At 64.4% G+C, this 57,671-nt stretch carries 51 protein-coding genes and 1 tRNA gene (2 of these 52 running past the window's edge); 26 read left to right on the forward strand and 26 right to left on the reverse strand.

The genetic code is table 11. From position 1 onward, the window contains the following. The 4 genes from AzCIB_RS15980 to AzCIB_RS15995 form a co-directional block, all read right to left on the reverse strand. On the reverse strand, window positions 1-1,002 hold the 5' portion of the coding sequence (locus AzCIB_RS15980; RefSeq protein ID WP_050416797.1) for an MtrB/PioB family decaheme-associated outer membrane protein. Its footprint begins 987 nt before the window's first position; the window shows 1,002 of its 1,989 coding nt (coding positions 1-1,002); its start codon is at window positions 1,000-1,002; its stop codon lies off the left edge, out of view. A gap of 17 nt (window positions 1,003-1,019) precedes the next feature. Next, complete coding sequence (locus AzCIB_RS15985) at window positions 1,020-1,967, reverse strand: DmsE family decaheme c-type cytochrome (protein WP_050416798.1); 948 nt, start codon at window positions 1,965-1,967, stop codon at window positions 1,020-1,022. A 183-nt stretch (window positions 1,968-2,150) separates the two neighbouring features. Then, on the reverse strand, window positions 2,151-2,480 hold the full coding sequence (locus AzCIB_RS15990) for a c-type cytochrome (RefSeq protein ID WP_050416799.1): 330 nt from the start codon (window positions 2,478-2,480) through the stop codon (window positions 2,151-2,153). A gap of 119 nt (window positions 2,481-2,599) precedes the next feature. Continuing rightward, entirely contained in the window at window positions 2,600-4,228 is a 1,629-nt protein-coding gene (locus tag AzCIB_RS15995; protein ID WP_050416800.1) for a methyl-accepting chemotaxis protein, read from the reverse strand. A gap of 255 nt (window positions 4,229-4,483) precedes the next feature. Between AzCIB_RS15995 and AzCIB_RS16000 the strand changes: the two genes are divergently transcribed. Next, complete coding sequence (locus AzCIB_RS16000; RefSeq protein ID WP_050416801.1) at window positions 4,484-5,083, forward strand: peroxiredoxin; 600 nt, start codon at window positions 4,484-4,486, stop codon at window positions 5,081-5,083. A gap of 66 nt (window positions 5,084-5,149) precedes the next feature. On the opposite strand, the gene dnaE is transcribed toward AzCIB_RS16000, so the two are convergent. The 5 genes from dnaE to AzCIB_RS16025 form a co-directional block, all read right to left on the reverse strand. After that, entirely contained in the window at window positions 5,150-8,644 is a 3,495-nt protein-coding gene (gene dnaE / locus AzCIB_RS16005; protein ID WP_050416802.1) for a DNA polymerase III subunit alpha, read from the reverse strand. A gap of 84 nt (window positions 8,645-8,728) precedes the next feature. Beyond that, window positions 8,729-9,118: a hypothetical protein gene (locus AzCIB_RS16010; RefSeq protein WP_232299242.1), complete on the reverse strand. Its 390-nt coding sequence runs from the start codon at window positions 9,116-9,118 to the stop codon at window positions 8,729-8,731. 14 nt (window positions 9,119-9,132) lie between these two features. Next, window positions 9,133-10,107 (reverse strand): quinone oxidoreductase family protein, encoded by a 975-nt coding sequence (locus AzCIB_RS16015; RefSeq protein ID WP_050416803.1) that lies wholly within the window; start codon window positions 10,105-10,107, stop codon window positions 9,133-9,135. 46 nt (window positions 10,108-10,153) lie between these two features. Then, window positions 10,154-10,354 (reverse strand): DUF2905 domain-containing protein, encoded by a 201-nt coding sequence (locus tag AzCIB_RS16020; protein WP_050416804.1) that lies wholly within the window; start codon window positions 10,352-10,354, stop codon window positions 10,154-10,156. Between the two features lie 78 nt (window positions 10,355-10,432). Then, window positions 10,433-12,736, reverse strand: a complete 2,304-nt coding sequence (locus tag AzCIB_RS16025; RefSeq protein WP_050416805.1) for an NADP-dependent malic enzyme — start codon at window positions 12,734-12,736, stop codon at window positions 10,433-10,435. Window positions 12,737-13,120: 384 nt separating this feature from the next. On the opposite strand from AzCIB_RS16025, the gene AzCIB_RS16030 reads away from it, so the two are divergent. Next, window positions 13,121-13,900: a ParA family protein gene (locus tag AzCIB_RS16030; RefSeq protein ID WP_050416806.1), complete on the forward strand. Its 780-nt coding sequence runs from the start codon at window positions 13,121-13,123 to the stop codon at window positions 13,898-13,900. A 50-nt stretch (window positions 13,901-13,950) separates the two neighbouring features. Here the strand turns inward: AzCIB_RS16030 and AzCIB_RS16035 are convergent, their stop codons facing one another. Beyond that, complete coding sequence (locus AzCIB_RS16035) at window positions 13,951-16,170, reverse strand: UvrD-helicase domain-containing protein (protein ID WP_050416807.1); 2,220 nt, start codon at window positions 16,168-16,170, stop codon at window positions 13,951-13,953. Window positions 16,171-16,516: 346 nt separating this feature from the next. Between AzCIB_RS16035 and AzCIB_RS16040 the strand changes: the two genes are divergently transcribed. The 9 genes from AzCIB_RS16040 (at window position 16,517) to AzCIB_RS16080 (ending at window position 25,199) form a co-directional block, all read left to right on the forward strand. Further along, a complete protein-coding gene (locus AzCIB_RS16040) occupies window positions 16,517-16,843 on the forward strand; it encodes a hypothetical protein (RefSeq protein ID WP_050418406.1) in 327 nt (108 codons plus the stop codon). 199 nt (window positions 16,844-17,042) lie between these two features. Next, window positions 17,043-19,664, forward strand: a complete 2,622-nt coding sequence (leuS, locus tag AzCIB_RS16045) for a leucine--tRNA ligase (protein WP_050416808.1) — start codon at window positions 17,043-17,045, stop codon at window positions 19,662-19,664. A 12-nt stretch (window positions 19,665-19,676) separates the two neighbouring features. Then, window positions 19,677-20,183: an LPS-assembly lipoprotein LptE gene (locus AzCIB_RS16050; RefSeq protein WP_050416809.1), complete on the forward strand. Its 507-nt coding sequence runs from the start codon at window positions 19,677-19,679 to the stop codon at window positions 20,181-20,183. Next, on the forward strand, window positions 20,180-21,187 hold the full coding sequence (gene holA, locus AzCIB_RS16055; RefSeq protein ID WP_050416810.1) for a DNA polymerase III subunit delta: 1,008 nt from the start codon (window positions 20,180-20,182) through the stop codon (window positions 21,185-21,187). Before AzCIB_RS16050 ends, holA begins: the two co-directional genes overlap by 4 nt. 87 nt (window positions 21,188-21,274) lie before the next feature. Further along, on the forward strand, window positions 21,275-22,552 hold the full coding sequence (locus AzCIB_RS16060) for a glutamate-5-semialdehyde dehydrogenase (protein ID WP_050416811.1): 1,278 nt from the start codon (window positions 21,275-21,277) through the stop codon (window positions 22,550-22,552). A gap of 158 nt (window positions 22,553-22,710) precedes the next feature. Continuing rightward, window positions 22,711-23,208, forward strand: a complete 498-nt coding sequence (locus AzCIB_RS16065) for a methylated-DNA--[protein]-cysteine S-methyltransferase (RefSeq protein WP_050418407.1) — start codon at window positions 22,711-22,713, stop codon at window positions 23,206-23,208. Further along, window positions 23,205-24,119, forward strand: a complete 915-nt coding sequence (gene xerD, locus AzCIB_RS16070; protein WP_083447040.1) for a site-specific tyrosine recombinase XerD — start codon at window positions 23,205-23,207, stop codon at window positions 24,117-24,119. The genes AzCIB_RS16065 and xerD overlap by 4 nt, the downstream gene beginning before the upstream one ends. Window positions 24,120-24,171: 52 nt before the next feature. Next, window positions 24,172-24,660 (forward strand): aminoacyl-tRNA deacylase, encoded by a 489-nt coding sequence (locus AzCIB_RS16075; protein WP_050416813.1) that lies wholly within the window; start codon window positions 24,172-24,174, stop codon window positions 24,658-24,660. Window positions 24,661-24,833: 173 nt separating this feature from the next. Continuing rightward, window positions 24,834-25,199 carry an H-NS histone family protein gene (locus tag AzCIB_RS16080; protein WP_050416814.1) on the forward strand — a complete coding sequence of 122 codons (366 nt, stop codon included), beginning with the start codon at window positions 24,834-24,836 and terminating at the stop codon, window positions 25,197-25,199. Window positions 25,200-25,241: 42 nt separating this feature from the next. Here AzCIB_RS16080 and AzCIB_RS16085 read toward each other — a convergent pair whose 3' ends face one another. Beyond that, window positions 25,242-25,619, reverse strand: coding sequence for a dihydroneopterin aldolase (locus tag AzCIB_RS16085; protein WP_050416815.1), 378 nt, complete (start codon window positions 25,617-25,619; stop codon window positions 25,242-25,244). 41 nt (window positions 25,620-25,660) lie between these two features. Here AzCIB_RS16085 and plsY point away from each other — a divergent pair, with 41 nt between their 5' ends. After that, window positions 25,661-26,254 carry a glycerol-3-phosphate 1-O-acyltransferase PlsY gene (gene plsY, locus AzCIB_RS16090; protein ID WP_050416816.1) on the forward strand — a complete coding sequence of 198 codons (594 nt, stop codon included), beginning with the start codon at window positions 25,661-25,663 and terminating at the stop codon, window positions 26,252-26,254. 17 nt (window positions 26,255-26,271) lie between these two features. Here the strand turns inward: plsY and tsaD are convergent, their stop codons facing one another. Next, entirely contained in the window at window positions 26,272-27,300 is a 1,029-nt protein-coding gene (tsaD, locus tag AzCIB_RS16095; protein ID WP_050416817.1) for a tRNA (adenosine(37)-N6)-threonylcarbamoyltransferase complex transferase subunit TsaD, read from the reverse strand. 145 nt (window positions 27,301-27,445) lie between these two features. On the opposite strand from tsaD, the gene rpsU reads away from it, so the two are divergent. The 5 genes from rpsU (at window position 27,446) to AzCIB_RS16120 (ending at window position 32,275) form a co-directional block, all read left to right on the forward strand. Then, complete coding sequence (rpsU, locus tag AzCIB_RS16100; protein WP_011238288.1) at window positions 27,446-27,658, forward strand: 30S ribosomal protein S21; 213 nt, start codon at window positions 27,446-27,448, stop codon at window positions 27,656-27,658. Window positions 27,659-27,755: 97 nt separating this feature from the next. Continuing rightward, window positions 27,756-28,202: a GatB/YqeY domain-containing protein gene (locus AzCIB_RS16105; protein ID WP_050416818.1), complete on the forward strand. Its 447-nt coding sequence runs from the start codon at window positions 27,756-27,758 to the stop codon at window positions 28,200-28,202. Window positions 28,203-28,235: 33 nt separating this feature from the next. Then, window positions 28,236-30,062, forward strand: a complete 1,827-nt coding sequence (dnaG, locus tag AzCIB_RS16110) for a DNA primase (protein ID WP_050416819.1) — start codon at window positions 28,236-28,238, stop codon at window positions 30,060-30,062. A gap of 49 nt (window positions 30,063-30,111) precedes the next feature. Continuing rightward, window positions 30,112-32,103: an RNA polymerase sigma factor RpoD gene (gene rpoD, locus AzCIB_RS16115; RefSeq protein ID WP_050416820.1), complete on the forward strand. Its 1,992-nt coding sequence runs from the start codon at window positions 30,112-30,114 to the stop codon at window positions 32,101-32,103. Window positions 32,104-32,196: 93 nt separating this feature from the next. Beyond that, window positions 32,197-32,275, forward strand: a tRNA-Ile gene (locus AzCIB_RS16120). A 95-nt stretch (window positions 32,276-32,370) separates the two neighbouring features. On the opposite strand, the gene tssH is transcribed toward AzCIB_RS16120, so the two are convergent. From tssH to AzCIB_RS16160, 8 genes are read right to left on the reverse strand one after another with little or no spacing between them, the layout of a single operon-like run. Next, window positions 32,371-35,016, reverse strand: a complete 2,646-nt coding sequence (gene tssH / locus AzCIB_RS16125) for a type VI secretion system ATPase TssH (RefSeq protein ID WP_050416821.1) — start codon at window positions 35,014-35,016, stop codon at window positions 32,371-32,373. Between the two features lie 32 nt (window positions 35,017-35,048). Next, window positions 35,049-36,119 (reverse strand): type VI secretion system baseplate subunit TssG, encoded by a 1,071-nt coding sequence (gene tssG, locus AzCIB_RS16130; RefSeq protein WP_050416822.1) that lies wholly within the window; start codon window positions 36,117-36,119, stop codon window positions 35,049-35,051. Next, window positions 36,083-37,909, reverse strand: a complete 1,827-nt coding sequence (gene tssF, locus AzCIB_RS16135; protein ID WP_050416823.1) for a type VI secretion system baseplate subunit TssF — start codon at window positions 37,907-37,909, stop codon at window positions 36,083-36,085. The genes tssG and tssF overlap by 37 nt, the downstream gene beginning before the upstream one ends. Before the next feature lies 1 nt (window position 37,910). After that, window positions 37,911-38,390 (reverse strand): type VI secretion system baseplate subunit TssE, encoded by a 480-nt coding sequence (tssE, locus tag AzCIB_RS16140; protein WP_050416824.1) that lies wholly within the window; start codon window positions 38,388-38,390, stop codon window positions 37,911-37,913. A gap of 52 nt (window positions 38,391-38,442) precedes the next feature. Continuing rightward, complete coding sequence (locus AzCIB_RS16145) at window positions 38,443-38,979, reverse strand: Hcp family type VI secretion system effector (RefSeq protein ID WP_050416825.1); 537 nt, start codon at window positions 38,977-38,979, stop codon at window positions 38,443-38,445. A gap of 30 nt (window positions 38,980-39,009) precedes the next feature. Beyond that, on the reverse strand, window positions 39,010-40,497 hold the full coding sequence (tssC, locus tag AzCIB_RS16150; protein ID WP_157058509.1) for a type VI secretion system contractile sheath large subunit: 1,488 nt from the start codon (window positions 40,495-40,497) through the stop codon (window positions 39,010-39,012). Next, window positions 40,494-41,015 (reverse strand): type VI secretion system contractile sheath small subunit, encoded by a 522-nt coding sequence (gene tssB / locus AzCIB_RS16155; protein ID WP_050416826.1) that lies wholly within the window; start codon window positions 41,013-41,015, stop codon window positions 40,494-40,496. The genes tssC and tssB overlap by 4 nt, the downstream gene beginning before the upstream one ends. 54 nt (window positions 41,016-41,069) lie before the next feature. After that, the gene (locus AzCIB_RS16160; protein WP_050416827.1) at window positions 41,070-41,681 is read right to left on the reverse strand and encodes a tetratricopeptide repeat protein; all 612 of its coding nucleotides are present in this window, start codon (window positions 41,679-41,681) and stop codon (window positions 41,070-41,072) included. 190 nt (window positions 41,682-41,871) lie between these two features. On the opposite strand from AzCIB_RS16160, the gene tssJ reads away from it, so the two are divergent. The 8 genes from tssJ (at window position 41,872) to AzCIB_RS16195 (ending at window position 50,710) form a co-directional block, all read left to right on the forward strand. Then, a complete protein-coding gene (gene tssJ, locus AzCIB_RS16165) occupies window positions 41,872-42,480 on the forward strand; it encodes a type VI secretion system lipoprotein TssJ (protein ID WP_050416828.1) in 609 nt (202 codons plus the stop codon). A 20-nt stretch (window positions 42,481-42,500) separates the two neighbouring features. Continuing rightward, the gene (gene tssK, locus AzCIB_RS16170) at window positions 42,501-43,844 is read left to right on the forward strand and encodes a type VI secretion system baseplate subunit TssK (RefSeq protein ID WP_050416829.1); all 1,344 of its coding nucleotides are present in this window, start codon (window positions 42,501-42,503) and stop codon (window positions 43,842-43,844) included. Next, window positions 43,841-44,611, forward strand: coding sequence for a DotU family type IV/VI secretion system protein (locus AzCIB_RS16175; RefSeq protein WP_050416830.1), 771 nt, complete (start codon window positions 43,841-43,843; stop codon window positions 44,609-44,611). The genes tssK and AzCIB_RS16175 overlap by 4 nt, the downstream gene beginning before the upstream one ends. A gap of 5 nt (window positions 44,612-44,616) precedes the next feature. After that, window positions 44,617-47,394 carry a type VI secretion system Vgr family protein gene (locus tag AzCIB_RS16180; RefSeq protein WP_050416831.1) on the forward strand — a complete coding sequence of 926 codons (2,778 nt, stop codon included), beginning with the start codon at window positions 44,617-44,619 and terminating at the stop codon, window positions 47,392-47,394. Window positions 47,395-47,472: 78 nt separating this feature from the next. Continuing rightward, window positions 47,473-49,137, forward strand: coding sequence for a hypothetical protein (locus AzCIB_RS16185; RefSeq protein WP_050416832.1), 1,665 nt, complete (start codon window positions 47,473-47,475; stop codon window positions 49,135-49,137). Beyond that, on the forward strand, window positions 49,134-49,934 hold the full coding sequence (locus AzCIB_RS16190) for a hypothetical protein (RefSeq protein ID WP_157058510.1): 801 nt from the start codon (window positions 49,134-49,136) through the stop codon (window positions 49,932-49,934). The genes AzCIB_RS16185 and AzCIB_RS16190 overlap by 4 nt, the downstream gene beginning before the upstream one ends. A gap of 4 nt (window positions 49,935-49,938) precedes the next feature. After that, complete coding sequence (locus AzCIB_RS24270) at window positions 49,939-50,088, forward strand: hypothetical protein (RefSeq protein WP_157058511.1); 150 nt, start codon at window positions 49,939-49,941, stop codon at window positions 50,086-50,088. A gap of 220 nt (window positions 50,089-50,308) precedes the next feature. Continuing rightward, entirely contained in the window at window positions 50,309-50,710 is a 402-nt protein-coding gene (locus tag AzCIB_RS16195) for a hypothetical protein (protein ID WP_157058512.1), read from the forward strand. A 533-nt stretch (window positions 50,711-51,243) separates the two neighbouring features. Here the strand turns inward: AzCIB_RS16195 and AzCIB_RS16200 are convergent. From AzCIB_RS16200 to tnpA, 4 genes are all read right to left on the reverse strand, one after another. After that, a complete protein-coding gene (locus AzCIB_RS16200; protein WP_050415270.1) occupies window positions 51,244-51,828 on the reverse strand; it encodes a plasmid pRiA4b ORF-3 family protein in 585 nt (194 codons plus the stop codon). Between the two features lie 2 nt (window positions 51,829-51,830). Next, entirely contained in the window at window positions 51,831-53,360 is a 1,530-nt protein-coding gene (gene tnpC / locus AzCIB_RS16205) for an IS66 family transposase (RefSeq protein ID WP_050415269.1), read from the reverse strand. 63 nt (window positions 53,361-53,423) lie between these two features. Further along, window positions 53,424-53,771, reverse strand: a complete 348-nt coding sequence (gene tnpB / locus AzCIB_RS16210; protein WP_050415268.1) for an IS66 family insertion sequence element accessory protein TnpB — start codon at window positions 53,769-53,771, stop codon at window positions 53,424-53,426. Continuing rightward, window positions 53,768-54,187, reverse strand: a complete 420-nt coding sequence (gene tnpA, locus AzCIB_RS16215; RefSeq protein WP_083446906.1) for an IS66-like element accessory protein TnpA — start codon at window positions 54,185-54,187, stop codon at window positions 53,768-53,770. Before tnpA ends, tnpB begins: the two co-directional genes overlap by 4 nt. 86 nt (window positions 54,188-54,273) lie before the next feature. On the opposite strand from tnpA, the gene AzCIB_RS16220 reads away from it, so the two are divergent. After that, a complete protein-coding gene (locus tag AzCIB_RS16220) occupies window positions 54,274-56,511 on the forward strand; it encodes a hypothetical protein (protein WP_050416835.1) in 2,238 nt (745 codons plus the stop codon). Between the two features lie 43 nt (window positions 56,512-56,554). Here the strand turns inward: AzCIB_RS16220 and AzCIB_RS16225 are convergent, their stop codons facing one another. Together AzCIB_RS16225 and AzCIB_RS16230 are read right to left on the reverse strand one after the other, a co-directional pair. Next, window positions 56,555-57,481 (reverse strand): transglutaminase family protein, encoded by a 927-nt coding sequence (locus tag AzCIB_RS16225; RefSeq protein ID WP_083447042.1) that lies wholly within the window; start codon window positions 57,479-57,481, stop codon window positions 56,555-56,557. A gap of 2 nt (window positions 57,482-57,483) precedes the next feature. Further along, a protein-coding gene (locus AzCIB_RS16230) for a circularly permuted type 2 ATP-grasp protein (protein WP_050416836.1) crosses the window boundary here: on the reverse strand, window positions 57,484-57,671 show its end. It continues 2,419 nt past the right edge of the window; only the last 188 of its 2,607 coding nucleotides appear in the window; the start codon falls outside the window, past its right edge; its stop codon occupies window positions 57,484-57,486.

Genomic DNA, 57,671 nt, shown 5'->3' on the forward strand with positions numbered 1-57,671 from the left:
CTCGTGGCGCCAATCCGCGACGATGGTCAGAGCGGAAAGCGGCCGGGCACTAAGGCCGACCTGGGCGAGCGTGGTTTCGACCTTGCCGTCGAGGTCCCTGTTGCCAGGATCCGCACGGACGATGAACTTGTCCTGCTGATAGGCAAAGCTTCTGGCGAGCTTGAAGTTTGCCCGCGTCGTCGGCGTGAAACTGTATCCGCCAGTGAGGTAGACCTGGTGGGCGTAGTTGTCGGGCGGCAGGGCGATGCGGTTCGGGTTGGCGATGTCCGTCAGCCTGATCGACGAGTTGCCGTTCTCGAAGAACGAGCCGTAGTAACCGGCGGACACCTGCAGATCCTTCCCGGCATACGCGAGGACCACATCGAGCTGCTGCATCGTATGGTCGATCGGCTCGCCGAGGAAGGCCACGTTGAAGTTGCCCGGATACACGCCGAACAGGCGCCGGCCTTCCTTCGTATCCTGTTTGGCCTTGACCTGCACGCTCCAGCCCGGGGCGAGAACGTACTGCCCGCCGGCGGTGAAGGCTTCCCGCGCGGTCTTGAAGCGCACGTCGCGCGCGCGGCTCGCCGGACCGAACACGTCGAGCGTATCGTGGCCGAGACCCTGCACACCGGTCCTGACGTCGTATTGCGAGAAGCGCGGAGTCTGGTCGTATTCGAGGAAATACTTCCAGCTGCCCTGAACGCCGTGCTCGAAGCGCAGGCTGCGGTTGTCCAGGCCGAGATTGTGGCCGTTGAGCAGCAACCAGCGGCCCGTATCATCGTCGCGCCGAACCAGGTTGATGTCGGCGATTGCGTAGAGGCCGAGATCCGGCATGCCGGAATACTGGCCGAAACGCGCAGCGTCTTCGGTAAGGTAGCCCAAACCCAGGCGCACCGAGCTCTCCGGGCGAATCAGGCGGGCGATGGTATCGTCCTCGGCAAACGCCGGGGCGAATGCTGCCGACAGCGATGCGGCGATGATGCTCAGGCTGACGGCGCGAACGCGATTGATCTCTTTCATGTTCATTCCCTCCCCTGTCAGCGGCGCAGCGCACGGCCGGAGTTCGTGTCATCGAACGGGTTGTTGGTGCCGTGGATGTTCGTATGGCAGTTCAGGCAGCCGCGTCCGACAATCAGCTTGGTCGCGAACGAAGCCGCCCCCGACACCGCCCCTTCCGGATTCGGCACCATCTGCTGATGGGTCTGGTTCTCATGACACTGCTGGCACAGGAATGGCGCACGCTGCTTGAGCAGGTTGTCATTCACACTGCCATGCGGCGTGTGGCAGATCGTGCAGTCTTCCGTCACCGGCTGGTGGCTGCGCACGAAGGGCCCGCGCTTTTCCATGTGGCACGTGTAGCAGGTGGCGACAACACTGTCGCGCTGCATCAGCTTCGGACCGGCCGAACCGTGCGGGTTGTGGCAATCGACGCACACGACCTTGCGCTCGGGGATCGGATGGTGGTTCGGGCGCATCACCTGCGCGCGCTGCTCCTTGTGGCAACTGAAGCAGACATCGGGCTGGGTCTGGCGGTCGCGGACCGGATCCTCCGACGAATGGATCTTGTGGCACGACGTGCACTCCATGTTCGCAGCGGCGTGCGCGCCGGTCTGCCAATGCGTGCGCTGGCCGCCCTGGTGGCAGTTCAGACAGACCTGGTTGCGCTCCTCGATCGGCGTCGAGGATTTCGGCCCGAAATTGACGGTGGGTTTCGGGCGCTCCGTCACATCGGACGGCTTACTCACGTGCGTCGGACTCTCGCCGTGGCACGCGGTACAGGTTCCGGCATTCTTGTCCGCCATGGTGCCGTGGCGGGTCTGGCCGATCGACAGGACCGGCTTGGCCTCGCCTTCGTCGTGGCAGCGCGTACAGACCGCGTCGCCAACCTGGACAACGTCCTTTGCGGCATATGCATGACCGATTAGCGCTACCCCGGCCAGCACAGCCAGCATCCACCTACGGATGCCACTTACTTGCTTGCTCATCAACTTCTCCCCTTTGGTACTTCATGCACCGGGGCGACGACACCCTGTCTCGCCCCAGCTTCACACGGCGCAAAGCGAACCCCGGCCGCGGGTACCGCTTTCCGGACCTGCCTGTGAGCAGACGCGGAAAAGCCCCGCCTCCTTGTTGTGATCAGCCGGGGACCGCTTCGCGCCGGATTCGTTTCAAAGCGAAAGGATCCACTCGACGACGTTCTTGACCGCCGCCGGATCCTCGGTCTTCAGCGTCTCGTGGTCTTCTTCCTTGCCCTCGACCTTGACCTTGCTCGGCACCGTGACGTGCTTGGTGAGCTTCTCCATCGCCTCGGGCTTGCCCTTGTACTTGCCCGCGGTTTCCTTGAACGCGGGGCCGTCCTTCTTCTTATCGACGGCGTGACAGGTCAGGCACTTGCTCTTGCGAACCAGCGCATCGGCGGCGGCGGCATCGAGCGCGGCGGCCGGCAGGCTCGTTGCACTCGCGGCGAGGGCTATGGCGACAACAAAAAGACGCTTCATTTCAACTCCTTGGCAAGGCTCCGGATACGGCTTGCCTCATTTGTAGCAGAATGTTTCTTATACCTTTTGGACTATGTACCGGCAACCACCCGTGTGGCGCCGAAACGACAAGCAGACCACTAGATACGGAAGCGCCGGATCTCGTCGCGCAACTGTGCCGACAACGCCTCCAGGCTGGCCGTCGCGCACGCGACACCATCGAGCGAAGAGCTCGTCTGCTGTGCGAGCCCGGCAATCATCTCGACGCTGCTGGCCGCCAGCGTGCTCGCCTTCATCTGTTCGTCGGTAGCCGTGGCGATGCTGTTCATTCCGTCGGTGACACCGCCGGCCGACTCCATGTTGCTGCGCAAAGCCTCGGACACCCTCAGCATCGACTCGCGAATCAGCACCAGCGCATGCGCCCCCTGCGTGATCGCTTCACGCACGCCGACCGAACCGCTATTGAGCTTGTGCGTAACGTCGTCGATGTCGCTTGCCGAGCGGGTGGACTTCTCTGCGAGTTTGCGCACTTCGTCTGCAACGACCGCAAAGCCTCTACCGTGTTCGCCCGCGCGGGCGGCCTCGATGGCAGCGTTGAGCGCCAGCAGGTTGGTCTGGTCGGCGATCTCCTTTACCTGTGCGGTCAGACTCGAGATCGCATCGGTGTTGTGGATGAAGTCGCCGACGGTCTGGGTCATCTTGCTCACCGCACTTTCGACATCGGACAGCCTTCCCGTGAGCTCACGCACGTCGGCATTGCCGGCTTCGGCGCGCGACAGGCTGTCGCGCGCGACCTTGAGCACCTCACCACTCGCCTGGGCGACCGACATGATGCTCGCAGCCATCTGTTCGACTGCCGACGCCGCCGAAGCGGATTTTTCGGACTGCTCACCGGCCCCGGCGCGAATCTGGACCGCCCCGCGCTGGAGATCGGTGGCGGCGCTCGAAACCTGATCGGCCGACGAGGAAATGTTGCGGATGACGCCCTGCAGTTTCTCCATCATCTTGTTGAAGTAGGCCGCGGCCTTGCCCACCTCGTCCTCGGCGCGTACCGGCAGACGCTGCGTGAGATCGCCCTCGCCTTCCGAAATGTCGCGCAGCCGGCTGGACAGTTCGGCCAGCGGGCGCGCGACTACCGCCTGCAGGAACACGAAAATGAGGACCATCATCAGGCCCAGCGCCGCGAGCGCGCCGCCGATCAACTTGGAGCGTGCAGCCGAGACGGCCGCATCCATGCGGTTGAGCGAGACCTCCATCGTCACCGCCCCCAGCACCGTTCCTTCGGGGTACTCGTCATGACACTCGGTGCAGTCCTTGCCGAGATAGTTGGTGCGATTGATCGCCGGGAAGACCGCCTTCAGGATCTTGCCTTTGACGGGGTCGGTGCGCAGGTCGAAGAAGGGCTTGGCGCTGTCGATCGCCGCCTTTTCGTCGGGCCCGACGTTCATTTCGTCTTCGTCGCCGTCGCCGAACTGATGGATGACCGGCTCCGCCCGAACGACCCGCATGTCCGTGAGTCCCGACGACTTCTTCACCTGATCGAGGTAGATCGCACGCTTCTTGATCGTCTTGGTGCTCTTCATGAACACCAGCGTCGCCATCGTCATCTGGTTGATGGTCTCGGCGAAGTCATGGGACTGGCTGATCGCCATGCTCTCCTGCTCCGCCGACACCCATACGACCAAGGTCGTACCGACGGCGATCAGGAGGGTTCCGATCGCCAGCATCAGGCGGACCCAGATCGGCGAGTTCTTCAGTCGTTGCATCATGGCTGCGTTGTCCTGTTTCTGCTTCCTGCGCGTGCGCGTGGTCACCGGCGGACGTGCGTCTCACTTATACGTAGGTATTACGGTAACGCAGAAACAAAGTTTAACAATGATCGAAATCAGGGAAAAAACAGTGCCAATTCTCTCCGGCTCACGATAGAAAACTTCTATCGGCCAACCATGCAAAAGGCAATTGGAACTTTCCGAATCGTGGCAACATAATCCTCCGGTCATTCAACCACTCTGGAGACGACAAACATGGCAGTCCTCGTCGGCAAGAAGGCCCCGGATTTCACCGCCAGCGCGGTTCTCGGCAACAACGAAATCACGAACATCACGTTCTCGCAGGTCACGAAGGGCAAGTATGCCGTCGTGTTCTTCTACCCGCTGGACTTCACCTTCGTATGCCCGTCGGAGCTGATCGCCTTCGATCACCGCCTGGACGAGTTCAAGCAGCGCGGCGTGGAAGTGCTGGGCGTGTCGATCGACAGCCAGTTCACCCACCTCGCGTGGAAGAACACCCCGGTCAACAACGGCGGCATCGGCCAGGTGCAGTACACGCTGGTCGCCGACGTGAAGCACGAGATCTGCCGCGCCTATGATGTCGAAGCCGAAGGCGGCGTTGCCTTCCGCGGCTCCTTCCTGATCGACAAGAACGGCGTCGTGCGGCACCAGGTCGTCAACGACCTGCCGCTGGGCCGCAACATCGACGAGATGATCCGCATGGTCGATGCGCTGCAGTTCACCGAAGAGCACGGCGAAGTCTGCCCGGCCGGCTGGAACAAGGGCAAGGCCGGCATGAAGGCCAGCACCTCCGGCGTCGCCGAGTACCTGGCCGAGCACGCCAAGGAACTCTGACCGCTCCCTGGCGGATCAGCCCAAAGGCCGCGCCCTCACGGGCCGCGGCCGTTTTTTCGTCCTGCGTCAGCTCGGATACAGGATCTCAACCGATTCGGGCGGCAGCCACTCGCGCAGGCTGTCGAGCAGCGCGTCGTCGAGGCGCACACGCCAGGCCGCGCCGAGGGGCAGCTCCGCCTGGGCCTGTTCGTTGCGATAATGCAGCGAGATCGGGCAGACGCCGTCGCGGAACGGCGAGAGCAGCGTTTCGAGCTTATCCGCCGCTGCGGCAGCCCCGCCCGCACGCTTCACTTCGCCATTCACGCTGATCTGAAGTGCCCTGGCAAAGCGCGAACGCGCCTCGCCTAGCGACAGCAGCTTGTCGGCGACGATGCGCAACCCGCCCGTGAAGTCGTCGTTGCTGACCTTGCCTTCGACCACCAACACTTCGTCGGTGACGATCTTGGTCCGGTTCGAATCGAAGACTTCGGAGAAGACCGAAACCTCGCGCACCTGAGAGCCGTCGTCGAGCACGACAAAGGCCATCTTGCCGCGGTTCGTCATCTTCGTGCGCACGTCCATCACCACCCCCGCCAGCATCGCGAGGTCGCGCGAGGGTTCGAGCTGCGACAGCGGGCGCCGGATGAAACGTCGCACCTCCTCGCGGAAGCTGTTGAACGGATGACCCGAAAGGAAGAAGCCGATCGCGGTCTTCTCTTCCTTCAGCCGCTCGCGCTCCGTCCACGAGCGCACGGTCACGTATTGGGGCGCCGCACCGGCCGCCTCCGGCACGAGATCGAACAGGCCGCCCTGCATCGCGTTCGCCGCCGCCTGCTCGGCGGCCTCCATCGCCAGCCCGACGGTTGCGAGCAGGCGGGCGCGGTCTGCGGTGCCGCTGGGCGCGACGGTATCGAATGCGCCCGAACGGATCAGCGCCTCGATCACGCGCCGATTGACCATGCGCCGATCTACACGCGCGCAGAAATCGAACAGATCCTTGTACGGTCCATCTTTCTTGCGCGCGTCGAGGATGGAGCGCACGGCCGGCTCGCCCACACCCTTCACCGCGCCGAGACCGTAGCGGATCGTCTTGCGGTCGGTCGGGACGAAACGGTAGTCCGACTGGTTCACGTCGGGCGGCAAGATCGTCAGCCCGTTGGCGAGCGAGTCCTCGAAGAAGATCTTGATCGTATCCGTGTTGTCGAGGTCCGCCGACATCGTCGCAGCCATGAAGGCCGCGCAGTGATGCGCCTTGAGCCACGCCGTGTGGTAGGTGACGACCGCGTAGGCGGCGGTGTGCGACTTGTTGAAGCCGTACTCCGCGAACTTCGTCATCAGGTCGAAAAGCTGCTCGGCGAGCGCCGGATCGTAGCCCTTCTGCTTCGCGCCAGCCGCGATGGTCTCGCGGTGCTTGGCCATCTCGTCGGCCTTCTTCTTGCCCATCGCGCGGCGCAGCATGTCGGCGCCGCCGAGCGTGTAGCCGCCGATGATCTGCGAGATCTGCATCACTTGTTCTTGATACACGATCACGCCGTAGGTCGGCTCGAGGCAGGGCTTGAGGTCCGGATGGAAGTAGTCGATCTCCTGCTGACCTTTCTTGCGCAGGATGAAGTCGTCCACCATGCCCGAGCCGAGCGGCCCCGGACGGTAGAGCGCCAGCACCGCGATAATGTCCTCGAAACGGTCGGGGGCAAGCTTCTTGAGGAGCTTCTTCATCCCGTCCGATTCCACCTGGAAGATCGCGGTGGTGTTCGCGTCTTTCAGGATCTGGTAGGCGGCGGGGTCGGTGAAGGGCAAGGCGGCCAGGTCGGGCTTGGTGCCGGTGAGCCGCTCGACGTACTCGACTGCGAGTTCGATGATGGTGAGGTTGCGCAGGCCTAGGAAGTCGAACTTCACGAGGCCGACGGCTTCCACGTCGTCCTTATCGAACTGCGACACGGGCGTCGCGTCGTCCCCGTCGGCGATGTACAACGGACAGAAGTCGGTGAGCTTGCCCGGCGCGATCAGCACGCCGCCAGCGTGCATGCCGACGTTTCGGCTCAAACCTTCAAGCGGCTCGGCCAGGCTCCACAGCTCCTGCACCGACTCGCCGTCGTTGCCGTCCTTCATCATCTCGCCGATCTGCGACTCCATCTCGTAGGCCTTCGCCAACGAAACGGGCTTCGCGCCTTCGATCGGAATCAGCTTGGAGAGCCGGTCGCACAGGCCGTAGGGCAGATCGAGCACCCGGCCGACGTCTCGCACGACGGCCTTCGAGGCCATCGTGCCGAAGGTGACGATCTGGCTGACCGCGTCCTTGCCGTAGCGCTCGCGCACGTACTCGATGACGCGATAGCGGTTGTCCTGGCAGAAGTCGATGTCGAAGTCGGGCATCGACACCCGCTCGGGGTTCAGGAAACGCTCGAACAGCAGCGCGTAGGCGAGCGGATCGATGTCGGTGATGCGCAGGCTGTACGCCACCAGCGAGCCCGCACCCGAGCCCCGCCCCGGTCCGACCGGCACGCCATTCTGCTTGCCCCAGTTGATGAAGTCTGCAACGATCAGGAAGTAGCCGGGGAAGCCCATCTGGATGATGGTGTCGGTCTCGAACCTGAGCCGCGCCTCGTAGGTCGGACGCTGGCGCTCGCGTTCGGCTTCGTCCGGATACAGCTCCTGCAGGCGCACTTCGAGGCCGGCCTTGGCCTCGGCGACGAGGAAGTCGTCGAGCGTCATCCCTTCCGGCGTCGGGAACTGCGGCAGGAAGTTCTTGCCCAGTTGCACCGTCAGCGAGCAGCGGCGTGCGATCTCGACGGAGTTCTCAAGTGCCTCCGGGATGTCGGCGAACAACTCGCACATCTCGTCCTGACTCTTGAGGTACTGCTCCTCGGTGTAGTCGCGCGGGCGACGCTTGTCGGCCAGCACATAACCCTGCGCGATGCATACGCGCGCCTCGTGGGCCTTGAAGTCCTCGCGCTTGAGGAATTGCACGGGGTGGGTCGCCACCACCGGCAACCCCAGCCTGCCGGCCAGTTGCACGGCCTGACGCACGTAACCCTCCGCACCCGCATGGCCTGCGCGCTGCAACTCGATGTAGTAGGCGTCCGGGAACAATGCGGCCCATTCGGCGGCGAGCCGATCGGCAAGTTCGACGTTGCCGTTCGCCAGTGCCTGCCCCACTTCCCCTTCGCGTGCACCGGACAGACACAGCAGGTCGGACGCAGCGCCGTCGGCGAACCAGTCGCGGCGAATTTCGGCACGCCCGCGGTACTTGTTGTCGAGGAAGGCGCGGGTCAGCAGCTCACACATCTGCCCGTAGCCCTTGCGGTTCTTGCAGATCAGCAGGGCGCGGAAGGGCTTGTCGCGATCGGTGTCGTTGGTGATCCAGGCATCGACGCCGATGATCGGCTTCATGCCCTTCCCGCGTGCGCCCTTGTAGAACTTGACCATGCCGAACAGGTTGGCGAGGTCGGAGATCCCCAGTGCCGGCATGCCGTCGGCCGCCGCGCGGGCGATCGCTTGGTCGATCTGGACGATGCCGTCGGAGATCGAGTACTCGGAGTGCAGGCGAAGGTGGATGAAGCGGGGTTCGTGAGAAGCAGTCATCGGCGAATTTTACCCGATCGCCCAATACCCCCGAGCGCCATTTCCGCCACGACTACCGTCGGTCGGACAGGCAGCCGCAAGAAGTCAGCGCCCGCCTGCCGCCTCGCGCGCCTTCATCAGGGAGAGCTTGCGCGACTGGTCCGCTTCGAGGATTTCAGCCCGCTGCTCAGGCGTGAGCGGCGCGCCCAAGTCAAGCTCCAGAGCCGAGATCAGGCGCGATGCAGCCGACGTGATGCGCCGCTCGTCGGGCATCGCCCGGCGCACGCGGGCCGGCGTCGTACCCGTAATGCGCGCGACCTCGGCAACGAAGTGATCCTCAATACGGCGGCTTGCCGCCGACAGCGATGCCGTACGCGCAGGGTCCATCGCGGAGGACGGCCCCGACTGTGCCACGGCCAAGGGCGCGAGCGGCAGTGCCAGCAGGATCGCGATCGCGACGCATGCCCGCCGCGATGAACCGGATTTGAGTGTCATGTTACTCCCACCGCTCAAGGCAACAGGATCGTCGAACCGGTGGTGCGACGCGCCTCGAGGTCGAGGTGCGCCTGGGCTGCATCTTTCAGGGCGTACCGCTGATTGATCTCGATCCTCACCTTGCCCGAGTCGACCACGTCGAAGAGCTCGTTCGCCATCGCCACGAGATCCTCGCGTTTCGCGGTGTAGGCCGCGATGCCGGGACGCGTTAAGTAGAGCGAGCCCAGCGTGTTCAGCAGGTTGGGGTCGAACGGCGGCACCGGCCCGGACGCCGCGCCGAACAGCACCATCATGCCCAGCGGGCGCAGGCAGCGCAGCGAGTCCATGAAGGTGTCCTTGCCGATCGAGTCGTACACGACAGGCACGCCCGCACCGCCGGTGATCTCGCGGACCCGTTCATTGAAATTCTCGCGCGTGTAAACGATCGGATGGTCGCACCCGTGGGCGCGCGCCAGCTCGGCCTTGGCGTCGGATCCGACCGTGCCGATCACGGTAGCGCCCAGCGCCTTCGCCCACTGGCAGGCGATCAGGCCGACACCGCCCGCCGCGGCGTGGATTAGCACCGTATCGCCCGCCTGCACACGGTAGGTGCGACGCAGCAGGTATTGTGCCGTGAGCCCCTGCAGCATCATCGCCGCACCCTGCTCGAAGGTTAGCGCCGCGGGCAGCTTCACCACGCGATGCGCGGGCAGGTTGCGCACTTCGGAATAGGCTCCGAGCGGGCCGCCGGCGTAGGCCACCCGATCCCCCGGCACGACGTCGGTGACGCCCTCGCCCACGGCCTCGACCACTCCCGCGCCTTCCAGACCCAGGCCGGAGGGCAGAGGCACCGGATACAGCCCGCTACGATGATAGGTATCGATATAGTTCAGGCCGATCGCGTGATGACGGACGGTCACCTCACCCGCGGCCGGCGCGCCGACATCGACAGCTTCCCACCGGAGCACTTCGGCGCCACCGGTCTGATGGAAGCGAATCGCGTGAGTCATGTCAAAGTCCCTTCTTCCGGAAATGTTATGGGGATTGTAAACCCTGTTAACGCCGGAACAGCCAGATAAGCAGACTCAGGATGGCGGAGACGAGCAGACCCGTCGTAATCGGGAAGAAGAAATCGAAACCGTCGCGATGGATGTGGATATCGCCCGGCAGACGACCGAACGGAATCCTGGCAAGCCAGGGCCAGAACAGCCCGGCGGCGAGAACGAGAAGGCCGAGGATGATCAGCAGTCTTTGCATGATCGATTCCCCGGCCTCCCCGGAAAGTATGCGCAGTCGGAATCCGGATCCGAATCCCGACTGCGCAGTTCTTGACGTTTACACGGCAGCGCTCGACTGCATGCGCTGCTCGTAGGCGTCAACCACCGACACGGCGGTAATGTTCACGAGACGACGCACCGTCGCGGACGGCGTCAGGATGTGCACCGGCAGGCGCGCGCCCAGCAGCATCGGGCCGATCGAAACGCCGTCGCTGTTGGCCATCTTCATCATGTTGAAGGAGATGTTGGCAGCGTCAATGTTCGGCATCACGACCAGGTTGGCCTCACCGACCAGCGTCGACTCAGCGTTGGCCTTGGCGCGGATCTCCGGCGACAGCGCCGAATCACCATGCATCTCGCCGTCGCACTCGAGGCCGGGGGCCGCTTCGCGCAGGATCGCCGCCGCCTGGCGCATCTTGCGTGCAGAGGCGGAGTTCGAACTGCCGAAGTTGGAGTGCGACACCAGCGCAACACGCGGCTCGATGCCGAAGCGGCGCAGCTCTTCGGCGGCCATGCGCGCGATCTCGGCCACCTCCTCCGCGTCCGGATTCTCGTTCACGTACGGGTCGGTGATCGCCAGCGTGCGCTTGGGCAGCAGCAGCAGGCTCATCGACGCGAAGAGCTTCGCACCCGGCTTGAGGCCGATCACGTCCTCAACCTGCTTGAAGTGGTAGTCGTAGGAGCCGAAGGTGCCGCACACCAGCGCGTCCGCGTCGCCACGGCGCAGGACCATGCAGCCGATGAGCGTCGTGTCGCGGCGCATCTTGGCCTTCGCCAGCTCGGGCGTGACGCCGTCGCGACACATCATGCGGTGGTATTCCTGCCACAGCTCCTTGTAGCGCGGGTCCGATTCCGGATTGATGATGTCGAAGTCGCGGCCCGGAACGAGGTTCAGGCCGATCTTCTGGATGCGCATCTCGATGACGCTCGGGCGGCCGATGAGGATCGGACGGGCGAGGTTTTCCTCGATGACGACGCGCGCAGCGTGCAGGACACGCTCGTCCTCACCTTCAGAGTACAGCACGCGCTTGAACTCGGCCGGCACGCGCTTCGCTGCGGCGAACACCGGCTTCATGACGATGCCGGACTGATACACGAAGTCGGACAGGCTCGCCGCGTAAGCGGCCAGATCGTCGATCGGCTTGGTCGCGACGCCCGAGTCCATCGCGGCCTTCGCGACGGCCGGTGCGATCTTGACGATCAGGCGCGGATCGAAGGGCTTCGGGATGATGTACTCGGGGCCGAAACGCAGGTCGGCGCCGCCATAGGCCGATGCCACGATGTCGCTCTGCTCCGCCTGAGCCAGCTCGGCGATCGCGCGCACGCACGCGAGCTTCATCTCCTCGTTGATCGTCGTCGCGCCGACGTCGAGTGCGCCACGGAAGATGAACGGGAAGCACAGGACATTGTTCACCTGGTTGGCGTAGTCAGAACGCCCGGTCGCAATGATGCAGTCGGGGCGCGCCTTCTTCGCATCTTCCGGCAGGATTTCGGGGTTCGGGTTGGCCAGCGCGAAGATCAGCGGCGTGTCGGCCATCGAAGCGACCATCTCGGGCTTCAGCACGCCCGCGGTGGACAGGCCGAGGAACACGTCCGCGCCAACCATCACATCGGCCAAGGTGCGCGAGTCGGTCTTCTGTGCGTAACGGGCCTTGTTGGCCTCCATGTTGTCTTCACGCCCGACGTAGATCACGCCCTTGGAGTCGCAGACGTAGACGTTTTCGCGCTGGAGACCGAGCGCAACCATCAGGTCCAGGCAGGCGATTGCGGCGGCGCCGGCGCCGGAACACACGAGCTTGACCTTCGCGATGTCCTTGCCGATGACCTTCAGGCCGTTGATGAGGCCGGCTGTGGAGATGATCGCAGTACCGTGCTGGTCATCGTGGAAGACCGGGATCTTCATACGCTCGCGCAGCTTCTTCTCGATATAGAAGCACTCGGGCGCCTTGATGTCTTCGAGGTTGATGCCACCGAGCGTGGGCTCGAGTGCGGCGATGATCTCGATGAGCTTATCGGGGTCGTTCTCGGCCAGTTCGATGTCGAACACATCGATACCGGCGAATTTCTTGAACAGGCAGCCCTTACCTTCCATGACCGGCTTCGAGGCGAGCGGACCGATGTTGCCCAGACCGAGCACCGCTGTGCCGTTGGTGACGACCGCAACGAGGTTGCCGCGCGAGGTGTATTCGCGCGCGTTCGCCGGATCCTCGACGATCGCGTCGCACGCCGCGGCGACGCCGGGCGAGTAAGCCAGCGCCAAATCGCGCTGGTTCGTGAGGCTCTTGGTCGGAACGACCGAAATCTTGCCGCGCGTCGGCGAACGGTGATATTCGAGTGCCGCTGCGATGAAATCCTGATCCATTGTTCCCCCTCTCCGGGTCGGTGAGATGTGTTGTTCCTGAGGTGTCTTTCCTGCGCGGCGATAAACCTACGCCCGTCCGGGCGTTTCGCCAATTGCGATCATCCGCAGCTGTCCGGCATATTCCGTCCTGGGCTCCCGGAGCCGGGAGCAATCGCACAGATCGGACGGCGGAGCTCTCGCGCGGGAGCGGCATCAACGCCGCACCGGCACCACGCTCGGCGAGGCGCAAGTGTAGCGCAGGTCCATGGGCTTGGGCAGTGGCCCTGTACGGGTAAACCCGATGACCCCCGCAACGTGGACAAATGGCCTGCCATGCCCCCGGAAACCGTATCCCGGCCGACATTTTTTGGCACAATCTCACCCGACTCGATAAGGGAATCCAAGATGCGACGCGTGGTGTTCAATCAGAAAGGCGGTGTCGGCAAGTCGACCATTACCTGCAACCTGGCGGCGATCAGTGCCCACCAGGGCAAACGCACGCTGGTGGTGGACCTCGACCCGCAGGGGAATTCGACCCAGTACGTGCTCGGCATTTCCGGGGAAAACCTCGAGACCACGCTCGCCGACTTCTTCGATCAGACACTGAATTTCAAGCTCAACCCGAAGAAGATCAAAGAATTCATCGTCGCGAGCCCCTTCCCCAACCTCGACGTGATGCCGTCGCATCCGGGCCTCGAAGACCTCCAGGGCAAGCTCGAGTCGCGCTACAAGATCTACAAGCTGCGCGACGCACTCGCCGAGCTTGCCGATGACTACGACGTCGTCTACATCGACACCCCACCCGCGCTGAACTTCTACACCCGCTCCGCGCTGATTGCTGCGGACAGCTGCCTGATCCCCTTCGACTGCGACGAGTTCTCGCGGCGCGCGCTGTATGCGCTCCTCGAGAACGTGCAGGAGATCCGGGCCGACCACAACCGCGACCTGTCGGTGGAAGGCATCGTCGTTAACCAGTTCCAGGCTCGCGCCGGCCTGCCGCAGAAGGTCGTACAAGAGCTGATCGACGAAGGCTTGCCGGTGCTGGCTCCCTACCTCTCGGCATCGGTGAAGATCAAGGAGTCGCACGAGCAGTCGCGCCCGATGATCCATCTCGACCCAAAGCACAAGCTCGCGCAGGAATACGTCGCGCTCCACGACCGGCTCGCGCGCACCTACGGGGCCTGAGCCCGGCACGACCCGGCGCCCCGCGTCGCGGCGGGGCGCTACCCATCACATCAGGCGGGACTGAGCTTCGCCACGGCCAGCATCAGCCACTTGATGCCGGCCGAGCCAAAATTGATCTGCACCCGCGCATCGGCGCCACTACCCTCGGCCGCAACGATCACCCCCTGGCCGAACTTCGCATGGGTCACCAGCTGGCCGACCCGCAGGCCACCCAGATCCTGGCTTCGCGGCGACGCCTGCACCGACTTGGACACGAATCCCGAGCGCGCGGGCTCGACGCGCATCCCCGCACCACTGCGCGCGCCCATGCTGCGCGGGCTGGGCGGCGAAAGCCATTTCACCAGCCCTTCGGGAATTTCCTCGAGGAAGCGCGAGCGCAGGTTGTAGCGCGTCTGGCCGTGCAGCATGCGGCTCTGCGCAAAACTCAGGTACAGCCGCTCGCGCGCCCGCGTTACCGCGACATACATCAGGCGCCGCTCCTCCTCCAGCCCCTCGTTCTCGAGCGCACTGTTTTCGTGCGGGAACAAACCTTCCTCGAGCCCCGTGAGGAAGACCACGTCGAACTCCAGCCCCTTCGACGAATGCACGGTCATCAACTGCACGGCATCGCTGCCGGCGTCGGCCTGATGCTCGCCCGCCTCGAGCGACGCGTGGGCGAGAAAATCGGCCAGCAGCGCATGCGGCTGCGCGAGCGCCTCGGCATCCGCGCCCGACTCGCCGAGGAAGTTCGCCGCCGCGTTGATGACTTCGTCGAGGTTCTCCAGCCGCTCCTGCCCTTCCTTCTCGCTGCGATAGAAATCACGCAGGCCGCTGGCGTCAAGCACATGGTCCACGAGTTCGGGAAGCGGCAGACGTGACGTGTCGCGGCGCAGATCCTCGACAAGGCGCACAAACTGCGCCAGCACCGTCCCCGGCTTGCCCGAAAGGTGCGGCACCGTCGAGTACAGGCTCGCGTTCCAGGTACGCGCAGCGTCCTGCAGCGCTTCGAGGGAACGCGCACCGATGCCCCGCGTCGGAAAATTCACGACGCGGCTGAACGCCGTGTCGTCGTCGGGATTGGCGATCAGGCGCAGGTAGGCCAGCGCATGCTTGATCTCCTGACGCTCGAAGAAGCGCAGACCGCCATAGACGCGATACGCGATGCCCGCCGAAAACAGCTGGTGTTCGAGCACGCGCGACTGCGCATTCGAACGATAGAGCAGCGCGACGTCCGACCGACTCATGCCGTCGCGCACCAGCGACTGGATCTCTTCGACGATCCAGCGCGCCTCGTCCATGTCCGCATAGGCCTCGAACACGCGGATCGGTTCGCCCGCACCGCGTTCGGTCCACAGGTTCTTGCCCAGCCGGGCAGTGTTGTGGCGGATGATCGCGTTCGCCGCGTCGAGGATGTTGCCGTGCGAGCGGTAGTTCTGTTCCAGCCGGATCACGTTGGCGACGCGGAACTCGCGCTCGAAGTCGCGCATGTTGCCGACTTCCGCGCCGCGGAAGCGGTAGATCGACTGATCGTCGTCACCCACGCAGAACAACGTGGCGCCGCCTTCACGCCCGTCGTCGGCGAGCAGCTTCAGCCAGCGGTACTGCAGGCGGTTCGTGTCCTGGAACTCGTCGACCAGGATGTGACGGAATCGACGCTGGTAGTGACGACGGATCGGTTCATTGCGCTCCAGCAACTCGTACGTGCGCAGCAGCAACTCCGCAAAATCCACAACAGACTCGCGTTGGCATTGCGCCTCATACTCCGCGAAAAGCTCCACCCGGCGTCGGGTGTAATCGTCCCAGGCTTCGACGGCATGCGGACGCAGACCGGCTTCTTTCTGGGCATTGATGAAATGTTGCAGTTCGCGCGGCGGAAACTTCTCGTCATCGACGTTGAGCGCCTTCAGCAGACGCTTGATCGCGGCGAGTTGGTCGCCGGAATCGAGGATCTGGAACAACTGCGGCAAACCGGCGTCACGGTGGTGCGCACGCAGCAGGCGGTTGCACAGCCCGTGAAAGGTGCCGATCCACATTCCGCGTGCGGAATGGCCGAAGGACAGCGGCAGCATCGCCGACAGGCGGCCCAGCAGCTCCTTCGCCGCCTTGTTGGTGAAGGTCACCGCGAGAACGCCTTGCGGATCGGCCTGCCCGGTCTGCACCAGCCACGCGATGCGGGTCGTGAGGACGCGGGTCTTGCCCGAACCTGCACCGGCAAGGATCAGCGCATGCTGAGGCGGAAGGGTGACGGCTTGGAGTTGTTCGGGATTGAGATTGGCGAGCAGATCGGACATGCGGGCTTCCTGTTCAGGCCGCGATTCTAACCGGGAGCGGCACCTTGTTTCTTCCCGGATCGTCGCCCCCGGACCAGGACGAGGCCCAAAAACCGATTCAGTTGAACCTGGAAACCGTTGTGGCAATGCAACATACAGTTGAAAACGTATAACGATCGGCGTACTTTTGAATTGTGCAGAGCAGCAATTCGTTGAGAAATATCAAGGAATCGCGCCGCCGAAACGAAGAAAATTGCAACCAATTTCGATGCTGCATCGCACTAACCGCGCCCTACACGGCCGGCTCAAGAGGCCGATCCGCGCGACGCAAGAACTGGCCGACGATGGCCATCAGGAGAACCCGACCATGAAAACCCCGAAACTACTGCCCTGGTATGCCCGCAAGGCCGGCGTAACCATCGAGCGCGCCACGATGCTCTGGCACCAGGCCGTGCGCGAGGCGACCGCGGCCACGGAGTGGGTGGGCAATTCCGAATACTGGGGCGAAGCGATGAGCGCCTTCCAGCGCCTGCTCGAAAGCGAGCGCGCCACCTTCTGCGCCCCGCGCGTGACGCCGATCGTGCGTTGCCAGAACCGCATCTGGCGCCTGCCGCTGACGGCGATGGAAGACATGGTCTCCGTCTTCTCAGCCAACTGGCAGCGCCAGGCCGGCGCCCCGCGCAAGGCCGCCTGAAATCCGAACCTCCGCGGCCCACGCCGCGACACCGTCTTCCTCCCTCTCCTTCAAAGGAGATTAAGCATCCGGCTCCCTCCGGATGCTTTTTTTTGTCCGCCCACAGCCCTCCCGGACGTGGCAAGCAGAGACGCCGCACGAGGCTCAACGGCTTCGCGGTATACTCGCGCGTTTTCCACGTCTCGACTCTCGCCCGCAAATGCAGGACAAATACACCCCCGCCACGGTCGAATCCGCCGCCCAGCAGCACTGGGAATCCGCCCAGGCCTTCCGCGTCACCGAAGACGCGGGCAAGCCCAAGTACTACTGCCTGAGCATGTTCCCCTACCCGTCGGGCAAGCTGCACATGGGCCACGTGCGCAACTACACGATCGGCGACGTGCTCGCGCGCTACCACCGCATGCGCGGCTACAACGTCCTGCAACCGATGGGCTGGGACGCCTTCGGCATGCCGGCCGAGAACGCCGCGATCCAGAACAACGTGCCGCCGGCAAAGTGGACCTACGCGAACATCGACTACATGAAGGCGCAGCTCAAGCGTCTCGGTTTCGCGATCGACTGGTCCCGCGAACTCGCCACCTGCAAACCCGACTACTACCGCTGGGAACAGTGGCTGTTCACGCGCTTGTACAAGAAGGGCCTGATCTACAAGAAGCTCGGCACCGTGAACTGGGATCCGGTCGACGAGACCGTGCTCGCCAACGAGCAGGTCATCGACGGCAAGGGCTGGCGCAGCGGCGCCGTCGTCGAAAAGCGCGAAATCCCCATGTATTACATGAAGATCACCGCTTACGCGGATGAACTTCTCGACGCGCTCGACGCCCTGCCCGGCTGGCCCGAGCAGGTCAAGCTGATGCAGAAGAACTGGATCGGCCGTTCCGAAGGCGTCGAAGTGCATTTCCCCTACGACCTGTCGACGATCGGCAAATCCGGCGTCCTGAAGGTGTTCACCACCCGCGCCGACACGCTCATGGGTGCGACTTACGTCGCCGTTGCGGCCGAGCACCCACTTGCGCTGCAGGCGGCGGCGAACAACCCGGAACTCGCCGCATTCATCGACGAATGCCGCCACGGCGGCGTCGCCGAGGCCGACCTCGCGACGATGGAGAAGAAGGGCATGCCGACCGGCCTGCGCGTCGTCCATCCGATCTCCGGCGAGTTCATGGACGTCTGGGTCGCGAACTACGTGCTGATGGGGTACGGCGAAGGCGCGGTCATGGCCGTTCCGGCGCACGACGAGCGCGACTTCGCGTTTGCGATGAAATACCACCTGCCGATCCGGATGGTCGTGGGCTCCACGCGCGATGCCTATCTCGACACCACCGCGCCGTGGCAGGACGCCTACAGCGAGCACGGCCGTCTCGTGAATTCCGGAAAGTACGATGGCCTGCACTTCCAGGATGCCGTCGACGCGATTTCCGCCGATCTTGCGGAAAAGGGCCTCGGCGCCAAGCGCACGCAGTATCGCCTGCGCGACTGGGGCATCTCGCGCCAGCGCTACTGGGGCTGCCCGATCCCGATGATCAACTGCGACGACTGCGGCAATGTGCCAGTACCGGACGAGCAACTGCCGGTGGTGCTGCCTGAAAATGTCGAAGTTACCGGCCGCGGCTCACCGCTCGCGAAAATGCCTGAGTTCTACCAGTGCAGCTGCCCGCAGTGCGGCAAGCCCGCTCGCCGCGAGACCGACACGATGGACACCTTCGTCGAGTCCTCGTGGTACTTCCTGCGCTATGCCTCGCCCGACAACGACAAAGCGATGGTCGACGGACGCGTGAACTACTGGGCGCCGGTCGACCAGTACATCGGCGGCATCGAGCACGCGATCCTGCACCTGCTCTACTCGCGCTTCTTCACCCGCGCGATGCGCGACGAAGGCTTGGTGAACGTCTCCGAGCCCTTCACGAACCTGCTCACTCAAGGCATGGTCGTCGCCGAGACCTACTATCGCGACGCCGACGGCGGCAAGAAACAGTGGATCAACCCCGCCGACGTCCAGATCGAACGTGACGACAAGGGCCGCATCGCCGTGGCGAAACTCGCCGCCGACGGCCAGCCGGTCGTCATCGGCGGCACCGAGAAGATGTCGAAGTCGAAGAACAACGGCGTCGATCCGCAAGCCCTGGTCGATCAGTACGGCGCCGACACCGCGCGCCTGTTCATCATCTTCGCCGCGCCACCAGACCAGCAGCTTGAATGGTCCGATTCCGGCGTCGAGGGCGCCTATCGCTTCCTGCGGCGCGTGTGGGCTTTCGGCCACAGCTTCGCCAACGAATTCCGCGCACAGCTCCCGGCCACGCGCACGCTTGCGACCGCCCAGCTGCCCGACGCCCTCGCGTCCGTGCGCCGCGAGATCCACACCTGCCTCAAGCAGGCGAACTACGACTTCGGCAAGCACCAGTTCAACACCGTCGTCTCGGCGGCGATGAAGACCCTCAACGCACTCGAAAAGGCTCCGCGCGACAACGGCGCCGCCCACGCCGAAGTCGCCGAGGAAGGCCTGTCGATCCTGCTGCGGCTGCTCGCCCCGATCACACCGCACGTCGCGCACGCACTGTGGCAAGACTGCGGCTTCGCCGGCGACATCCTCGACGCGAGCTGGCCGGAACCGTCGGACGCCGCACTCAAGCAGGACGAGCTCGACCTCGTGCTGCAGGTCAATGGCAAGCTGCGCGGCAACATCAAGGTGGCAGCGGACGCAAGCTCGTCGCAGATCGAGGCGATCGCGCTGGCCTCCGAGGCGGCGCAGAAATTCATGGAAGGCAAGCCGCCGCGCAAGGTCGTGGTCGTGCCCGGCCGTCTCGTCAACATCGTGGTCTGAGGACTCCTGCGGATGCCCCCTTCCCGCTCCCGCCGCAGCCTGCTGCTGGCCTTCGGCGCCCTCGCCGTAGCGCCGCTGGCCGGCTGCGGATTCCAGTTGCGCGGGCCACGTCCGCTCGCGTTCTCGACCATCCATGTCGGCGTCAGCGCCCAGAGCGAGTTCGGCGCTGCGCTGCGCCGGCGCATTCGCACCAGCGGCACGACAGAAATCGTCGACGACCCGGCCAAGGCCGAGGTGAAGCTCGAGATCCTGCGCAATCAACCCGAGCGCGAGATCCTCACCCTGACGGGGGCAGGCAAGGTGCGCGAGTACGAACTGCGCCACGTCCTCACCTTCCGGCTGGTCGACCGCGCGGGCACCGAACGCATCCGGCCGACCACGATTTCGGCCAAGCGCGAATACACCTACGACGATTCGCAGGTGCTCGCCAAAGAACAGGAAGAAGCCCTGCTCTACCGTGACATGCAGGGTGACCTCGTCGACCAGCTCATGCGCCGACTCGCTGTCGTCAAACCGTGATCCTGCGTCCGGACCAACTGCCCGCCCTCCTCGACAAGCCGCTCGCCCCGCTTTATCTGCTGCATGGCAACGAGCCGCTGCTCGTACTTGAAGCGGCCGACCTGATCCGCGCGGCGGCCCGCCGCCAGGGCTTCGAGGAAAGGGAAACGCTGGTCGTCGGACAAGGGTTCCGCTGGGACAGCCTGAGCGCGGCGGCCGGCAATTTCTCGCTTTTCGGCGGCTCCAAGCTCATCGACCTGCGCATCCCCAATGGGAAGCCCGGCCGCGAGGGCGGCGACGCACTGCAACGGCATGCGCGCAACCCCGGCGGCGGCATCGTCACCCTCATCACCCTGCCCGAACTCGACTGGGCTGCGCGCAAAGCATCTTGGTTTACAGTCCTGTGCGATGCCGGCATCGCGGTCGAGCTCAACGCCCCCGAACGCGAGCGACTGCCGGAATGGATCGCCGGCCGTCTCGCGCGCCAGAATCAGTCGGCGCCGGCCGAGGCGCTCGCCTTCATTGCCGAGCACGTCGAAGGCAACCTCCTCGCGGCGCACCAGGAGATCCTCAAGCTGGGCCTGCTGCACGGGGAAGGACGCCTGACGCTGGAACACGTGCAGGACGCGGTCCTCAACGTCGCGCGCTACGACATCGACAAACTACGCCACGCGCTGCTTGAAGGCGACCCCGTGCGCTGCACGCGCCTGCTCGAAGGCCTGCAGGGCGAGGGATCGGCTCCACCGCTCGTGCTATGGGCGCTCGCGAACGAAATCCGCACGCTCGCAAACCTCAGCTCCGGCGTCGCGTCCGGCCAGCAACTACCGGCCCTGCTCAAGGCCGAGCGCGTCTTCGACGAACGGCGCCGCCAGGCGATCCAGCGCGCGCTGCCGCGCCTCAAGCCGGCGCTGCTGCGCGCCGCGCTGCTGCACGCCGCGCGCATCGACCGCATCATCAAGGGCCTTGCCCCCGGCGACGTGTGGGACGAATTCCTCCAGCTCGCGCTCAGACTCGTCCGCCGCTAACTGTTTCCCGCATGCTGTTTCCGGCACTGGCCGCGCGGCACCGTTCGGTGCTCTAATGCTCTTTTGCACGGCAACACCGGAATCTCCATGGACATTCAGGAATACATGCAGACGCTAGGCCGCCAGGCCCGCGCCGCTTCGCGCCAGCTCGCCCGCGCATCGACCGCCGACAAGAATGCGGCTCTATGCGCGATGGCCGCCGCAATCCGCGAGCGCCGCGAGGAGCTTCTCGCCGCGAATGCGCGCGACCTCGAAGAAGCTCGCGCAGCCGGACTCGAGCCGGCGATGATCGACCGCCTCACCCTCAACGCAAAGGGCATCGAAGCGATGGCCCAAGGCCTGGAACAGGTCGCGGCGCTGCCCGACCCGGTTGGCGAGATCACGGACGTCAAGCGCCGCCCCTCCGGCATCCAGGTCGGCAAGATGCGCGTTCCCCTCGGGGTCATCGGCATCATCTACGAGGCGCGCCCCAACGTCACCGCCGATGCGGCAGCCCTGTGCCTGAAGTCCGGCAACGCTGCGATCCTGCGTGGCGGCAAGGAAGCCCTGCACTGCAACCAGGCGATCGCCGCCTGCGTGCGCGCCGGCCTCGCCGCCGCAGGCCTGCCGGAAACTGCGGTCCAGGTCGTGGACACCACCGACCGGGCCGCCGTGGGTCACCTCATCACGATGCCGGAATTCGTCGACGTCATCGTTCCACGTGGCGGCAAAGGGCTGATCGAGCGGGTCTCACGCGAAGCGCGCGTGCCGGTGATCAAGCATCTCGACGGCAACTGCCACGTCTATGTCGAAACCGAGGCTGATCCCGCCAAGGTCGTGCCCATCGTCGAAAACGCCAAAACGCAGCGCTACGGCACCTGCAATACCGCTGAGTCACTGATCATCGACCGCGCCGTGGCAAGCCGCTTCCTGCCGGAGATCGCCCGCATGCTCGCCGCCAAGGAAGTCGAAATGCGCGGCTGCAGCGAATCGCTCGCTATCCTGCGCGACGCCGCCATCCCCGACGCCCGCCTCGTCACTGCGACCGAGCAGGACTGGAGCGAGGAATACCTCGCGCCGATCATCGCGATCAAGGTGGTGTCGAATATCGACGAGGCGATCGCGCACATCAATACCTTCAGCTCGGGGCATACCGAGGCGATCATCACCGAGAACTACACCCGCGCGATGCGTTTCCTGCGCGAGGTCGATTCGTCGTCGGTAATGGTCAATGCCTCGACGCGCTTTGCCGACGGCTTCGAATACGGATTGGGCGCCGAAATCGGCATCTCCACCGACAAGATCCACGCACGGGGCCCGGTCGGCCTCGAAGGCTTGACGAGCCAGAAGTGGATCGTGTTCGGCAACGGGGAAACGCGCCGGTGACCCATCTTCCCCTCATTTGAACACGCGCTCGTACACTTCCGCTGCAGGAAAACGCCCGTGTACGCACGGGCGTTCTCGTTTACGTCGTGTCACGCAACCGTATCGGACGATACCGATACCCAGAACGGCAAACCCCGGCCATGCACGGCCGCAATCGAATGAACGCGAATAAGCTCGACACTCCGTCTTTGCGGTTCTCGGCTATCCTCGAACTTCCCTTCGGCGGTTTTGGCATTCGCGCGGACGCGGATCGAATTCTCGAACTGCGGTTCCTACCTCCCGACACGCCCACCCTGGCACCCGAAACCGCACTGGCAGAGCAGGCAGCGGCTCAGATCACAGCTTGGCTGGACGATCCGGATCGTGCATTCGACCTACCACTGGCAGAATCGGGGACACCATTCCAGCGCCGCGTATGGGCCGCAATCGCGACAATTCCGCGCGGCACTCATCGCAATTACGGCAGCATCGCGAGCGAACTCGGCAGCGCGGCCCGCGCCGTTGGCCAGGCCTGCGGAGCCAACCCCTTTCCCATTGTCGTCCCCTGTCACCGCGTGGTGGCCGCCGGAGGGGGCCTCGGCGGCTTTGCCAATTCGACTGGCGGCTACCTGCTCGACACCAAACGGTGGCTGCTGCGGTTCGAGGCCAGCCGGTGAGCATCGAGCACCACCTCGACATCGGCACCCGGGCCGAGCTCGACAGTTTCAACGACGCGATGTGGCTCGAACACGGACTGTCGCGCAACACCCTCGCCGGGTATCGCAGCGACCTCGCCCTCTTCGCATTCTGGCTCCAGGAACGAGGCGCACAGCTCCCATATGCCCGTGCGCCCGACCTGGCCGCCTACCTCGCCGAATTCAGCCGGCGGTCCCGACCAGCCAGCCAGCGACGCCTGCTCGCCGCCTGGCGCCGCTACTACCGCCACCTGCTCTTGCAGGGACGCATTGCGGACGATCCCACCACGCTGCTCGATCCGCCGATGCGCACCGAGCGCTTCCCCAAAACCCTCAGCGAGAGCCAGATCGACTGGCTCCTCGCTGCCCCCGATGTCGACAACCCCTTCGGCCTGCGCGATCGCAGCATGCTGGAAGTGCTTTATGCCACCGGATTGCGGGTTTCGGAACTCGTCGGACTCAAGATATTTTCCACGAGCCTTTCCGACGGCGTCGTCCGGGTAATGGGAAAAGGCAGCAAGGAACGGCTGGTTCCGCTCGGCGAAGAAGCGATCGACTGGCTAGCTCGCTATCTCCGGGATGCCCGCCCCGTCCTGCTCGCGGGAAAGAGCAGCGACGATGTCTTCGTCAGCCGGCGCGGCAGCGGAATGACGCGCCAGATGTTCTGGCGCATCATAAAGCAGTACGCAATAACTTCCGGAATTCCCGCCGAAAGCATCTCGCCCCACACGCTACGCCACGCCTTCGCGACCCACCTGCTCAACCACGGCGCCGATTTGCGCGTCGTGCAGATGCTCCTGGGCCACGCCGACATATCGACCACCCAGGTCTACACACATGTCGCGCGCGAACGCCTGAAAGCACTGCATGCGCGACATCACCCGCGTGGATGAACCATTTCCTCAAATACTCCTTCAACGTCAATACGAAATCCGGAGCACCGTCATGAGCAAACAGGATGCGCACGCCCCCGAAACGCCGGCCACGCGTTTCCTCAGGCAGCACTCCGTCGCCTTCTCCGCACATCTTTATGATTACGAGGCACACGGCGGCACGAAAGTATCCTCGCGCGAACTCAATGTTCCGGAGCACGCGGTAGTCAAAACATTGGTCATGGAAGATGAAAATGCCGCGCCGCTGATCGTGCTGATGCATGGCGACCGTAAGGTATCGACCAAGGAGCTCGCGCGCCAGACGGCCAGAAAACGCGTAGAACCGTGCGCCCCGGAAACCGCCAACCGGCACTCCGGCTATCTCGTCGGCGGCACCTCGCCCTTCGGCTTGCGCAAACGCATGCCCATATACATGGAAAGGACGATTCTCGACCTCCCGCTCGTCTATATCAATGGAGGCCGGCGCGGCTTTCTGGTCGGAGTCAGCCCCCACGAGATAATGCGGGTATTGCAACCGGAGCTGGTCAATGCATCCATTTAACGCAGTCACCTGACACCGATTTCGATTTCAATCCATTTCCCGATTCTAATTCCCCGGAATTGCTGGCAGAATATGCGCAGCCAATCATCCGAACGCTCCGTTACCCGCAACGCGGACGAGGACGGTTGTCCAGATCACGTATCAGATCAATAACAATTGAAACCGGAGAAAACATGGAACTGGCCAAGATGTCGCTGACCGAATTGCGCCGACTGCAATCCAAGGTCGAAACGGAGATCCGTCGACGCAGCGATTCCGCCCGCCGCGATCTCCTCAAGAAAATGCAGAAGATGGCTGCTGAAGAAGGCCTGTCGCTGAGCGACCTGCTGCCCAACGCTGCCGCGGAAGAAAAGAACGCACCCGCCAAGCGCAAGGCGAAAACCGCCGTCAAGAAGACCGCCCCTGTCGCCGTGAAATACCGCAACCCGGCAAATCCGGGAATCGGCTGGAGCGGCCGCGGCCGCAAGCCGCAGTGGGTAATCGACTGGCTTGCCCAAAACAAGCCGCTCGCCGAGCTCGAGGCAGTCGCAGCGAAGTAAGCCGATTCGGGGCACTCGGTGCCCCGGTCAAGGCTTCCTCTTTCAGCTCGTGGCCGGGGGAAGGGAAATCCCCTCCCGGCCGCGCTGGATATACACTCCGACTCGCCGAACCCCTTTCATGACGCCCAGCTTGGCGATGCGGATCTTCACCCAGGGGGCGCCGAATTCGTCGAACAGCAGTTTCACGACGAACTCTCCGAGGGTTTCTATCAGGTTGAAGTGGCGCTCGCCGAGCTCCTTGTGGATTCGCTCGATCACTTCCGCATAGTCGATCGTGTCGGCGATGTCGTCCTGCTCCGCCGCCGAATCAGGGACCCCGAACGTCAGGTTGAGCTCCAGCGTCTGCGGTGCGGCCTTTTCGCGCGAATAGATACCGACCCAAGCCTGAACCCTCAACTCCTCGATGAAAATGAAATCCATGTCGCTTCCCGATTAGAATCGCGGCAATTCTAGGTGAAAAAATGACCCTGCTGCCTTTGTTACTGGCCGCCTACCTGCTCGGCTCCATTCCCTTCGCCATCGTTTCCAGCCGCATTTTCGGCCTCGCCGACCCACGCAAGTACGGCTCCGGCAACCCGGGCGCGACCAACGTCCTGCGCAGCGGTAACAAGGCCGCCGCGCTGATGACCCTCTTGGGCGACTGCGCCAAGGGATGGCTCGCCGTCTGGGGCGCAGCCCGGCTGGGCTTCGACGCCACCGATTCCGCCCTCGCCGGACTCGCAGCTTTCCTAGGACATGTCTTCAGCGTGTTCCTGCGCTTCAACGGCGGCAAGGGCGTGGCAACGGCGCTCGGCGTGCTGTTCGGAATCAACGGATGGGTCGCATTGTCCGCACTGGCGACCTGGCTCGCGATCGCATTCACGACGCGCTACTCATCTGCCGCCGCACTGTGCGCCGCACTGGCCACGCCCCTCGCCGGCTACATCCTGCTCGGTCCGACCCCGGTGGTCGGCATTCTCGCGCTCGTCGCAGCAATCCTGATCTGGCGGCACAGCTCCAACATCCGCAAACTGCTCAACGGCACCGAGGGCCGCATCGGCGGCCGCAAGGCCTGAAATCCGCTCGATCCGCCTCAGACCGCCCCAGGCGCGCGCAGCGCCGCCAGGGGCCAGCGCGGATGAATCCTGACCGCACGAGCCACGCCGGGCACCTCGCCGGCCGCCAGCCGGCGCGCGCCGGCAAATGCGATCATCGCTCCGTTGTCCGTGCACAGCTCCGGTTCCGGGTAATACACCCGCCAACCCTTGCGCCGCGTCGCCGCATCGAGACGCTGGCGCAACTGCCGGTTCGCGCCGACGCCTCCGGCCACCACCAGTCGCGCCAAGCCGACCAACTCCAAAGCCTTGAGCGCCTTTGCGCACAGCACCTCGACCACCGAATCCTGAAAGTCGGCTGCCAGATCCGCGGCATCCTCAGGCTCCCACTCCGGGCCGGAAACGACGTTCAGCACCGCGGTCTTCAGACCGCTGAAGCTGAAATCGAGATCCCCCGACCTAAGCATCGGCCGCGGAAGACGGAACCGTCCCGGGCGCCCGCGTTCCGCAAGCGCGGCCAGCTGCGGGCCGCCGGGATATCCCAGGCCGATCAGCTTGGCCGTCTTGTCGAACGCTTCGCCCGCAGCATCGTCGAGCGACTCGCCCAGCAGCACGTACTCCCCCACGCCCGTCACCTGCATGAGCTGGGTGTGTCCGCCCGAAACCAGCAGCGCCACGAACGGAAACTCGGGCGGATCCGCGGACAGCAGCGGCGACAGCAGATGCCCCTCGAGGTGGTGCACCGGCAGCACCGGCACGCCCAGCGACATCCCGAGCGCCTCCGCATAGCTCGCCCCGACCAGCAGTGCCCCTGCGAGACCCGGCCCGGCCGTGTAGGCGATCGCATCGATCTGCGCGAGACCGCAGCCGGACTCGGCAAGCGCCTGCCGCACGAGGACCGGAAGTCGGCGGATATGGTCGCGCGAAGCCAGCTCCGGAACGACGCCGCCATATGTCGCATGCAGATCAATCTGCGAATGCAAGCAATGCCCGAGCAGCCCCGCCTCGACGTCGTACACCGCCACCCCCGTTTCATCGCAGGAGCTTTCGATTCCCAGAACTCTCATGATTTGCAGTCAACAGCCTCGCCGATCGGACAGAACACCATTCTAACGGGCCGGCAATTCGAAAGCTAAGTTTGTACTTGGCTTGTCGGAATCGAACGGATATAATCCGCGCTTTCCGCCTACCAGACACACAAGGAAGTTCGCAATGCCGGGTATCCGCGTCAAGGAGAACGAGCCGTTTGAAGTCGCCATTCGCCGCTTCAAGCGCACCATCGAAAAAACCGGTTTGCTGACCGAGCTGCGCGCCCGCGAGTTCTACGAAAAGCCCACCGCGGAGCGTAAGCGCAAGTCGGCCGCCGCCGTGAAGCGCAACCACAAGCGCCTGCGCAGCCAGACCCTGCCGCCGAAGCTGTACTGATCCCCTTCCGGGTCCAGCAGCCGGTCATCCACGCCGGGCGCAAGTCATTCGACTTGCGCCCGGCGTGGCTTTTGCATTTCCATTCGGAGCATTGTCCATGTCTCTCATGCAACGCATTCAGGACGACATGAAGGCCGCCCTGCGCGCCAAAGACAGCGCACGTCTTTCCGCCGTGCGGCTGCTTATCGCTGCGATCAAGCAGCGCGAGATCGACGACCGGATCGAACTCGACGACACCGGGATCCAGGGCACGGTCGAGAAACTGGTCAAACAGCGCCGTGATTCCGCGACCCAGTACGACGCCGCAAACCGCCCCGACCTCGCCGCCAACGAGCGGTTCGAGATCGACGTGCTGTCAGCCTATCTACCCGCCCAACTGTCGGACGCAGAACTCGACGCCGAGATCGCTGCAGCCATCGCCGATGCCGGAGCCACCGGCATTGCCGACCTGGGCCGCGTGATGCCGCAACTCAAGACTCGCCTTGCCGGACGTGCGGACATGGCGGAAGCCTCGCGCAGGGTTCGCGCCAGACTCTCGGCCTGAGCACCTACCGCCCGAACGCGGGCGGCGGCAACCATGATCCCGCAGTCGTTCATCCAGGACCTGCTCACGCGCGTCGACATTGTCGATGTCATCGAACGCCATCTCACCCTGAAGAAGAGCGGCGCGAACTACTTCGCCTGCTGCCCCTTCCACGGGGAGAAGTCCGCATCGTTCTCCGTCAGCCCGAGCAAGCAGTTCTACCACTGCTTCGGCTGCGGCGCACACGGCAGCGCCGTCGGCTTCCTGATGGAATATAGCGGACTCTCGTTCGTGGAAGCGGTCAAGGAACTCGCATCCTACGCAGGACTGCAGGTTCCGCAGGAAAACCGCCCCGGCTTCCGCCCCGAAGCGGCGTCAGCTCATGACGGACTGATCGAAGCGATGACGGCAGCCGCCCGCTTCTATCGCGAACAACTCAAGACCGCGCCAGCCGCGATCGACTACCTCAAACGGCGCGGCGTGTCAGGCGAGATCGCCGCTCGCTTCGGCATCGGCTTCGCACCCGACGACTGGCAAGCCCTGCGCGACACTTTTCCGAACTACGACGCCAGACCCCTGCTCGACGCCGGCCTGGTGATAGAGAACGACGCCGGGCGCCGCTACGACCGCTTCCGCAACCGCATCATGTTCCCGATCCAGGACCGCCGCGGGCGCATCATCGCGTTCGGCGGACGGGTCCTCGACACGGGCGAACCGAAGTACCTCAACTCCCCCGAAACCCCGCTGTTCGAGAAGGGACGCGAACTGTACGGTCTTCCTCAGGCCCAGAAAGCGATCCGCGACGCCGGCTACTCGATTGTCGTCGAAGGCTACATGGACGTCGTCGCGCTGGCGCAATTCGGCGTCGCCAATGCCGTCGCGACCCTCGGCACCGCGACCACCCCGCATCACATCAACACGCTGCTGCGCCAGTCGCAGCGCATCGTTTTCTGCTTCGATGGCGACAACGCGGGACGCAAGGCGGCACGGCGCGCGCTCGAGTCCGCACTCGAGGCGCTACGCGACGACGTTACGCTGGCCTTCCTGTTCCTGCCCGAACGGCACGACCCGGACTCCTTCGTTCGCGAGTACGGCGCCGAAGCGTTCAATCAGGCCGCTCACGACGCCACACCGCTGACGGCCTTTCTGCTCAACGAACTGCGCGCCGAATGCCCGCTCGACACCGCCGAAGGGCGCGCCCGGCTCGTGCATGATGCGAAGCCCCTGGTCACCCGCATCGCGGCGCCGATGCTGCGCCTGCAGATCATCAAAGCGATCGCAGACACCTCGGGATTCAGCCAGAACGAAGTAGAAACGGCCTTCGGCCTCAAAGTACAAAGCACCTCGCGCCAATCGCGCGAGGCCGGATTCGACGGCTGGCGTGACCGCAGCCCTCCGGGCTTCCCCGCCCCGCCCCCGAACCGCCAGCGCCGACGCCCCCCCTCGGAAGCAAACACCCTCCTGCGCCTCGTCCTGCAGCATCCCGCATGGGCCGCACGGCTGCCGGTCGACCTCATCCCCGTCCATACCGCCGAAGGCCAAGCCTTGGTCGCGATCATCGATCTGTCGAGCACCGGCGACCTGGCGATGAACGTCGGACTGGGCGCGCTGGTCGAACAGTTCCGCGACACCCCTCACGCCGACACACTGGCGCGCGTGGCGGCGGAACTGGTCGACGCGGAATTTGGCGAGGACGTCGTCGAGATCCTCTTCGAAGACACCCTGAACAAGCTCCACGCCAATGCAATCACCCGCGAGATCGTTGCCCTGACAGCGCAGGAGCGCGAGTCGGGACTTTCGCCGATCGACAGGCATCGCCTCGCGGAACTGCTGCTCGAAAAAATGAGCCTTGTCAACGTCCGCAAAACGCTGGACGTTTAGTATAATTGCAGGTTACCCAATTCATCTTTCGCCCGATTCAAGGAGTGCCATGGCCCGCGAAAAAACCAAGGATTCGCGCAAGGATAGCCCCAAAGGACGTGCCTCCAAGGCCAAGGACAAGGCCGTTCTGATCGCCGAAGGGCCTGAACTCGGGCCCGTCGACGCCGAAATCCGCAGGACCCGCCTCAAGACCCTGATCACGCTCGGCAAGGAGCGCGGCTACCTCACCTACGCCGAGATCAGCGACCACCTTCCTGACGACGTCGCCGATGCCGAGCAGATCGAAGGCATCATCGCGACCTTCAACAACATGGGCATCCGGGTCTTCGATGCGGCCCCGGCTGCCGAAGATCTGCTGATGTCGGACGCCGTGCCGAGCACGGTGGACGAAGACGTCGCGGAGGAGGAAGCGGAACAGGCGCTGTCATCGGTCGACTCAGAATTCGGGCGCACCACCGATCCCGTGCGCATGTACATGCGCGAAATGGGCACCGTCGAACTGCTCACCCGTGAAGGCGAAATCGAGATCGCCAAGCGGATCGAAGACGGGTTGCGCCACATGGTCCAGGCGATCTCCGCGTGCCCGACCACCATCGTCGAAATGTTGGGGCTCACCGACAAAGTCGCGCAGGACGAAATGCGCATCGACGAACTCGTCGATGGCCTGATCGATCCGAACGCTGCCTCTGCCGAAGAGGAAGCGGCCATGTCCGAGGCCGAAGAGGGCGACGAGGACGCCGAGGACGAGGAGAGCGCCGACGAAGTCGAAGACGACGACGAAAGCTCCGAGGAAAAGGAAGCCGCCGCCAACGCCGCAACCCTCCTGCAACTGAAGAACGAAGCCCTCGCACGCTTCGCGATCATCCGCGAACTGAACGAGCGCAAGATGGCCGCCCTCGCCGACCGTGGCTCGCAGGACGCGAATTACCTTTCGCTGCAGCAGCAGATTTCGGACGAACTCCTCAACATCCGCTTCACCGCCAAGTCGATCGAACGCCTGTGCGACTCCGTGCGCCACATGGTCGAGCAGGTGCGCGGCCATGAGCGCCAGATCCTGCAGCTGTGCGTGGACCGTGCCGGCATGCCGCGCCAGCACTTCATCAAGGTCTTCCCGGGCAAGGAAGTCGACCTCGACTGGCTCAAGGACGAGATCGGCGTCGGCAAGAACTACGCCGAGGGACTGATGCGCGTGCATCCCGCAGTGCTCGAAGAGCAGCAGAAGCTCATCGACCTGCAGACCCGCATCGGTATTCCGCTCAAGGAGCTCAAGGACATCAACCGCCAGATGTCGACCGGCGAGGCCAAGATGCGCCGCGCCAAGCGCGAGATGACCGAAGCGAACCTGCGGCTCGTGATTTCCATCGCGAAGAAGTACACGAACCGCGGCCTGCAGTTCCTCGACCTGATCCAGGAAGGCAACATCGGCCTGATGAAGGCGGTCGACAAGTTCGAATACCGCCGCGGCTACAAGTTCTCGACCTACGCGACGTGGTGGATCCGCCAGGCAATCACCCGCTCGATCGCCGACCAGGCGCGCACGATCCGCATCCCGGTTCATATGATCGAGACGATCAACAAGATGAACCGCATCAGCCGGCAGATCCTGCAGGAGACCGGTCAGGAACCGGATCCCGCGACGCTCGCCGAGAAGATGGAGATGCCCGAGGAGAAGATCCGCAAGATCATGAAGATCTCCAAGGAGCCGATCTCGATGGAAACGCCGATCGGCGACGACGACGACTCCCATCTGGGCGACTTCATCGAGGACCAGGCGACGCTGGCCCCGGCCGACGCGGCGATGTACTCCAGCCTGCGCGACGCCACCGGCGAAGTGCTCGATTCCCTCACCGCGCGCGAAGCGAAGGTGCTGCGCATGCGCTTTGGCATCGAGATGAATACCGACCACACCCTCGAGGAAGTCGGCAAGCAATTCGACGTCACCCGCGAGCGCATCCGCCAGATCGAAGCCAAGGCCCTGCGCAAACTGCGCCACCCGAGCCGCTCGGAGCGCTTGCGCAGCTTCCTCGATAGCGACGCCTGATGCCCCCGCGCCCGCTCCGGCGGGCGCCCGCTTTCCGGGCCGATGCTGCAGTCGGCGAAGGCAGCCAAGCACTGCGGTAAGCAGTCAGTTCAAGGGCCTCTAGCTCATGCCTGGTTAGAGCAGCGGACTCATAATCCGTTGGTGCTGGGTTCGACTCCCAGGGGGCCCACCAAAAATAAGGGGTTACATCGAAACGATGTAACCCCTTTGTCTTTCCCGGCGGCACGCAGCCATCGCACCGCCGCGGGCCGTAAATACGATTGTTGGCTAGCGGACCGTATAGCGAAACGAGCCGCGCTTGTCGGCACTCACCTTGATCGCGTTGATCGCAGCCCCCTCCACCATGCGGACGAGCGCAGCCTCCGCAATGTCCGGCAACAGACTGCCATTGAGGATGTGATCGACGTTGCGGGCGCCCGAATCGGTCTCGGTGCAGCGCTGCAGCACCGCGCCGACGATCTTCTCGTCCCAATCGAAGCTCGCCTGGTGGTTGGCTGCCACCCGCTCGCCGATGCGGCGCAGCTTCAGCCGGATGATCTCGGTGAGCACCTCGTCCGAAATCGGGTAATAGGGAATCACCTTCATGCGCCCCAGAAAGGCCGGCTTGAAGTTCTGGTACAGCACCGGACGCAGGGAGTCGCCGAGCTCGTCCGCCGAAGGCATATCCCGCTTCGCCTTGTTCAGGCAGGCATGCATGATCTGGCTCGAGCCGACGTTGCTGGTGAGGATGACCAGCGTATTGCGGAAGTCGACCTCCCTGCCCTCCGCGTCGTCGAGCACGCCCTTGTCGAAGACCTGGAAGAACAGTTCCAGAACGTCCGGATGCGCCTTCTCGACCTCGTCCAGCAACACCACGCAATAGGGGTTCCGGCGCACCGCCTCGGTCAGCACGCCGCCTTCGCCGTAGCCCACGTAGCCCGGAGGCGAGCCCTTCAGACCGGACACCGAGTGCACCTCCTGGTACTCACTCATGTTCAGCGTCACGAGCTTGCGCTCTCCGCCGTACAGGATGTCCGCGAGCGCGCAAGCGGTCTCGGTCTTTCCGACACCCGAGGGACCGACGAACAGGAACACGCCCTTGGGCTTGTTCGGATCCTCCAGGTTCGCACGTGCGGTGCGAACGCGCTGCGCGATCGCCTCCAGGGCATGGGACTGGCCGATCACGCGCTCCTCCAGCAGAGGCTTGAGCTGAAGCACCGTCGCGATCTCGTCCTTCACCATCCTGCCGAGCGGAATGCCGGTCCAGGCGGAGATGATCCCCGCCACGACGTTTCCGTCGACCTGCAGCGGCACCATCGGATCTTCACCCTGCAGGGAGTGCAGCTCGTCGGATAGGGACTGCAGGGACCGCTCCGGGGCATCCGCCACGGAATCGCCACGATGACGCCCGCGCAAGACGCCGATCTGCGCGACCAGCGACTTCTCGCGCTCGTGACGCGCTCGCAGCCCCTGCAGTTCCGCTTCGACGGACGCAGCCTGCAGGCCGATTTCGGTCAGGCGCGTGGTGTGTCCGGCGCCATCTTGCGCCTCGCGCTCCAGCGCGGCCGCCTCCGCGCGCAAACGCGCGAGCAATTTCTCGGCATCGTCGATACGGGCCGGCACCGCGCTGTGCGACAGGGCGACCCGGGCGCAAGCGGTGTCGAGCACGCTGATCGCCTTGTCTGGAAGCTGTCGGCCGCTGACGTAACGGTGCGATAAACGCACGGCCTCGGTCACCGCGTCGTCGAGCACGCGCACGCCGAAGTGCCGCTCCATCAAGGGCACGATGCCCCGTAGCATTGCGGACGCAATGTCTTCCGAAGGTTCCTCGACCTTGACGACCTGAAAGCGGCGCGCGAGGGCCGCATCCTTTTCGAAGTATTTCTTGAACTCCGCCCAGGTCGTCGCCGCTACGGTACGCAACTCGCCGCGCGCAAGGGCCGGCTTGAGGAGGTTCGCCGCATCGTTCTGCCCCGCCTGCCCGCCGGCTCCGATAATGGTATGGGCCTCGTCGATGAATAGCACGATCGGCACCGGGCTCGACCGCACTTCGTCGATGACGCTGCGCAGCCGGTTTTCGAACTCGCCCTTCACACTCGCACCGGCCTGCAGCAGCCCCATGTCGAGCGCATGCAGCTCGACGCCCTGCAGCGCCTCCGGGACGTCGCCGTCGGCAATGCGCTGCGCCAGCCCCTCGACGACGGCGGTCTTGCCGACACCCGCCTCGCCGGTCAGGATGGGATTGTTCTGGCGGCGTCGCATGAGGATGTCGATGACCTGCCGGATTTCGGCATCGCGCCCAATCACCGGATCGAGACTGCCTTCGCGCGCAGACCGGGTGAGATTGGTCGTGTAGCGTTCCAACGCCGGGTTCGTGCGCTGCCCGTCGATGTCCGACGACTCGCTACCGTCGGCCGCACGTTTGTCGGAATCCGCACCCGTCCCGCTGACTTCGCGCGACTCCGCCGACTCTGCGGTGACCTCGTCGAAATTGTGCTTCAGGTCGTCCGCACGCACGCGAGCAAACAGCGCCGAAGCACGCAGGGCGAGCTGCGACAGACCGGGTTCGGTCAACATCGCCAGCAGGAGATGCCCCGAGCGGATGCGTGGCATGCGCGCATCGAGCGATGCGATCAGCCAGGCCTGCTCCAACAGAAGCTGCAACCGCGGGGAGAACACCGGCGTCCGGTCGTTGCCGCTGCGAAGCCGCCCGACCTCGCGCTCCAGATCACGCTGGACGGCCGGAATCCCGATTCCGCTGCGTGCCAGAACGACCGCGAAGTCGCTCGCCGGCTGTTCGCACAGCGCAAGGAACACGTGTTCCAGATCCACTTCGTAATGGCCGCGTGCCATACAGAGGTTGGCGGCACGTTCGATGGCACCGCGGCAAATCGTGTTGAGCTTGCAGATCAGAGTCTTGAGGGATGTAGTCATGGCCGTGCGGAGACGAGGTAAGAAATGGTTGCTCAATAGAGGGCGCCGGGCGAGTACACGGCATCGTCCCGGTCGCACGTGGATAGGCGCGAGGCCAGGAAAGCGTCGCGCCCGAGGCGCGGCGGCGAACCGGCCCCAAGTGCCGCTGGCCTGACATCGACGGCACGCAGGCAAGGCCGGATTTCGTATTCGAACTGATGCCCGGTCGCGAGCAGCAACAGTTTCGCCAAGGCGGCTGCCGACTCGCCGCCGGGAAGAAATGCGTGATAATCGGCCACGGCAAGTGGCCCCACGTGGATCCTTACCCTCAGATTGCGCTGCCATACGCGTTCGCCCGACAGCGCGGTGCGGCCCAGCGCAGCATTGCGTCCGCCGAGCGTGGTGCGCTGATCGATGGGCAGCGCATACCACGCTCCGACGAACTGCTCGACGCGCACAACTGCGCGAAAATGTCCGGCAAGGATGCGTTCGAGCGCCTTCGCCGACAACGGCCGCTGCGCGAGGAGCGTCGTCACGCGGGCAATCGCCTCGTCCTCGATGCGCCCCGGGCCGTCTCGCATCCGCTCCCGCAAGGCGTCGAATCCCAGCCCCGCCACCGACAGCACCAGCGGCAGGAAGCGGTTGCGGCGATCGCTTTCGTACTGCAACGGCAGGCGGTACTTCTTCCACGCGAGGTAGAACTGCGCGACCGCCCGGTTGGAGAAGATGTCGAGCAGGGCACGCGCGGCACGATCGCGGTGAATGCGCTCACGTTCCGAGATGCGCTCGGTGTAATGGGCGGGCAAGGCGCCATGCACCCCCAGGAGCCCGATCGCGTACGGCGTGATGTCGACCCTGCTCAAGCCGGGCGCTCCGTCGTCGCCCTCGTCCTCGTGCCGCCACGCCTCAAGCACTTCGATCTCGGCGGGAGCGAAACCCTGGTGCAGCGTATTGCGGAAGCGGATGCGCGCCGACAGGACATCGGCGCCGTGCCGGCGCGCGGAGCCCTCGTCGCGGAACAGGCCGTCGAGCAGACGCACGGCCTGAAAGAATTCAAACCGGTACGGCTCCTCGACGAGCTGCTCGATCAGGCCAGGATCGAATCGCCCGAGCGCGGCTCGCATCGAACGAGCTCCTCCCCTGTCCTGACCGAAACGAGCACGAGTTGCACGAAACTGTTCAGCTGCACGTAAAGACCGAGGAAACGGTCGATGACCCGCGCAAAGACGTCGAGACCGGCGCCGACGAAACTGTCCTCGTCGACCGTCAGTCGCACTTCGACCCCCCGAACGAAACTTGCGAAGGGCCGCCCGGCCATCCAGCAGGTCTTCTCCTGCTGCTCGATGCCGCGGATCCCGTCGATCTGGCGCCGTGACACGGCCGTCCGGCGCACATCATAAAGGCCGAGCATTTCCTTGAAGGCGGCGAGGCCGTTCCCGGTAAGGGAAAGGTGATTGAGTGACAGGTGCGAGATCAGGCGCCACAGACCATCCCGTTCATGGCTGAAGCGACACGGCATCGTCGGCACGCGCAACAGCCGGATCGCACGTGCCGCGCCGCCTTCGGCGTGGAGGTCGCCGCCCTCGAGGCCGATCGCGAGCCGCGCCGGAAGATCGCGGTTCGTACACGTCAGCGACACGCTCAGGATGTCGGTGCCGGGCTTGAGCGGATCGAAGCCGGCATCGACGATCGTGAGCGCGGTCTCGTAGCCGGGACTGCGCTCCGCGATGCGTGCGTCGCGTTGTGCATGCCAGTAATGACCATCCCGCTCAGGCGTTTCGCCGTGGCGCAGGGAAAAGAACGGGCGATATTCGGTCTGCGCCTCGCCATCCGGCCTGCGGCTCACGCGGCGGACCGCGTCGATCGAGTAGACCTCGTAGGCATGCGCCTGTCGTCCGTCGGCGACTACGGGATACGTGGATGTGCGCCCCGTGAGGCGGATCGGGTCGCCGGGCCGCTGGAACAGATTGACGACCGGCACGCAGCCGAGCTTGAGTGAATCGCCGCTCAGCCCGGCGAGAAGCCGCGCGATCTCGCCGTCCGGTCGCACGTCCTTGAATGCGAAATGAACGCGGATCTGCCCCTCCCGACGCGCGGGAGCCGGCAGCCGGGAAGGAAGCACGTCAAAGAAGTTGTACTTCTCGGGAAAGGCGAAGTACTCGGTCAGGTGACGGTAAGCGTCATGGGCGTTGTCGGGAAAATCGACGAGCGCTTCATCGGCCGCCAAGCCGACCTCTCCTATCACCGCGCCGTCGACCGCATGCCAGGCACCATCCCCCGTTTCCACCCACGTCCGCAACACGCGCAGGAACAGCGCATCGCGCAGCGCGGCTGCGACGGACGGCTCCGCATCAATGTACAGCCGCACCCGCTCGACACCACCTATCCCTCCGGCTCCCTGAACGGCCAACCGCAATGACAGCATGCCCGATACGCCGAGCGGCGCGCGCACGGCCGCAGGGATGCTCGCAACCGCCTGAAAGCGGAATTCCTCGATGCGTAGCGGCAACAGCTCGACCCGCCATGCGGTGCGGAAACGACAGGAGACGCCGTTCACGGGCCGCGACCGCAGTTCCGCTCCCCGCTCGAACACGGCCGGACGCGAAAGTTGCGATTCCCCGCCCGCGCTGTCGAAATGCGCGATCGAACATGCCGGGAAAGGGCAAAGATAGTGCGGATACAGGACCTGCAGCAACGCCTCGGTAAACAGCGGGTACGAGTCTTCGAGCTTCTTCGATATACGGGCCGACAGCAGTGCGAAGGATTCGATCATCCGCTCGACGTGCGGATCGTCGCATCCCTCTCCGTTCAGCAGCAGCCTCGCGGCAATCTTCGGATAGCGTTCGGCGAACTCGCGGGAATGGCCGCGCAGAAATGCAAGCTCGCGCTCGTAATAGGGTAGAAGGTCTTCCATTTCAATTCTGACCGCTACGCGGAGCCTGCCGATTTACCGAATAGAGAAGGGTTGTCGGCTGCAACAAGGCGTCGAAATTCACCGGCTCGCGTGCGGGACGGACAACGAGCAGGGCCTTGATTGAAAAATACAGCGCATTGACCGAGCGTCGATCCAGTTCGATCCTGACTTCGACATTGCGCAGTCGCGGCTCGTGACGAGCAATTGCCGTCTCGATCGAGCGGCAGATCGCCGCACGATCGTTCGGATTGTTGAGGCTCATCGCCGCAAAATCCCTCAGCCCGTAAGTGAGCGGCGATTGCGCCGCTTCGGGGTGGTACAGGGCCAGCGACTCATCCACCGTCGTGCGCGCATTGAGAAGGGCCTCAAGATCGCGGGCAACCGTGTCCTTCAGTTGCTCGAGCGAAAGCACGGGCCGGGCCGGGCCGGCCGGGCTGTCGTCGAATAGCTTGTCGAAGAAGGTCGGTTCGAACCCTTTCATGATGACGAAGCAGCCCCGACAGCCCCGGCGCCGCTCGTACGCTCCAGATGGATCAGCTCAGGCTCGGAGCATTCTTCGCGAGGTTCCAGGCGCCCTGGATATTGACCTTGCCCGACTTGCTGCCGTCGATATTGAGCTCGTCGTAGGTCCATTTAACCGCCGAATACTTCAGTGCGAAGGTTTCGGACGGAATGCCTTCGCTCGAGACGGACGGAGACACCGACGAAATCAGTACGTTCTTGAGCTCGATCTTCAGGTATTGGTGCCGGTTCTGCGTGCCGCTCGGATTGCCGGTGGTGTTCTTGCCGCCGAACGCGCGGTAGAAATACACGATCGCGTCGTTGACGATGAGTCCCGAGGAGCAAGCTTGGTAGAGCTTGGGACTGGCGCCGTCGATATCCTTCACGAAGATCATCTCGCCGTGTTCGCAGCGCTCGGCCGAGTGCCCGCCGGCACTCGAGGCCGTGGCCGATTTCGGCTGGCGGATGTTGTGCGACCACGAGTACACCTCGACCTGGTCCTTGTGCTTGGTGTCGCGCGAATCTCCCTTGAGGTCGCTGCCCTTGAATTCGATGTAGATATCCTTCATTGCCTTCAGATCCTTGAATTAGTCGAACAATCAGGCCTTGCCGGACTGCGGCAGCTCTGCAACCAGCCGCAGCGAAACCGAAAGCTCGTCGAGCTGAAAATGGGGACGGATGAACGAAACGGCACGGTAGACACCGGGACGTCCGGGAACTTCGTCCACCTCGATGGAGGCTTCGCGCAGGGGGAACTGCGCCTTGGTTTCCTGCGAAGCCGTGTCGTCGGCGGTAACGTACTGGTCGATCCACCGCTGCAGGTACATCTCGACATTGGCGGCACTGGCAAAGCTGCCGATCTTGTCGCGCATCATCGCCTTCATGTAATGCGCGATGCGGCACACGGCGAAGATGTATTGCAGCTGTGCCGAGAGCGACGCATTGGCATTGGCCGCATCCGTGTCGTAACGCCGTGCCTTCTGCGTCGACTGCGCGCCGAAGAACGCCGCGTAGTCGGTGTTCTTGCAATGGACGAGCGGAATGAAGCCGAGGTCGCTGAGCTCCTTTTCGCGCCGGTCGGTGATCGCGATCTCGGTCGGGCACTTCAGTGCCACCTCTCCTTCACCCGTGCGGAAGGTGTGCGCCGGCAAGTCCTCGACCAGGCCACCTCCCTCCACACCGCGGATTGCCGCACACCACCCGTGGTTCTCGAAAGCGGTCGTGAGGCGCGCCCCGAAAGCGAAGGCTGCGTTGCACCACAGGTACTTCGAGTGATCCGCACCGTCGACGTCCTCGACAAAATTGAACCCCTCGGTGGTCGTTCCGTCGATCGGGTTGTACGGCAGGCGCCCGAGGAAACGCGGCAGCGTGAGACCGACATAACGCGCGTCCTCAGAGTCACGATAGGATTTCCACTTCGCGTACTCGACGGTATCGAACACCTTCGACAGGTCCCGTGGCCTGCTCAGCTCGACGTAGGATTCGAGGCCGAAGAGTTCGGGCGAGGCCGAAGTGATGAAAGGTGCATGCGCCGCCGCGGCAACGTGCGACATCTGTTCGAGCAGGTAAAGATCTTCCGGCTGGCGCGTCATATCGTACTGGCCGAGCAGGACGCCGAAGGGCGAGCCGCCGAAAGTGCCGAACTCCTCCTCGTACACCTTCCGGAAGAGCGCACTCTGATCGAACTCGATCGCGGTCTTGAAATCCTTGACGAGATCGCGCTTGGTCGCGTTCATCATCTTGATCTTCAGCTGGGGACCGGTCGATGTCTGGCGGCAGAGGTAATGCAGCCCGGTCCAGGCACTCTCCAGCGCCTGAAACTGCGCAGCATGCATCACCTCGCTGAGTTGCTCCGAGATGAGGCGGTCGAGATCGGCCAAACGTGCATCGAGCGAGGCGGAGAGGTTCTCAGACACGACGACCTCGCCGTCCAGGACCTGCCTGGCCAGCTCTCCGATGATGTCCCGCGCATGACTGCGTTCCGATTCCGAGCGGGCGACCCGGCTCTCCTCGATGATGCGATCCAGCAGGGGAAGATCGGCCCCGCCGCCGACCGGAGTGACGGACGCTTGCGGCATCGTGCTCATTGCTCATCCCTCGAATCGCCGGTGGCGGCACCTGCACCGATGGAGCGCAACTTCTCGGTGTTGCCGAGGACGTCGCTCAAAAGGTCGTCGAGTTTCTCGTTGCCCGCCAGCTTGTTGCGAAGTTCCGCGAGCCGGGCGCGCGCTTCCAGCAATTTTCGCAGGGGTTCCACCTGACGTGCGACCGACTCGGGGCGAAAATCCTCGAAACTGCGGAACGTGAGATCGACAGCCAGTTCGCCGCCGTCGTCGGATAGCCGGTTCCTGACCCGGAATGCCGCTCGCGGCGCGAGGGCGTCCATCACGTCGTCGAAATTGTCGACGTCGATCGCGACGAACTTCCGGTCGCGCAGCTTTGACTCGCCGACTTCGCTTTGCCCGGCGAAATCGCCGAGCACGCCCGCCACAAACGGCAACTCCTTCTGTTCGACGGCGTCACCCTTTTCCACGTCATAGGTGAGCTGCACACGCGGCGGCCTGACCTTCTGCAGACGCTTCTGAATACTTTCCTTCCTGGACACGATAGCCTCCTGACAAGTCCCCGGCGCGCCCTGCGCCACCCCCGTCGATGTCGCTTACTTCAGCGCGCCGAAGGGCCCCGAACCGCTCGCGGCAGTCGCTGCGGGCGGCTGCCCTGCGCTCGCGGCAGGCATGGACTTCTTCACACGAGCCTTCGGCTTTACCTTCGCCTTCTGATTCTTCTGGCGCTCTTCCTCCAACCGGCGCGCCTCGAGCTCTTCCGGCGTGGGGGGGGGAATGAGCACCGACTCGCCCAGGGACTCGCGCATCACCTTGGCCAGCGCAACGGCATCGCCACGTGCGGAACCGGTCATTTCCGTATCGCTCCGCAAATCCGCCAGGGATTCCGTCGCCACGCGCAGCCCGCTCACGGCCCGCACGCTCTTGGCGACGCGGTCTGCGGGATCGCGTTGCAGCACCTCTCCTGCCGCCACGATCGCTTCGCCGTATTTGCCGCCATCGAACTGGATCCGCGCGATGCGCACCCACGGCTCCTTCGACTCAGGACCGAGTTCCGCTGCCTTCGACAGCAGGCCCACCGCCTCATCCCGCTTGCTCTCGGAAAGCAGCTGATCGACCTGCACGGTCGTCGTCTTCAGATACTGCGAATAGTCGTCTTGGGACATCTTCTGCGGCGTCGATGCACAGCCCGTAACAAGCAGAGCCATCGCCAAAGCCGCCGCCGTACCTGGATTTCCGATCTTCATTACAAACCCCGAATTATCGATTTGTCATAACGGCATTGCGCCGCAAAGCTGGGCATAGTACATTTGCATCGATACAAAACGCAATCTTTTGGCATTCTTTTTTATGCTATACGCCTCACCAAGAGATTCTTGCGCAGGATCGACGAGGCTCTTGCCCATCCCCCTGCTTGCCGCGCTGACCGCCATACTGATTCCCTTGGCGGCCGGCTGCTCGACCGTGTCGGCACTGCAGATCGCCGGAACCGTGGCGGGGGTGGCGCTGGAAGCGGCGGGACTGAAGAAGGGCGGCGAACGGCCCGCCGGCGAGGCCGTGCACCCGGTCGTGATGACCCTTTCGACAGGCCCCGCGACCAATGCCACCCAGAACGGCGAAGCGCTCGCGCTTGTCGTGCGCATCTACCAGCTGCGCAGCAACACGGCCTTTGCCCGTGTCACCTACGCACAGGCCAGCACGCCCGAAGCCGAACGCGGTGCGCTGCAGGATGATCTGGTGACGGTGCGCGAGCTGACCCTGCTGCCCGGCAAAACGTACCGGTTCGAGGAACAGGTGCCGGACCAGGTGAAGGTGATAGGCGTCGCGGCGCAATTCCATCGCCCTGCCGCAAACCGCTGGAAACTCGCGTTCGATCGCGAGGCATCGCAAAAGACCGGCATCGCGATCGCATTCCATGCCTGCGCGATGACTACCGGGACGGGCGAACTCGCCCAACCCGCAACAACAGTTTCCGTCCGCTCGCTGTCGGGCGTCCGCTGTACCTGACCGAGGAAGCGCAGATCACCGTGACACCGCACAAGATCCTATGGGGCGAAGGACTCTTCCTTCGCCCGCAGCATTTCCAGCAGCAGGATGCGCGTTACGAGACCGGCATCCGCAGGGCCATGCTCACGGCCGAACCGTTCGCCTGGGGCGTACGCGCACTGGAGCTCGACCGCGATGCGCTCGCGAGCGGGTCATTGCGCATCGACCGTCTCGACGTGGTGCTGCCCGATGGCGAAATCTATCTCGCGCCGGGGGAGGACCGTCTTCCGCCACCTCTCGCGCTCGATCATCTCGACTGGGACGCCGGCCACGTCGATCTCCATCTGGCGCTCCACCACCTGCGCGACTTCGGCAACAACTACGACTCGGGCGACGGCAACGCCGCCGGTTGCCGTTACGTGCTCGACACCTGCCAAGTGTCGGACCTGTTCACCGACGCGGTCCAGGCCGAAGTCGGGGTGCTACGCAAGCAGGCACGCCTGATCGCCGGCACACAGGCGCCCGATCAATACCTGACGCTTCCACTAGTACGCATCCGCAAGACCACGACCAACGGCTACGAGATCGACCCGGGCTTCATTGCGCCGAGCCTGCGCGTGGACGGTGCTCCGGCCCTGCACCTGATGTTGCGGCGCCTCCTCGATTCGCTCCAGGCGAAGGTCGACGCCCTGTACGGCTTCCACCGCGAACCGTCCAAGAACGTCATCGAATTCCGCTCCGGCGACATCGCGTCCTTCTGGCTGCTGCATACGGCGAGCAGCGCCTTCGCAGCCCTCGCGCACATCCACAGGAATCCTTCGCTCCACCCCGAGCGCCTGTATCAGGAACTGCTGCGCCTGGCGGGCGGACTGATGACGTTCTCGAAGACGCACACGCTCGCCGACCTGCCCGCCTACGAGCACGGACGCCCTTCCTCGTGCTTCGGGAAGATCGACGGGATACTGCGCAATCTGCTGGAAACCGTGATTTCGACGCGCTATTTTGCGATCAGCCTGGACGAGCAGAAACCCTCGTTCCATCTGGGCCGGATCGATTCCGACAAGGTCACGCAAGATGCCCGGTTCTTCCTCGCGGTGTCGGCATCACTGCCACTGTCGGAGATCATCGAGTCGGTGCCCGCCCGCTTCAAGGCGGGCGCGCCGGACGACGTCGACAAGCTCGTGCTCTCGGCCATGGGCGGCGTATCGCTGACCCACTGCGCCCAGGTACCGCCCGCGATCCCGGTACGCCCCGGTGCCTGCTACTTCAGCCTGGATCCCCACGGCCACCTCTACGAACGCATGCTCAAGGCGCGCAGCATCACGATCTACGCGCCGGCCGGCTACCCCGAACTCAAGCTCGAGCTCATCGCCGTCATTTCATGAACGCCAATCCGTCGATCTTCGCCGAAACCGCCCCTGCCCGCACGGCGCACACGTCTTCCGCTGCCAGAACCACTCTTGCGGACCTGCTGTACGAGGGGTTCTACATGGTGTTCCTGCTGAAGAACAACAAGACGCCCCGCGATGCCCGCGAGTTTTCCGAGAGCGTCACGGGCTTCCTCACCGATTTCGAACGACAGGGAAAGAAGCAGGACTTCGCGCCCGAGGACATCTTCGACGCCAAATACGCCTTCTGCGCAACCGTCGACGAGGCGATCCTGTCCTCGCGCCTCTCGATCCGCGACGACTGGGAGCGGCGTCCGCTGCAGCTGAGTCTGTTCGGCGACCAGCTCGCCGGGGAATACTTCTTCGACAAGCTCGGCGCGGCCCGTGACGCCGGTGCGCGGCGGATACAGGCACTGGAGGTGTTTCACATGTGCCTGCTCCTCGGCTTTCGCGGCAAGTACCTGCTCGAAGGCCCCGAGAAGCTCGCCTACCTGACGGCCCGCCTCGGCGAGCAGATCGCCCACATCAAGGGCCGCAAGGCGAGTTTCGCCCCCCACGGCGCCCGCCCCGACAGCATTGCGCACGAACTGAGGCGCAGCCTGCCCGCATGGGTCACCGTCGCGGTGGTGGCACTCAGCGCGTTGGTCGCGTACACCGGTATCCGCACCCACCTTGCGCACGAAACGCAGGCAACCCTCGCCGAGTACCGCGACATCATCAAGGTTGCCGCGAAGCGTCCCCACATCACTATCACCCTGCCCTGAACGCGATGCAAGGCACCGTTTTCGAGGCATTGCTGTCCCAGCATTCGCGGTTGATCGAGATCCGCTCGGCGGTACCGGCGCCACTGCTCGTCGAAAGCATGTCGGGATGCGAAGCCGTCAACGCGTTATTCCGCTTCGATGTCGACTGCATCGCAACGGATGCCTACCTCCCCCTGTCCGAGTTCCTCGGCACCCAGTTCGCCCTACGCTTGCGCCTCGCGGACGGAAGCCTGCGCACTTGGCACGGGTACTGTACCCACTCGGCGCCGCTCGGAAGCGACGGCGGATTCGTGCGCTACCGCCTCACGCTCGAACCCTGGCTCGCGCTGCTCGCTCAGGGACGGCGCAGCCGCGTGTATCAGGATCTCGACCTGCGCGGCCTGTGCGACACCTTGTTCGCGGGCTACCGGATGCACGCTAACTGGCGCTTCGACGTCACCCGGACGTTGCGCCGGCGCAGTCTCTGCATCCAGCACCGCGAGAGCGATCTCGACTTTCTCCTGCGACTGCTCGCCGAAGAAGGCATCTCCTTCCGCTTCGAGCACGAACAGACGCAGCAGGACGACACCGCCGCCGAACGTGCGCGGCACTGCATGGTTCTCTTCGACCACAATGCCGCACCTGCGCCGGGGCTTCAGGACCGCATCCGCTTCCATCGCGCGGACGCAACCGAAACCGACGACACCATCCAGACCCTGGCGGACGAGCACCGGGTCGGCGCCAACGCCGTCAGCCGCAGCTCCTGGGACTACCGCAGCTTGGTTGCAACGGCCGCGCAGGCCCGCAGCGGCCTCGACGGCGGAGACCTGCCCCCTATCGAGGAGCATGACGGCAGCGGCGCGTACCGCTACGAGTCGGAAACTGCCGCCACCGAGCACGCCGATCTCGCCCTTGCCGGGCATGAGGCGCGCTACCGGCGTCTCGGAGGTGATGGCAGCGTGCGCGGCCTGGCCGCCGGTACGCATTTCACGCTGGAAGGCCATGCGCAGTTCATCGGCGAGAACGCGAACTTCGCCGTCCTCAGCGTCGACCATCGGGCCGCGAACAACCTCGGCAGCGGTGCTGCGGCACTCCTGCCGACCCAAGGCATTGAGCGCGGAAGCTATCGCAACGAATTCGTCCTGCAGCCCGCGGCGGCTCCCATGCTGCCCATGCCGCGCAGGAAGCCGGCCGCTCAGCCAGAGACCGCCCTCGTGGTCGGCGAGGCCGGCGCCGCGCTGAGCACCGATCGCGATCATCGCATCAGGATCCAGTTCCACTGGCAGCGTGGCGAACGCCCCAACCCGGGCGGCCTTGCGACGACGGACCTGGCGAACGGCGACGAACTCGCGCCCGGCGACGAGCGCAGCGGCACCTGGGTGCGCGTGGCCGAATGGCTGTCGGGGCCCGACTGGGGCAGTCACTTCCTGCCACGGACCGGCACCGAAGTGCTGATCGACTTCGTCGACGGCGACATCGACCGCCCGCTCGTCGTCGGCCAGCTTTACGGCGGCATCGATCTGCCCCCCTTCAGCGCGGGCGAGGCGAGCGGCGCCAACCACCCCGGCGTCATTTCCGGCTGGAGCAGCGACACCCACGCGGGGGACGGACAGGGCTTCAACCAGTGGCTCGCCGACGATACGCCGGGACAGCTTCGCACTCGCCTCGCGACCAGTCACGCGGCGTCGCAACTGTCGCTCGGCCATCTGGTCGAGCAGGCGCCGCACAGCCTCGTGCGCGGCCCATGGCGCGGCGCCGGCCTCGAACTGCGCACCGACGGCTGGCTGGCCCTACGCGCCGGAGACGGCGTGCTCATCTCATCCACCGCCCGCCCGCAGGGCGCATCGACCCAGATGGACGTCGCCGAAGCGGTCGCGCAGCTGCGCGGCGCCGAACAGACGGCGCAGGCCCTGTCCGACGCCGCGATGGCGCAATCGGCCCGCCCGCTTGCTGCCAACACCAGGCAGAGCGGGTTCATCGACGCCCTCGACGCGACACGCGAGGGACACTTCACCGGCAGTGCCGGTGGCCAGGATGCCATGAAGGCCCGCCCCGGCAGCCGCACCCCCACGGAACGCTTCGCACAGCCATTCATCGTCACCGAGGGGCCGGACGACATCGGGCTGTCCACCCCGGCCAGCACGCTCCTTTTCGCCGGCGCCCACCTTCACGCGACGGCGCAAAAGGACTTCCACGCTGCGTCTGCCCGCAGCTTCAGCGTCACGGTCGGCGCTGGCGCGAGCTGGTTCAGTCACTCCGGCGGGATCAGGAGCATCGCCGCGGCCGGCAGCCAGACGATCCAGGCGCACACCGACGCGATGGAGATCCTCGCTGACCAGTCGGTAAGCATCACCAGCTCGAACGACGAGATCCACGTCCTCGCCAAGGACCGCATCGTGCTGCAGGCGGGGCAGTCATCGGTGACGCTGCAGGGGGGGAATATTACTTTCGCCTGCCCGGGGACGTTCTCGGTGAAGGGGGCGGGGCATGCGTTCGAGGGGCCGGCCACGAATCCCGTCGCCGCTGCTCACCTACCCTCCGACAAAGTCAGCATCCCTCCCGAGAAGGTCGAATTCCGCTATGCGTACCACGATGGAGAACCCGTCAAGGGTGCGGAGTATTCCGCCTATCTGTCAGACGGCTCCACGCGACACGGCCGCCTCGACGAGCAGGGTTACATGCACCTGGAAAACATCAAACCCGGAGGCGTCGAGATCCGCGTGGGCAGCGACATCCGGCCCTACATGAATTTCAAGCTTCCGGCCCGGCCGGATGAAGACCTCGACACCTGGATCAAGGGCTGAGTGTTGTTGCGGGGTGCCGCATGAGCTCTCCATCCTGGCGACGGATGCTGAACAACAGATCAATGCGAATAACTATTCATGGATGAAATCCTCGATCGCACCTGGAACGGCATGGGCGAAGCTTGGGAGTGGCTTCGCGGCGTCATCCTCGGTGAATGGGAAGATAACAAGTCCACCAGCCAAGTAGTCAGCGATGCGCTGGCCGGCATGGTGCCCGGCATCGGCAGCATCATCACCTTACGCGATCTGATTGCCGTCATCGTGCGTCTGGCCAAGCATCCCGAGAAGCGCGAAAACGTCGACGAGTGGATTCTGCTCATCGCCATGCTGTTCCCGCTGATCATGACCGTCCTCGGTGCAGTGGTAGCAGGCGTCGGCGCCTTGGTAGGCGCGGAGCTGGGTGGCTTCCTTCGAGCCGTGGCCCTGATGCTGGTGAAGAAAGGCGGCGTCGGCCTGAGGGCCATCCTTGAATTTCTCCAAGGGCACGGCTACGGCAACGCAGCCGCGGCCCTCGGCGAAATCAAGTTCAGCCGGTATCGGCAGGCAGTCGTCGACGGCTTGAACGCACAGATCGACAAGCTCACCAACCTTGTGCACGGATTCCAGACCCGCCTGAAAGCGCTTTCTCCCGACTCCCTTCCCCGCTGGCTTCCTGGACGCGCGCGGATGATGCAAGCCATCGCTTATGCCCCAACCCTGATCAAGCAACTCGAAGAACTTCGAGCCACCGGGCGCAGGATGATCCCGCTGGCGCTCATCGAGATGGACAATCGCCTCGCTGCACTTCTGGCCGGCGACCTGCGGGCCGCCACGCAGATGCGGCACACGATCGCCACGGGGCTGCCGGCACCGGCGGTCGTTAGACTCGAAACCCACACCGCCCACCCGCATGGTGGCACGACCCTCCGCAATGGCGCGCCGCCAGAGCCGCACAACACTCGCCGCCAGCCCGAACGGCACATTGTCGCCCTAGCCGGAAAACGCGAATACGCCCGCGTTGATGTGAGCGGCCGCCCGGTGGGCGCCCTGCCCTACGAGCATGGCGTGACACAGGTGGACAATCCACCCCTGAATGAATTCTATTGGCATAAGCTCAGCAAAAAAATACGCGAGGGTTGGCCTGACCTAGCCAAGGAATACAAACCGGGGAAGAATGCGGACGACTATGCAAATTTCGCTGGACACCTCCGACCAGCTTCAACAGCGGCCGGCGATCCTCAGTCCTTCAAGCGCGTCGTCGCCCACGACAAGCCAGATATGGACACGGGCCCCTATTACAATCGTGAGTTACCTCACGACGGACACGACCTGCGCGCCGGATCGGCCGTGAAGGAACCCTGGAACAACGATGGTGAGTATGTAGAGTTGCACGTCCCCCCCGCCGGACACCCCGTCTGGAAGGATCTCCACGCATTGCAGGAAAAGGCTGCCGGCGCACCGGTTCGGTTTGCAGAAGCGCTGAAATTCTGGGAAGGTCCCGCAGCCTCCCAGATCTATCAAATCGAACTGGACGGGGGAAAGAAGATCTTGGACAAGTGGTATCTGCCAGGTGGCAAACCGCAGCAATTCTTTGATCGTGAGCAGTTGAAAGTGCTCAAATTGCGCGGCTTCATCACCGAACGCAAACCCAGCAATTTTCCCGACTTCGATCCTGCCGTAGGGAACATCGTCCCAAAGGATGGCCCCTATCTTGAAGTCCTTCCCCTCAGCACAGCCATTCCGCCCGCGATACCGAAATCATGATGACCGAAACCGAACTGCAGGAAATCATTGCAAGGCAAATGGCCCATTGCACAGCGCGCCGTGCCGATCAGAACATCGTACGCACCGACCATGCTGCGTTGCGCAAGGCGTGGCTCAAGCAACGTTTCGCCTCGTTCGATTACCACGAGTTCCTGCTCCGGCTCCATGAGAAATGGCTCGACTTGCTCTACACAGCGCTTGCCCGGCCCGAGGTGCGACGTGACGACCCCGTGCATTACAAACTCTTCATGGGCCCAGCGAGAGATATCTTCGCCAGGGCGCCGACGCCGGGACGACTAGATCCGCAGCTTTGGGAGCCCGGTCGGCAAGCCGGTTGGGCGCGAGCAATTCTCGACTACGACCGCGACACCGGTCTCGACGTGAGTTCGGCCTGGGAGTGGATGACGGACGAGGAAGAAAGGCGATTCTTCCCCTTGTGGGGATACATGACTCGCGTTGCGCAAAATATCCGGAACACGGTCGATTCCGCGTGGGACGACCCCGCAGACCACGATTGGATTCTCAATGAGCGTTACACCGGCCCCATCGACTGGCCCGCGAACTGGATGGACGAGTTGCCGCGCGAGTCGATCGACGCCGACCGCGGCCACGTCCGCGAGCATCAACCCAACGTCCCCGCTGGGCAGCCCTGCCCCGAAGCAGGGTGGTGGTTCACGCCGGCCAAGACCGGCAGCCGTCGCTATTTCCGGCAGGGCGAGGTGATGCCCGCGCTCGGCGGCGATTACGGTAAGACCTTCTGGCAGTGGTCGCCAGACCAATCCGCACCGCGACTCTGATCGCATGACACTGCTGATCCCGCAGGAAATCTACCTGTTCAAACGCTATTTAGCGCGGACTACTTCAGGAAACTGCGCGACGCCTTCGCCGATTCAAACAGAAAAACGCTACATAAAGCGTGACTCAAGCTTCCACAAGGCTCAGGACACGTGACAGGGGCTCCCTTACGAGTCTAGAACGCCATTGGTCAGATCCCGAGCTGCAGAAGCGCCACTCAGGAGACTACCAGGGCATGATCAGCCCCGTATTCTTCAACCTGGACCGCGTCTCCAAACCCGGAATCAATCCACAGGCGTAATGGAAGGCGGGAAAAGAGACGGGATGGGCCAGCACCATTTCCTACAATTTCAATCGCGGCATGGACTACGCTGGGGTGAACGAGTATCAGGAATTGTCTGACGCGGAACGGCAAAGGCTGAACAAGCTTGTTGGGCAAATGCTGCGCATTCAAGAGAATATTCGTACTACCGTAGAAGACGGATGGGATGTCGACGACATATTTGATACCGACTTGACCGGCACCATCGACTGGCCCCCGAACTGGATGGACGAACTGCCGGCGGAAGTCGTTGCTGCCGCACAGGGCTCAGTTTCGACGCCGCGCCTCAACGTTCCCGCCGGCCACCCTTGCCCAGAAGCAGGCTGGTGGTTTTCGCCCGCTCAAGTGAACAGCCGGCGGTATTTCAAAGAAGGGGAACTCATGCCCGCGCTCGGGGGCGATTACGGCAACACATACTGGCAGTGGTCCCCCGACGAATCCGCACCGCAGTTATGACATGAAGGTGCGATTACCCTGTTCCCTATCTTGAAGTCCTTCCCCTCACCGCGGCTCTGATCGCATGACACCGCTGATTCTGCAGGAAATCTACCTGATCGAACGCTGCGGCATGGATGGCCTTGGGAACAGATCGCGATTACCGACCGCGATCACCCGATAGCGGGCAACGAGCCACGCATATCGCGTAGCATATTGGCATCATCACGCACATGATTGCCATCCCCGCCGGCGCATCAGCGGCCAACGCGAGCTCGTTATGCACGTGCCAGCCAAGACGGCGACAAAGATGACGTCGCCGGATGACAGACCAAACCGATGCTCCCTGCACTCCTCGCCCTGCTTTCGCTGCCTTTCGCCTTTCTCGCTATCGCTTGGGCGGCCCTGCAACCTCCACTCGTTGCCGGTGTCTTCTACCTTGCCAGCCTGGCCGTATGGCTTATCCATGGCGCGTGGCGACACTATGTCGCGAAAATACCTCCGCTGCCCATTCCCGGTGTGCTGTAAGCGTCCGCCCGAGACCGTCTTGACGCTCAGACCTTGATTTTGTGGAGGCGCAGATCGACCGCCGCGATGTCGAAGGCGGCCGGATCGAACGGTGCGCCGTACCATTCGAGCATGTCGTGGTGTTCAGGATGGTCCGGATCGGCCATTGCCGCGACGAAGTCGGCGTAGCCGGGTGCGCCGCCGACATCCTCAGGCGGGGTGGCGTTGGCGCCGCCAAGGCAGAGCGCCGTATCGAAGAGCGAGTCGGGTGGTAGGCGGCGTTCGACCTTGATGCGATGCTCCCAGTCGTCACCGAAGTCGTAGACGTAGCGGAAGGATTTGGCGCCGCCGAGCGCGGTCGCGAGCCGCACGCGTTGTTCGTTGCGAACGGGCTCGAAGTCGTAATCGGGATCGGGGACGCCATAGCGCTCGCCGGTGATCTCGAACTCGTGCAGATGGCAGTCGTGCCAGCCCATCACGGCCTGGATGACCTGATGCAGCTTCGGCAGCGTGATGGTTTCCGGGACCGCCACCCGACGCCAGATGGCCGGCTTGATCCTGGCTAGCTCGATCCGCAGTTGCAGCAGATGCGGCGCGGGTCGCGCCTTGGGAAGTCGTACAACAGTGCCCATGGTCAGGCGGCCTTGCGCAGGGGGTCGGATTGGTCGCGGCCCAGATTCCAGGGCAGCAAGTCTTCGATCCGGTTGATCGGATGCTCGGCGATGCGTGCCAGCACGTCGCGTAGATACGCTTCCGGGTCGAGATCGTTGAGTTTGGCGGTGCCGATCAGGCTGTAGAGGGTCGCCGCGCGATTGCCTCCGGCATCCGAACCGCCGAAGAGGAAATTCTTTCTTCCCAAGGCCACCGCGCGCAGGGCGCGTTCGGCGGCATTGTTGTCGATTTCGATGCGACCGTCGTCTGCGTAGCGGACGAGCGCCTGCCAGTGGTTCAGGCCGTACTGGATCGCCTCGCTGATGCCGGACTTGCGCGACACGCGCCGGCTCTGCGCTTCCAACCAAGCCCGCAAATCCTCCAGTAATGGACGCGCCTGGGCCTGCCGCACCACGCGGCGGATCGGCGGGAGTTCGCCGCGGACGCTCGCTTCGATCGCGTAGAGTTGACCGATCCGCGCGAGCGCCTCGGCAGCGATCGGCGAAGCCTGTGCCCGGTGCACATCGAAGAACTTGCGTCTCAGATGGGCCCAGCAAGCGGCTTCCTGCACCTGCCCAGTCGCATAAATCGCATTGAAACCCGCATAGGCGTCGGCCTGCAGGATGCCGCAGAAGGCGCGAAGATGGCGCTGCGGGTGCTCGCCCTTGCGATTGGGCGAGTACGCGAACCACACCGCCGGAGGGTCATTGCTACCCGCCGGGCGATCGTCGCGTACGTAAGTCCATAACCGGGCAGTCTTGGTCCGTCCTTCGCCGGGCGCGAGCACCGGCAGCGGGGTGTCGTCGGCATGGACCTTGTCGGCGGCGAGCACGTAGCGGCGCAGCGCCTCGACCAAGGGCGCGAGCAGTTGTGCCGATTGCCCGACCCAGTCGGCGAGCGTCGAGCGGTCGAGCTCGATGCCCGAGCGAGCATAGATGGCGCTCTGCCGATACAACGGCAGGTGGTCACAGAACTTGCCCACCAGCACATGCGCGAGCAAGGCCGGCCCGGGCAGTCCGCGTTCGATCGGCCGCGCGGGTGCAGTCGCCTGCACGATGCACTCGCAACGCGAGCAGGCGAGCTTCGGGCGCACGTGCCGGATGACCTTGAAGTGGGCCGGCACGTACTCGAGCATCTCCGAGACGTCCTCGCCGAGCTTCACGAAGGTGCTGCCGCAGTCGGGGCAGTCGCCTTCGGCGGGCGCATGCTCGACCGTCTCACGCGGCAGGTGATCGGGCAAGGGTTTGCGGGCGGGGCGTTTCGGTGACGACGCTGTGCCGGCGGTCGTGTCCGGCGAGACGTCTGCAGCGGCTTCGCGCCGGGCAGTCTCGATGCCCTCAAGGGCGAGTTCGAGCTGGGCGAGCGTGCCGTCTAATTGTTCCGAGCGGCGACCGAACTGCATCCGGCGCAGCTTGGCAATGATGAAGTTCAGGCGCGCGATCTCGGCCTGCTGGGCCGTCACCAGGGCCTTGAGCACAGCCTGGTCATCGGGAAGGGGCGTCGTCGCGTGCATGACGTGAGTCTACGCGATGCCGTGGCGTGTGAACAGCCTCCGGGGGGCGGCATGCTCCGATCTTCAGGCCGCGCAGTCGGGCTGCCAGGTCCGCTCGGGCCGACGCCAGTCGATGCCTTCGAGCAGCATCGACAGCTGCGCTGCGGTCAGATGCACCGCCCCCGCGGTCGCCTGCGGCCAGATGAAGCGCCCCCGTTCGAGGCGCTTCGCGAACAGGCACAGCCCGTCGCCGCTCCACCACAGCAGTTTCACGAGATCGCCCCGCCGCCCGCGGAAGATGAAGACGTGCCCGGAGAACGGGTTCTCAGTGAGCGCCCCTTGCACGATCGCCGCCAGACCGTCCATGCCGCGACGCATGTCGGTCACGCCGGCCACAAGCCAGATGCGCGTGCCTGCCGGCAAGCCAATCATGCCCGCTCGGCCAGACAGTCGAGGACCGTACGCAGTGCGTCGCGACTGACCTCGCCGAGCACCCGCACGGTCGCGCCGCCGATAACGATCTCGAGCGCGGCTGCCGGCTTGACGCTCTTCGACGCCAACTGCAGGCCGACTGTCGGCGACACGGTCATCACCGGCAGCAGTTTCGGCGCTTCACCCACACGCGGCCGAGGGGCCGCGTGATGCGCCGGGCCCGGCTCGCCGAACCACCCGGCACGGTAGTGACGACGCCATTTGAACAGCAGGTTCGCGTTGATGCCGTGTTCGAGGGCGAGCTTAGCCACCGAGACCCCCGGCTCGCAGGCGAGCGCGGCAAGGTGGCGTTTGAAGTCGATCGGGTAGTTCGGCCGCCCCTTGCGGGTCACCCGGGTGATGCTATTCGTGGCCAAAGTGGTCCCCACCAGAAATTTGGTGGGCACCACTCTGGGCGATCCCTGTCACCAACGAAAGACGGTGATGGGCGGACGCTTACGGTGTGCTGGCGGCGCTGGCCCCCTTTTCCCTGAGCGTGAGCCTGGGCCGCCGCCTGTTTCCGCTGGCTGACGGCATTTTGCAAAACGCTATCTCAGTGCTCGTTTGCCTGCTTGCCATCAGCTTGCCGGGAGCACTCCATTCGCGTCTTGAGCGCCTGCGCTTCCTGCGCGACACAGAAACCCCGCCACCGCCGCCACCCGTGTACGCTTCGCCAGCGCCGAAGATCGAGTGGTGCAAACTGCCCAACGGCCTGCATTTTCGCACCACCGAGGGTGGCGAAATCTGCATGGGCGGCCCCGTCATGTCCTCCCATCACTTTTCCAACGGCATCGTGCTGGGCACCGGAGCACTGACCCTCTCGGCCGATGGCTGCTACGCCGCTTGCGGCGATCTACGCCACGGCAGACCCATCATGCTCGCCGACCTGGAAAACGGCATTGTCCGTGCCTGCGAAGAGGATAGCGAGGTTCGCGCGATCCGCGCTGCCGGGCCGCGGCTTGCCGAAGTGAAGCATCTCCTGAGGCGGACGGGTAGCGTCCAATATGTTCGCGTCCACGGTCTATGGGTGGAGCCGGATCGCGAGATTCCGCCGGACCGGTTGATTGTCCCGGACCTGCAGGGCCGAACGCGGCTTTACATGGAGCGCCGGCGGGAAGAGGCGGCACTGCAGGCGGCCGACGACCCGCTGGCCCACCTCCTGAAAGGGGATTACACGCTCAGTCTCGACGGCAAACCGCTGCCCGTGCGTGCGTCGTCGCCGAAGGGCATCGTGTGGAGCGAGGACGGCGACATGCTGCTGGTACCCGCCCTTCCCGCCCAGCCCGATACTGCCGGCAGCCATTGGCTGTGGCGGCGAAACGGCCCCTCCGGCTGGGCCGATCCCCTGAGGTGGAACGTGAATGACAGTCTGCCTTCCGGCGACATGCGCGGAGTGAGCGCCATCGACGCTGAGGGCTACTGGGCTGAGCTGAACATGAACCGCCCAAGCGATACCGGGTATCCGCAACGCACCCTCAGCTTGCGTTTTCCATGCTCCCACACCTATGGCACCAGCCCCTCCAGGTGGATCGCTGGGTCCGACGAGCGGGGGCGCCTGGTGATCCGGAAACTCGCAGAGGCGGAGGCGAGCTTACGCGTCCGCCTGTCATGGCACGGGCGCGGCAACGACGCGACGCTCGAGTCCCGCCCCGCGCCCGGCAACACCCCGACGACGGCCGTCGCCCACTTCACCCCGCAGCCCAGGACCGGCGGCGGCCTACGCCCCTATCGGGTGGAGGCTGGCGCTGCCGCCGCCAAGGACGTCGCCCTGTTCCACCTGTGGTCCGACTGCGGCCGCTATGTGGCACTGCAGCCCCATTGCGGCCGTGCCGAGGCAGCGGACCGCTTCTTCGTCCTCGACACCGTCACCGGACGACACCTGGAAACCGGTTTCCGCGGTTGCGGCCTGCAACTTCTGGGCTGGGCCTGCGGCGAATTGCAGGTGGGAATCGTCGTGGGGAAGGTACCCGATATCCATTTCAGTTTCGACCCCTTCGCAGCGGTCGATCCGCCGCCCCGCCCGGAAGAGGACGGCAGCGTGCGCGGGGAGTGGCTGCTCACGGAAGGCCTGCGTTTCCGCGTCGCAGACGATGGCGAGCAACTCATCGGCCCCCTGTCCAAGCAAGTGGTCCTGACGCTCCCTCCCTACCCCAACGCCGCCTTTGACTTTCACTACCACGCACCGACCGGAGGCAGATCGGTCTTCGTGTTCGGCGCCCGCAACGAGTATCAGAACCAATACGACCAGGCGCAATGCTGCCGCTACCAGGCCCGGGCCATCACTTCAGACGGCATTTGTATGGAGGGCCTGGGGGTCGGCATGATCTGGTCGGAAAACGGTTGCTATCTCGTCGTCACCAACCGCGTCCCGCCGGACCATCCCGACTATCGGGATACCACCTGGAAGGCGCGGCTCGTCGATTGCGACCGGCATCTCATCTACCCCGAAATCTCCTTGGGCTGCATGCCGATTTTCGAGACCTGGTCCGGCGACAGCATCGATTATCGGCAGGTGGACGACGACTGGTGGCGGGACGACGTGGAAACGCTCCCGGCACGCCTGCCCCTGGCCGACCTGCTGGACGGCGAACCGGAAGCACTGCGCTACCAGGAAGGCTTCTGGCTGCCTGCCGGCAACGCCTGGCAGCCTCATTGGCGCGACGCTTTCGCGCTGGCCTACGGCGACACTTCCCGGTGCTGACGCTTCACCCTTCTCGGCGGAACCTGCTGCGATGGTCGCCGGATCAGGCGGCACCGCTCTGATCGGAGGTGAATTTGACCCCGTCGCCCTCGGGCACAACCGTGACACCGACCTTCAACGTATGCTCGCCGCCGCCCTGGATGACGCCGCGAAGAGGGGATACGTCGCCGAAGTCGCGGCCCCAGGCGAGGACGATGTGGCGTTCGTCGGCGAAGCAATCGTTGGTGGGGTCGAATTCGATCCAGCCGGCTTCGGGCACGAACACGGCAACCCAGGCGTGGGAGGCGTCGCTGCCCGTCATCCGTGCTTGGCCCGGCAAGGGGTCAGTGCGCAGGTAGCCGGAGACGTAGCGGGCGGCAAGCCCGCGCGAGCGCAGGCAGCCGATCATGAGGTGGGCGAAGTCCTGGCAGACACCGTGTTTGTTTTCCAACACCTCAACGACGGAGGTGCCGACTTCGGTGGCGTCGGGGTCGTAGCGGAACTCGGCGTGGATGCGGCGCATGAGGTCGCGGGCGGCGTCGATCACGGGGCGGCCGGCGCCGAACGAGGGGGCGGCGTACGCTTCGAGTTCGCGCTTGACGCGCACGCCGGGTGATTCGAAGCGCATGCGCTGGGCGTCGGCGACGGCGTCGCCGAGCGGGGCGGCGTGGTAGTCGAGGGCGTCGCGCACCTGCTCCCAGGCGGGGCCGTCGCTCGCCATGGCGAGCCAGGGGCGTTCGCCGACGGCGACGATCAGTTCGCTTTCGACGCGCAGGCAATCGTGCGAGGCGGCGAACTCGACGCGGTCGACCGGGTTGCCGAACGGGTCTGCACTGCGCGCGTGCGTCGTCGGTTCGGGTTCGATGCGCAAGGACTGCCGTTCGAGCGTCTGCCAGGGCAGCGGCTGCGGGACGAGGTGCAGCAGGTGACGGGCGGTCTGCACCGGCTGCGCATACTGATATTCGGTGGTGTGCAGGACGTGGTAGCGCATGTTCAGGCCGAGAGCACCCGCGCGGCGGGACGGACGTGGGTGAAGAAGCGCTCGGCGATGCGGTTCGATAGCGTCGACGAGGCGTCGTGCACGACGCGAAGCAGGCGCGCGAGATCGATGCAGCCAGCGCAGTTGGTGCAGCGTTGCAGGATGGCGCCGCCGCCCGCCGGGCGCCCTAGTTCGAGCTCGT

The sequence above is a fragment of the Azoarcus sp. CIB genome (assembly GCF_001190925.1).
Classification (GTDB): Bacteria; Pseudomonadota; Gammaproteobacteria; order Burkholderiales; family Rhodocyclaceae; genus Aromatoleum.

Excerpts from the sequence above, each read along its gene's own strand:
- AzCIB_RS16020 (WP_050416804.1), bottom strand. The coding sequence starts at position 10,354 with ATGCAAAGACTGCTGATCATCCTCGGCCTTCTCGTTCTCGCCGCCGGG.
- AzCIB_RS16180 (WP_050416831.1), top strand. The coding sequence starts at position 44,617 with ATGCAAGGCACCGTTTTCGAGGCATTGCTGTCCCAGCATTCGCGGTTG.
- AzCIB_RS16065 (WP_050418407.1), top strand. The coding sequence starts at position 22,711 with ATGAACGCGAATAAGCTCGACACTCCGTCTTTGCGGTTCTCGGCTATC.
- AzCIB_RS16000 (WP_050416801.1), top strand. The coding sequence starts at position 4,484 with ATGGCAGTCCTCGTCGGCAAGAAGGCCCCGGATTTCACCGCCAGCGCG.
- AzCIB_RS15995 (WP_050416800.1), bottom strand. The coding sequence starts at position 4,228 with ATGATGCAACGACTGAAGAACTCGCCGATCTGGGTCCGCCTGATGCTG.
- AzCIB_RS16025 (WP_050416805.1), bottom strand. The coding sequence starts at position 12,736 with ATGGATCAGGATTTCATCGCAGCGGCACTCGAATATCACCGTTCGCCG.
- AzCIB_RS16075 (WP_050416813.1), top strand. The coding sequence starts at position 24,172 with ATGAGCAAACAGGATGCGCACGCCCCCGAAACGCCGGCCACGCGTTTC.
- AzCIB_RS16145 (WP_050416825.1), bottom strand. The coding sequence starts at position 38,979 with ATGAAGGATATCTACATCGAATTCAAGGGCAGCGACCTCAAGGGAGAT.
- AzCIB_RS16105 (WP_050416818.1), top strand. The coding sequence starts at position 27,756 with ATGTCTCTCATGCAACGCATTCAGGACGACATGAAGGCCGCCCTGCGC.
- AzCIB_RS16050 (WP_050416809.1), top strand. The coding sequence starts at position 19,677 with ATGCCCCCTTCCCGCTCCCGCCGCAGCCTGCTGCTGGCCTTCGGCGCC.
- AzCIB_RS15985 (WP_050416798.1), bottom strand. The coding sequence starts at position 1,967 with ATGAGCAAGCAAGTAAGTGGCATCCGTAGGTGGATGCTGGCTGTGCTG.
- rpoD (WP_050416820.1), top strand. The coding sequence starts at position 30,112 with ATGGCCCGCGAAAAAACCAAGGATTCGCGCAAGGATAGCCCCAAAGGA.
- tssE (WP_050416824.1), bottom strand. The coding sequence starts at position 38,390 with ATGAAAGGGTTCGAACCGACCTTCTTCGACAAGCTATTCGACGACAGC.
- tssG (WP_050416822.1), bottom strand. The coding sequence starts at position 36,119 with ATGCGAGCCGCGCTCGGGCGATTCGATCCTGGCCTGATCGAGCAGCTC.
- AzCIB_RS16080 (WP_050416814.1), top strand. The coding sequence starts at position 24,834 with ATGGAACTGGCCAAGATGTCGCTGACCGAATTGCGCCGACTGCAATCC.
- leuS (WP_050416808.1), top strand. The coding sequence starts at position 17,043 with ATGCAGGACAAATACACCCCCGCCACGGTCGAATCCGCCGCCCAGCAG.
- AzCIB_RS16200 (WP_050415270.1), bottom strand. The coding sequence starts at position 51,828 with ATGGGCACTGTTGTACGACTTCCCAAGGCGCGACCCGCGCCGCATCTG.
- tnpC (WP_050415269.1), bottom strand. The coding sequence starts at position 53,360 with ATGCACGCGACGACGCCCCTTCCCGATGACCAGGCTGTGCTCAAGGCC.
- dnaG (WP_050416819.1), top strand. The coding sequence starts at position 28,236 with ATGATCCCGCAGTCGTTCATCCAGGACCTGCTCACGCGCGTCGACATT.
- tssH (WP_050416821.1), bottom strand. The coding sequence starts at position 35,016 with ATGACTACATCCCTCAAGACTCTGATCTGCAAGCTCAACACGATTTGC.
- AzCIB_RS16010 (WP_232299242.1), bottom strand. The coding sequence starts at position 9,118 with ATGACACTCAAATCCGGTTCATCGCGGCGGGCATGCGTCGCGATCGCG.
- tssF (WP_050416823.1), bottom strand. The coding sequence starts at position 37,909 with ATGGAAGACCTTCTACCCTATTACGAGCGCGAGCTTGCATTTCTGCGC.
- AzCIB_RS15990 (WP_050416799.1), bottom strand. The coding sequence starts at position 2,480 with ATGAAGCGTCTTTTTGTTGTCGCCATAGCCCTCGCCGCGAGTGCAACG.
- AzCIB_RS16190 (WP_157058510.1), top strand. The coding sequence starts at position 49,134 with ATGATGACCGAAACCGAACTGCAGGAAATCATTGCAAGGCAAATGGCC.
- AzCIB_RS16175 (WP_050416830.1), top strand. The coding sequence starts at position 43,841 with ATGAACGCCAATCCGTCGATCTTCGCCGAAACCGCCCCTGCCCGCACG.
- AzCIB_RS16060 (WP_050416811.1), top strand. The coding sequence starts at position 21,275 with ATGGACATTCAGGAATACATGCAGACGCTAGGCCGCCAGGCCCGCGCC.
- AzCIB_RS16225 (WP_083447042.1), bottom strand. The coding sequence starts at position 57,481 with ATGCGCTACCACGTCCTGCACACCACCGAATATCAGTATGCGCAGCCG.
- tssC (WP_157058509.1), bottom strand. The coding sequence starts at position 40,497 with ATGAGCACGATGCCGCAAGCGTCCGTCACTCCGGTCGGCGGCGGGGCC.
- AzCIB_RS16035 (WP_050416807.1), bottom strand. The coding sequence starts at position 16,170 with ATGTCCGATCTGCTCGCCAATCTCAATCCCGAACAACTCCAAGCCGTC.
- rpsU (WP_011238288.1), top strand. The coding sequence starts at position 27,446 with ATGCCGGGTATCCGCGTCAAGGAGAACGAGCCGTTTGAAGTCGCCATT.
- AzCIB_RS16185 (WP_050416832.1), top strand. The coding sequence starts at position 47,473 with ATGGATGAAATCCTCGATCGCACCTGGAACGGCATGGGCGAAGCTTGG.
- AzCIB_RS16015 (WP_050416803.1), bottom strand. The coding sequence starts at position 10,107 with ATGACTCACGCGATTCGCTTCCATCAGACCGGTGGCGCCGAAGTGCTC.
- AzCIB_RS16040 (WP_050418406.1), top strand. The coding sequence starts at position 16,517 with ATGAAAACCCCGAAACTACTGCCCTGGTATGCCCGCAAGGCCGGCGTA.
- tnpB (WP_050415268.1), bottom strand. The coding sequence starts at position 53,771 with ATGATTGGCTTGCCGGCAGGCACGCGCATCTGGCTTGTGGCCGGCGTG.
- dnaE (WP_050416802.1), bottom strand. The coding sequence starts at position 8,644 with ATGACTGCTTCTCACGAACCCCGCTTCATCCACCTTCGCCTGCACTCC.
- AzCIB_RS24270 (WP_157058511.1), top strand. The coding sequence starts at position 49,939 with ATGACACTGCTGATCCCGCAGGAAATCTACCTGTTCAAACGCTATTTA.
- AzCIB_RS16160 (WP_050416827.1), bottom strand. The coding sequence starts at position 41,681 with ATGGCTCTGCTTGTTACGGGCTGTGCATCGACGCCGCAGAAGATGTCC.
- AzCIB_RS16030 (WP_050416806.1), top strand. The coding sequence starts at position 13,121 with ATGCGACGCGTGGTGTTCAATCAGAAAGGCGGTGTCGGCAAGTCGACC.
- tsaD (WP_050416817.1), bottom strand. The coding sequence starts at position 27,300 with ATGAGAGTTCTGGGAATCGAAAGCTCCTGCGATGAAACGGGGGTGGCG.
- AzCIB_RS16085 (WP_050416815.1), bottom strand. The coding sequence starts at position 25,619 with ATGGATTTCATTTTCATCGAGGAGTTGAGGGTTCAGGCTTGGGTCGGT.
- plsY (WP_050416816.1), top strand. The coding sequence starts at position 25,661 with ATGACCCTGCTGCCTTTGTTACTGGCCGCCTACCTGCTCGGCTCCATT.